General features: G+C 67.5%; 54 protein-coding genes, 1 tRNA gene and 1 riboswitch (2 of these 56 cut by a window edge). Of the genes, 29 read left to right on the forward strand and 26 right to left on the reverse strand.

All coding sequences use genetic code 11. From position 1 onward, the window contains the following. On the forward strand, window positions 1-292 hold the 3' end of the coding sequence (locus IEW24_RS23165) for a lipase family protein (protein ID WP_188583142.1). Its footprint begins 1,049 nt before the window's first position; 292 of the gene's 1,341 nt are visible here — the last part of the coding sequence; the start codon falls outside the window, past its left edge; its stop codon occupies window positions 290-292. 57 nt (window positions 293-349) lie between these two features. Here IEW24_RS23165 and IEW24_RS23170 read toward each other — a convergent pair whose 3' ends face one another. Continuing rightward, entirely contained in the window at window positions 350-934 is a 585-nt protein-coding gene (locus IEW24_RS23170) for a DUF6891 domain-containing protein (protein ID WP_188583144.1), read from the reverse strand. A 226-nt stretch (window positions 935-1,160) separates the two neighbouring features. Here IEW24_RS23170 and IEW24_RS23175 point away from each other — a divergent pair. Continuing rightward, window positions 1,161-1,237 (forward strand) — tRNA-Met (locus tag IEW24_RS23175). Window positions 1,238-1,286: 49 nt separating this feature from the next. On the opposite strand, the gene IEW24_RS23180 is transcribed toward IEW24_RS23175, so the two are convergent. The 4 genes from IEW24_RS23180 to IEW24_RS23195 form a co-directional block, all read right to left on the reverse strand. Continuing rightward, window positions 1,287-1,934 carry a glutathione S-transferase family protein gene (locus tag IEW24_RS23180; protein ID WP_188583146.1) on the reverse strand — a complete coding sequence of 216 codons (648 nt, stop codon included), beginning with the start codon at window positions 1,932-1,934 and terminating at the stop codon, window positions 1,287-1,289. A gap of 80 nt (window positions 1,935-2,014) precedes the next feature. Beyond that, on the reverse strand, window positions 2,015-2,857 hold the full coding sequence (locus IEW24_RS23185; RefSeq protein ID WP_188583147.1) for a TrmH family RNA methyltransferase: 843 nt from the start codon (window positions 2,855-2,857) through the stop codon (window positions 2,015-2,017). A 78-nt stretch (window positions 2,858-2,935) separates the two neighbouring features. After that, window positions 2,936-4,006, reverse strand: coding sequence for a LacI family DNA-binding transcriptional regulator (locus tag IEW24_RS23190; RefSeq protein WP_188583149.1), 1,071 nt, complete (start codon window positions 4,004-4,006; stop codon window positions 2,936-2,938). A 121-nt stretch (window positions 4,007-4,127) separates the two neighbouring features. Next, entirely contained in the window at window positions 4,128-5,483 is a 1,356-nt protein-coding gene (locus IEW24_RS23195) for an aminotransferase-like domain-containing protein (RefSeq protein WP_244644622.1), read from the reverse strand. 103 nt (window positions 5,484-5,586) lie between these two features. Between IEW24_RS23195 and IEW24_RS28865 the strand changes: the two genes are divergently transcribed. Beyond that, complete coding sequence (locus IEW24_RS28865) at window positions 5,587-5,874, forward strand: DUF1127 domain-containing protein (protein ID WP_188583151.1); 288 nt, start codon at window positions 5,587-5,589, stop codon at window positions 5,872-5,874. Between the two features lie 102 nt (window positions 5,875-5,976). On the opposite strand, the gene IEW24_RS23205 is transcribed toward IEW24_RS28865, so the two are convergent. After that, entirely contained in the window at window positions 5,977-6,669 is a 693-nt protein-coding gene (locus IEW24_RS23205) for a TetR/AcrR family transcriptional regulator (RefSeq protein ID WP_244644623.1), read from the reverse strand. 310 nt (window positions 6,670-6,979) lie between these two features. Between IEW24_RS23205 and IEW24_RS23210 the strand changes: the two genes are divergently transcribed. Both IEW24_RS23210 and IEW24_RS23215 read left to right on the forward strand, forming a co-directional pair. Next, on the forward strand, window positions 6,980-8,182 hold the full coding sequence (locus IEW24_RS23210) for an HlyD family secretion protein (RefSeq protein ID WP_188583155.1): 1,203 nt from the start codon (window positions 6,980-6,982) through the stop codon (window positions 8,180-8,182). Continuing rightward, window positions 8,182-9,756 carry a DHA2 family efflux MFS transporter permease subunit gene (locus IEW24_RS23215; RefSeq protein WP_188583157.1) on the forward strand — a complete coding sequence of 525 codons (1,575 nt, stop codon included), beginning with the start codon at window positions 8,182-8,184 and terminating at the stop codon, window positions 9,754-9,756. The genes IEW24_RS23210 and IEW24_RS23215 overlap by 1 nt, the downstream gene beginning before the upstream one ends. A gap of 4 nt (window positions 9,757-9,760) precedes the next feature. Here the strand turns inward: IEW24_RS23215 and IEW24_RS23220 are convergent, their stop codons facing one another. Next, entirely contained in the window at window positions 9,761-10,942 is a 1,182-nt protein-coding gene (locus IEW24_RS23220) for a GGDEF domain-containing protein (RefSeq protein ID WP_188583159.1), read from the reverse strand. Window positions 10,943-11,086: 144 nt separating this feature from the next. Continuing rightward, a complete protein-coding gene (locus IEW24_RS23225; protein WP_188583161.1) occupies window positions 11,087-11,575 on the reverse strand; it encodes an immunity protein RhsI2 family protein in 489 nt (162 codons plus the stop codon). Between the two features lie 206 nt (window positions 11,576-11,781). Here IEW24_RS23225 and IEW24_RS23230 point away from each other — a divergent pair, with 206 nt between their 5' ends. The 6 genes from IEW24_RS23230 to IEW24_RS23255 all read left to right on the forward strand — a co-directional run bounded on the left by IEW24_RS23230 (window position 11,782) and on the right by IEW24_RS23255 (window position 18,228). Beyond that, the gene (locus tag IEW24_RS23230) at window positions 11,782-12,147 is read left to right on the forward strand and encodes a hypothetical protein (RefSeq protein WP_188583163.1); all 366 of its coding nucleotides are present in this window, start codon (window positions 11,782-11,784) and stop codon (window positions 12,145-12,147) included. Between the two features lie 153 nt (window positions 12,148-12,300). Continuing rightward, window positions 12,301-14,010, forward strand: coding sequence for a methyl-accepting chemotaxis protein (locus IEW24_RS23235; RefSeq protein ID WP_188583165.1), 1,710 nt, complete (start codon window positions 12,301-12,303; stop codon window positions 14,008-14,010). A gap of 347 nt (window positions 14,011-14,357) precedes the next feature. After that, window positions 14,358-15,821, forward strand: coding sequence for a glutamine synthetase family protein (locus IEW24_RS23240; protein ID WP_188583166.1), 1,464 nt, complete (start codon window positions 14,358-14,360; stop codon window positions 15,819-15,821). A gap of 7 nt (window positions 15,822-15,828) precedes the next feature. Beyond that, the gene (locus tag IEW24_RS23245) at window positions 15,829-17,124 is read left to right on the forward strand and encodes an NAD(P)/FAD-dependent oxidoreductase (RefSeq protein WP_188583168.1); all 1,296 of its coding nucleotides are present in this window, start codon (window positions 15,829-15,831) and stop codon (window positions 17,122-17,124) included. 58 nt (window positions 17,125-17,182) lie between these two features. Next, on the forward strand, window positions 17,183-17,611 hold the full coding sequence (locus IEW24_RS23250) for a thioesterase family protein (protein ID WP_188583170.1): 429 nt from the start codon (window positions 17,183-17,185) through the stop codon (window positions 17,609-17,611). Next, window positions 17,608-18,228, forward strand: coding sequence for a GNAT family N-acetyltransferase (locus tag IEW24_RS23255; protein WP_188583172.1), 621 nt, complete (start codon window positions 17,608-17,610; stop codon window positions 18,226-18,228). Before IEW24_RS23250 ends, IEW24_RS23255 begins: the two co-directional genes overlap by 4 nt. Window positions 18,229-18,240: 12 nt before the next feature. Here the strand turns inward: IEW24_RS23255 and IEW24_RS23260 are convergent, their stop codons facing one another. Together IEW24_RS23260 and IEW24_RS23265 are read right to left on the reverse strand one after the other, a co-directional pair. Beyond that, the gene (locus tag IEW24_RS23260; RefSeq protein WP_188583174.1) at window positions 18,241-18,753 is read right to left on the reverse strand and encodes a hypothetical protein; all 513 of its coding nucleotides are present in this window, start codon (window positions 18,751-18,753) and stop codon (window positions 18,241-18,243) included. Between the two features lie 124 nt (window positions 18,754-18,877). Beyond that, complete coding sequence (locus IEW24_RS23265; protein WP_188583176.1) at window positions 18,878-19,738, reverse strand: DUF3108 domain-containing protein; 861 nt, start codon at window positions 19,736-19,738, stop codon at window positions 18,878-18,880. Between the two features lie 147 nt (window positions 19,739-19,885). On the opposite strand from IEW24_RS23265, the gene IEW24_RS23270 reads away from it, so the two are divergent. Both IEW24_RS23270 and infC read left to right on the forward strand, forming a co-directional pair. Then, window positions 19,886-20,056 carry a hypothetical protein gene (locus tag IEW24_RS23270; RefSeq protein WP_188583178.1) on the forward strand — a complete coding sequence of 57 codons (171 nt, stop codon included), beginning with the start codon at window positions 19,886-19,888 and terminating at the stop codon, window positions 20,054-20,056. Continuing rightward, window positions 20,053-20,577 carry a translation initiation factor IF-3 gene (infC, locus tag IEW24_RS23275; RefSeq protein ID WP_188583180.1) on the forward strand — a complete coding sequence of 175 codons (525 nt, stop codon included), beginning with the start codon at window positions 20,053-20,055 and terminating at the stop codon, window positions 20,575-20,577. Before IEW24_RS23270 ends, infC begins: the two co-directional genes overlap by 4 nt. Before the next feature lie 113 nt (window positions 20,578-20,690). Here infC and IEW24_RS23280 read toward each other — a convergent pair whose 3' ends face one another. Together IEW24_RS23280 and IEW24_RS23285 are read right to left on the reverse strand one after the other, a co-directional pair. Then, a complete protein-coding gene (locus IEW24_RS23280) occupies window positions 20,691-21,236 on the reverse strand; it encodes a BA14K family protein (RefSeq protein WP_373870119.1) in 546 nt (181 codons plus the stop codon). A gap of 138 nt (window positions 21,237-21,374) precedes the next feature. After that, window positions 21,375-21,929: a BA14K family protein gene (locus IEW24_RS23285; protein WP_188583182.1), complete on the reverse strand. Its 555-nt coding sequence runs from the start codon at window positions 21,927-21,929 to the stop codon at window positions 21,375-21,377. A 264-nt stretch (window positions 21,930-22,193) separates the two neighbouring features. Here IEW24_RS23285 and rpmI point away from each other — a divergent pair, with 264 nt between their 5' ends. The 4 genes from rpmI to pheT all read left to right on the forward strand — a co-directional run bounded on the left by rpmI (window position 22,194) and on the right by pheT (window position 26,632). Further along, entirely contained in the window at window positions 22,194-22,394 is a 201-nt protein-coding gene (gene rpmI / locus IEW24_RS23290) for a 50S ribosomal protein L35 (protein WP_029003627.1), read from the forward strand. A 30-nt stretch (window positions 22,395-22,424) separates the two neighbouring features. Continuing rightward, a complete protein-coding gene (rplT, locus tag IEW24_RS23295; RefSeq protein ID WP_188583184.1) occupies window positions 22,425-22,784 on the forward strand; it encodes a 50S ribosomal protein L20 in 360 nt (119 codons plus the stop codon). Window positions 22,785-23,029: 245 nt separating this feature from the next. Next, window positions 23,030-24,139, forward strand: a complete 1,110-nt coding sequence (gene pheS / locus IEW24_RS23300; RefSeq protein ID WP_188583186.1) for a phenylalanine--tRNA ligase subunit alpha — start codon at window positions 23,030-23,032, stop codon at window positions 24,137-24,139. Window positions 24,140-24,220: 81 nt separating this feature from the next. Further along, window positions 24,221-26,632: a phenylalanine--tRNA ligase subunit beta gene (gene pheT / locus IEW24_RS23305; RefSeq protein ID WP_188583188.1), complete on the forward strand. Its 2,412-nt coding sequence runs from the start codon at window positions 24,221-24,223 to the stop codon at window positions 26,630-26,632. A 223-nt stretch (window positions 26,633-26,855) separates the two neighbouring features. On the opposite strand, the gene IEW24_RS23310 is transcribed toward pheT, so the two are convergent. Together IEW24_RS23310 and IEW24_RS23315 are read right to left on the reverse strand one after the other, a co-directional pair. After that, a complete protein-coding gene (locus tag IEW24_RS23310) occupies window positions 26,856-28,202 on the reverse strand; it encodes a flavin monoamine oxidase family protein (protein ID WP_188583190.1) in 1,347 nt (448 codons plus the stop codon). Window positions 28,203-28,521: 319 nt separating this feature from the next. After that, window positions 28,522-29,457: a polyprenyl synthetase family protein gene (locus IEW24_RS23315; RefSeq protein ID WP_373870120.1), complete on the reverse strand. Its 936-nt coding sequence runs from the start codon at window positions 29,455-29,457 to the stop codon at window positions 28,522-28,524. A 161-nt stretch (window positions 29,458-29,618) separates the two neighbouring features. Between IEW24_RS23315 and mtgA the strand changes: the two genes are divergently transcribed. Together mtgA and IEW24_RS23325 are read left to right on the forward strand one after the other, a co-directional pair. Beyond that, window positions 29,619-30,299: a monofunctional biosynthetic peptidoglycan transglycosylase gene (mtgA, locus tag IEW24_RS23320; protein ID WP_188583192.1), complete on the forward strand. Its 681-nt coding sequence runs from the start codon at window positions 29,619-29,621 to the stop codon at window positions 30,297-30,299. A 130-nt stretch (window positions 30,300-30,429) separates the two neighbouring features. After that, window positions 30,430-31,068 (forward strand): septation protein A, encoded by a 639-nt coding sequence (locus tag IEW24_RS23325; protein WP_373870121.1) that lies wholly within the window; start codon window positions 30,430-30,432, stop codon window positions 31,066-31,068. A gap of 34 nt (window positions 31,069-31,102) precedes the next feature. On the opposite strand, the gene IEW24_RS23330 is transcribed toward IEW24_RS23325, so the two are convergent. Genes IEW24_RS23330 through IEW24_RS23340 form a run of 3 tightly spaced genes read right to left on the reverse strand, consistent with a single transcriptional unit; the run spans window position 31,103 to window position 32,585 of the window. Further along, window positions 31,103-31,690, reverse strand: coding sequence for a DsbE family thiol:disulfide interchange protein (locus IEW24_RS23330; protein ID WP_188583196.1), 588 nt, complete (start codon window positions 31,688-31,690; stop codon window positions 31,103-31,105). A gap of 3 nt (window positions 31,691-31,693) precedes the next feature. Beyond that, entirely contained in the window at window positions 31,694-31,849 is a 156-nt protein-coding gene (locus IEW24_RS23335; RefSeq protein ID WP_188583198.1) for a heme exporter protein CcmD, read from the reverse strand. A gap of 4 nt (window positions 31,850-31,853) precedes the next feature. Next, window positions 31,854-32,585 (reverse strand): heme ABC transporter permease, encoded by a 732-nt coding sequence (locus IEW24_RS23340; RefSeq protein WP_188583200.1) that lies wholly within the window; start codon window positions 32,583-32,585, stop codon window positions 31,854-31,856. A 198-nt stretch (window positions 32,586-32,783) separates the two neighbouring features. Between IEW24_RS23340 and IEW24_RS23345 the strand changes: the two genes are divergently transcribed. Further along, entirely contained in the window at window positions 32,784-33,263 is a 480-nt protein-coding gene (locus IEW24_RS23345; protein WP_188583202.1) for a DUF1579 domain-containing protein, read from the forward strand. Window positions 33,264-33,272: 9 nt separating this feature from the next. On the opposite strand, the gene ccmB is transcribed toward IEW24_RS23345, so the two are convergent. Then, the gene (ccmB, locus tag IEW24_RS23350; RefSeq protein ID WP_373870122.1) at window positions 33,273-33,944 is read right to left on the reverse strand and encodes a heme exporter protein CcmB; all 672 of its coding nucleotides are present in this window, start codon (window positions 33,942-33,944) and stop codon (window positions 33,273-33,275) included. Window positions 33,945-34,080: 136 nt separating this feature from the next. Beyond that, entirely contained in the window at window positions 34,081-34,797 is a 717-nt protein-coding gene (ccmA, locus tag IEW24_RS23355; RefSeq protein ID WP_188583204.1) for a heme ABC exporter ATP-binding protein CcmA, read from the reverse strand. 156 nt (window positions 34,798-34,953) lie between these two features. On the opposite strand from ccmA, the gene acnA reads away from it, so the two are divergent. The 6 genes from acnA (at window position 34,954) to IEW24_RS23385 (ending at window position 45,674) form a co-directional block, all read left to right on the forward strand. Further along, window positions 34,954-37,650, forward strand: coding sequence for an aconitate hydratase AcnA (gene acnA, locus IEW24_RS23360; protein WP_280514993.1), 2,697 nt, complete (start codon window positions 34,954-34,956; stop codon window positions 37,648-37,650). A gap of 288 nt (window positions 37,651-37,938) precedes the next feature. After that, on the forward strand, window positions 37,939-38,745 hold the full coding sequence (locus IEW24_RS23365) for a DUF1223 domain-containing protein (RefSeq protein ID WP_188583206.1): 807 nt from the start codon (window positions 37,939-37,941) through the stop codon (window positions 38,743-38,745). 686 nt (window positions 38,746-39,431) lie between these two features. Next, window positions 39,432-39,806 (forward strand): DUF2794 domain-containing protein, encoded by a 375-nt coding sequence (locus tag IEW24_RS23370; protein ID WP_188583208.1) that lies wholly within the window; start codon window positions 39,432-39,434, stop codon window positions 39,804-39,806. Window positions 39,807-39,915: 109 nt separating this feature from the next. Continuing rightward, the gene (gene polA / locus IEW24_RS23375) at window positions 39,916-42,927 is read left to right on the forward strand and encodes a DNA polymerase I (protein ID WP_188583210.1); all 3,012 of its coding nucleotides are present in this window, start codon (window positions 39,916-39,918) and stop codon (window positions 42,925-42,927) included. A gap of 392 nt (window positions 42,928-43,319) precedes the next feature. Further along, window positions 43,320-44,819 (forward strand): siroheme synthase CysG, encoded by a 1,500-nt coding sequence (cysG, locus tag IEW24_RS23380; RefSeq protein WP_244644625.1) that lies wholly within the window; start codon window positions 43,320-43,322, stop codon window positions 44,817-44,819. A 42-nt stretch (window positions 44,820-44,861) separates the two neighbouring features. Next, complete coding sequence (locus IEW24_RS23385) at window positions 44,862-45,674, forward strand: HesA/MoeB/ThiF family protein (RefSeq protein WP_188583212.1); 813 nt, start codon at window positions 44,862-44,864, stop codon at window positions 45,672-45,674. A 304-nt stretch (window positions 45,675-45,978) separates the two neighbouring features. Here IEW24_RS23385 and IEW24_RS23390 read toward each other — a convergent pair whose 3' ends face one another. Next, on the reverse strand, window positions 45,979-46,980 hold the full coding sequence (locus IEW24_RS23390) for a 2-hydroxyacid dehydrogenase (RefSeq protein WP_188583214.1): 1,002 nt from the start codon (window positions 46,978-46,980) through the stop codon (window positions 45,979-45,981). Window positions 46,981-47,366: 386 nt separating this feature from the next. Between IEW24_RS23390 and IEW24_RS23395 the strand changes: the two genes are divergently transcribed. Further along, entirely contained in the window at window positions 47,367-47,846 is a 480-nt protein-coding gene (locus IEW24_RS23395; protein ID WP_244644634.1) for an SH3 domain-containing protein, read from the forward strand. Between the two features lie 358 nt (window positions 47,847-48,204). Here the strand turns inward: IEW24_RS23395 and IEW24_RS23400 are convergent, their stop codons facing one another. From IEW24_RS23400 to IEW24_RS23410, 3 genes are all read right to left on the reverse strand, one after another. Beyond that, window positions 48,205-48,678, reverse strand: coding sequence for a Ros/MucR family transcriptional regulator (locus IEW24_RS23400; protein ID WP_188583220.1), 474 nt, complete (start codon window positions 48,676-48,678; stop codon window positions 48,205-48,207). A 144-nt stretch (window positions 48,679-48,822) separates the two neighbouring features. Then, window positions 48,823-49,584, reverse strand: coding sequence for an ABC transporter permease (locus tag IEW24_RS23405; RefSeq protein WP_188583221.1), 762 nt, complete (start codon window positions 49,582-49,584; stop codon window positions 48,823-48,825). A 339-nt stretch (window positions 49,585-49,923) separates the two neighbouring features. Beyond that, on the reverse strand, window positions 49,924-50,874 hold the full coding sequence (locus IEW24_RS23410) for an ABC transporter ATP-binding protein (protein ID WP_188583319.1): 951 nt from the start codon (window positions 50,872-50,874) through the stop codon (window positions 49,924-49,926). A 568-nt stretch (window positions 50,875-51,442) separates the two neighbouring features. Between IEW24_RS23410 and IEW24_RS23415 the strand changes: the two genes are divergently transcribed. Together IEW24_RS23415 and crcB are read left to right on the forward strand one after the other, a co-directional pair. Beyond that, complete coding sequence (locus tag IEW24_RS23415) at window positions 51,443-52,234, forward strand: transporter substrate-binding domain-containing protein (protein ID WP_188583223.1); 792 nt, start codon at window positions 51,443-51,445, stop codon at window positions 52,232-52,234. A 108-nt stretch (window positions 52,235-52,342) separates the two neighbouring features. Beyond that, window positions 52,343-52,410: riboswitch (Fluoride riboswitch) on the forward strand. A gap of 57 nt (window positions 52,411-52,467) precedes the next feature. Then, a complete protein-coding gene (gene crcB, locus IEW24_RS23420) occupies window positions 52,468-52,899 on the forward strand; it encodes a fluoride efflux transporter CrcB (protein ID WP_188583225.1) in 432 nt (143 codons plus the stop codon). Between the two features lie 54 nt (window positions 52,900-52,953). Here the strand turns inward: crcB and IEW24_RS23425 are convergent, their stop codons facing one another. The 3 genes from IEW24_RS23425 to IEW24_RS23435 all read right to left on the reverse strand — a co-directional run. After that, window positions 52,954-53,568: an alpha/beta hydrolase gene (locus IEW24_RS23425; protein WP_188583227.1), complete on the reverse strand. Its 615-nt coding sequence runs from the start codon at window positions 53,566-53,568 to the stop codon at window positions 52,954-52,956. Window positions 53,569-53,767: 199 nt separating this feature from the next. Further along, window positions 53,768-54,178 (reverse strand): hypothetical protein, encoded by a 411-nt coding sequence (locus IEW24_RS23430; protein WP_188583229.1) that lies wholly within the window; start codon window positions 54,176-54,178, stop codon window positions 53,768-53,770. A gap of 133 nt (window positions 54,179-54,311) precedes the next feature. Then, window positions 54,312-55,072, reverse strand: partial view of a ring-cleaving dioxygenase gene (locus IEW24_RS23435; RefSeq protein ID WP_188583231.1) — the 3' portion only. It continues 205 nt past the right edge of the window; only the last 761 of its 966 coding nucleotides appear in the window; the start codon falls outside the window, past its right edge — the gene reads right to left on this strand; its stop codon occupies window positions 54,312-54,314.

Consider the following 55,072-nt stretch of genomic DNA (forward strand, 5'->3'; position numbering starts at 1 on the left):
CGGCGGCTGGGGGCACTGGGCCGATGGGTCCGGCTATCCACCGGCATGGGTGTCTGAGACGCTGCCGGCGGAGATCAACAAGGACGCGCTGGTCCAATATGTGCTGGAAGCGCATCTGGCGACCTATCCCTTCGCCTTCCTCGGCGCGAAGACGCCGGTGGGGCTGAATGGCGAGGTCGGCCTGTTCGGGGCGCTGGATGTGCAGGTGGCCCTGGAATGGCCGGCGCAGCCGGAGCTTCTGGCCGATGAGCAGGCGTCCGCCGGAGCGGAGCAGCTCTCGCCCACCGAATAGCCCTCACGCCTGCGGCGGGCGCGTGCGTCCCGCCGCAGGCTGATATCGGAAGGGCGCTCACCCCCAGAGGGTGTCGCCCTCCACGAAGCGGCGGCGCCAGGAAAACTCCTTCAGCTCGATGCGGCGGCCGGGATCGCCGTCCCAGTCCGGCTTGAGCCCGGCGGCCTTCAGAGCGGCGAAGAGGCGTTCGCCGATGGCTTTCTTTTCCGGCACGTCGCCGTCCACATGATCGAAGGCGATGAAGAGCTGCCGGGCTTCCAGCGCGGTCTCGATGTCCTGCGTATGGTAGAAGCAATAGCCCTGATAGGTGCCGGCCGGCTGCTGCGCCAGCGCCTCGGCGGCGTCCGAATGGCCGTCGGACATGGTGTAGCCGGCATTGTGCAAGGCGAGGATCTTCGCCTCGGGCAGGGCCTCGAAGGCGGCATCCAGCCGATCGCAATCGGTGACGGAGGGCCATTCGCGCTCGGCCTTGGCCTTGCGGGCCATCTCCGCTTCCACCTCGGCCTGCAGCGCCTCGGGGTCGAGCTCCGGCTCGTCCAGCACGAAATCCTCGATCAGCTCTTCCATGTCGTTCGGACCGAAGAAGCCGGACCACACGGTGGTGTGGATCACGTGCCTATGCTCTTCGCCGATACCGCTCATGCCTGTGCTCCGTTGCCATTATGTCGCGCGGCCCCCCCGGCGGGGTGCGCCGCGCGCGGACCATGGCCAGACAGATGGGCGACACCGGGGCAAGGATGGGGCGGCCATTTCCACCTTTGGAAAGCGTCATCTTCTGGATAGGCGCAGCGCTTTCTTGACACCCGTGGGGGCGGGCTCGTATATGCGCACCTCTCGGGGCGCTGGCGCATTCGCGCAGGACGCACGGGGCAGCGTAGCTCAGTTGGTAAGAGCGCCGGATTCATAACCCGGAGGTCGGCGGTTCAAGTCCGCCCGCTGCTACCATTTCCGTCCCGTCGGTCCCCGGTTGTCACCATTGCCGCCCGCGCCGGCTTCAGAAGCTCTGGCGCCCGTAGAGGTCGGCGAAGTCCACCATGACGTGCCCGGCATAGGCCGGACGCGTGGTGAGCCGGGCATAATAGGCCTCCACGTTCGGCAGGGGCGGGCGCTCGATGTCGATGTTGAAATACCGATAGAGCGGCGTGCCCACGGCGATGTCCGCAGGACTCAGTGAGCTACCGATCATGAAGGGCCGATCCGCCAGCCAGCGGTCGAGCAGGGTCATGTGCGCTTCGCAGGCGGCAAGGCCACGCTTGATGCGCGGCCAGTCCCGCTGGGCCTCGGGCGTGCGGTAGAAGGTCCAGAACACCTCATTGATGAAGGCGTGGTTGAGGCTGGCCAGCGCCCAGTCCATCCAGCGGTCGGCCAGCGAGCGCTCGCCGGCATCCTGCGGCCAGAAGGCGGGGGCGCCGAAGGTGGCGGCGAGATAGCGCAGGATGGTGTGGGATTCCCAGATGGTGCACCCGTCATGGTCGATCACCGGCACCTTGCCGTGCGGATTGACGGCGCGGAATTCCGGCGTGTCGTTGAGCCCGAAGGGGCCGCCGGCGGGAATATGCTCATGGGGCAGGTCGAGTTCCCCCACCAGCCACATGACCTTCTGCACATTGGACGAGTTGCGCCGGCCATAGATCTTCAGCATGGGTGGCGTCCGCTGGAGGGGGAAGGGCGCAGCGAGCCTCCCTCCCTGCGGCGGGGCTTGTCAACGCCCCACAGACGACCTCAGCCGCCTCCTGCCAGATGGTGGAGGACGATCCCCGAGGTCGTGGCGACGTTCAGGCTGTCGAAGCCGGGGGCCATGGGGATGGACACCGTGCGGGTGGCCGCCAGCACCTCCGGCGGCAGGCCCGGGCCCTCGGTGCCGAACAGTGCCGCCATCCGCCCGCCCGGTGCAATGTCGCTCAGGCGCTCCGTCCCGGATGGGCTGAGCGAGAGCAATTCGAAGCCGGCGCCCCGGATTGCACCGAGCATGTCGCGTGCATTTCCGGCCCGGGCGGTGGGCACGATCAGGCTGGCCCCCACCGAAACCCGGATCGCCTTGCGATAGAGCGGATCGCAGCAGGCCTCGTCCAGCAGCACCGCATGGGCGCCGAAGGCGGCGGCGTTGCGGAAGATGCCGCCCATATTGTCATGGTTGGCGATGCCCATGAGCGCGACCACCAGCGCCCGCGCGGGCAGGCCGGCCAACAGGGTTTCGGGCGGCAGCTGCGGGCGGGCGCGGCCGATGGCGAGGATCCCCCGGTGGATGTGAAAGCCCACGATGCCGTCCATCACCGGCTGCGCGGCCACGTGGATGGGCACATGGCGCGGCAACTGGTCCAGCGCGTCGGAAATGCGCGGCAGGCTGGCCTGCGAGACCAGAACCGAGACGAGATCGGCCCCGCCGCGCGAGGCCAGCAGGCGCAACACCACCTCGCCCTCGGCCATGAACTGCCCGCGCCGGCCCACGAGGTCGCGTTCGCGCACGTCGCGGTAATCGGCGATGCGGGGATCGTCGGGGTCGCTGACCGGGATGAGGGGGAGCGGCGGGCGATCCGTCCGCGCGTCCGAAGCGTGCGTGTCCATCCGCCCTTATACCCGCCCGGAAACCGGCGGCGAGAGGCGCGCGCGGGTTTCAGCATTGCCCCGAGGGCGGGCCTTGTTCTAGCGCCGTCCCGTGGGCGGCGGGGCGGTGGTGTCGCGCACCACCAGCCGGGGGGTGAGCATCACCCGCTCCACCGGGCGGGTGGGATCGGCGATCCGCTTCAGCGCGAGGCCGGCGGCGATGACGCCGTATTCGGGAATGCGGGTGAAGACGGTGGTCAGCGGCGGATGCCAGAGCGCCGCCTCGCTCACGTCGTCATAGCCCACCAGCGAGAAATCGCGCCCGGCGGTGAGACCCGCGGACTGGAGGCCCATGAGGGCGCCGAAAGCGTTGAGATCATTGAAGCAGACCGCAGCGGTGGGCGGCTGCGGCAAATCCAGCAGCTGGAGCACGCCGGCCCGGCCGGTCTCGCGCAGGCCCGGCCCCTCGGCGATCAAAGCGGGATCGAAGGGCAGGCCGGCGGCGGCAAGGCCCGCCTTGTAGCCGGCAAGGCGGCTGCGGCCGGTGGAAGCGGCGGGGAAGGAGCCGATCATGCCGATGCGCCGATGCCCCAGCTCCACCAGATGGGCGACGCCAAGGGCGACGCCGGCCACGTCGTCGGAGCCGGCGAAATCGAAGCCCGATCCCTCCACCTGCCGCGTCACCTGCACCACGGCGATGCCGCTGGCTGCCAGGGCCCTGAGGTCATTGACGGTGGTGCCGGCGGCCGGGGAGACGATGAAAGCGTCAGGGCGATATTCGGCCAGCGTGCCGAGGGTGCGCGTCTGCCGCGCCACGTCCTCCTGGCTGACGCCCAGCAGAACTGTTTTGCCGGCTGCGCTCAGCGAGTCCTCAAGCGCGGCAAGGAGTTCGGTGAAGGAGGGATTGATGATGTCGTGCAGGCCGATGCCGACGATGTTGGTGCGGGCGGTGCGCAGCGAGGCGGCGCCGCGATTGGCCACGTAGCCCCGGCTGCGGGCGGCTTCCAGCACCTTGTGGCGGGTGGCGTCCGCCACCACCGGGCTGTCGCGCAAGGCCAGCGAGACGGTGGCCGTCGAGAGGCCCAGCTCCTGCGCCAGCTGTTGCAGCGTCACCCGGCCGACGCTGCTGACGCCGCCCTGCGGCTCGGATCCCTCCGTGCCTGCATCCATGCCCGCTTCCTCCCGCTTGGTATCCCCGGCCGCAGGCGATCGAACCGGGCTTTGGCGGCATCCTAAACGATTTAGAGCAGGCGGGATACCGCCGCTCCCTTCTGCGCACCGCCGGCGGGGCTCATTCGATCTCGCTTTCCATGGGGCCGGTCTCGGCCATCTGGCGCAAGGTGATGAGGGCGTCCCGCAGCACCGGCAAGGGCGGCGGGGAGAGGGCGAGGCGCACCGCATTGGGGGCATGGCCGGGCGTGACGCAGAAGGCGGACGAGGGCGTGATGGCGATGCCCCGCCGGGCGGCGGCAGCGGCAAAGGCGTCCGAGCGCCAGTGGTCGGGCAGCTCCAGCCAGGCGTGGTAGGAGCGCGGGTCGGTCTTGAGCACGGCCGCGTCGAACACGGTGCGCAGCAGGGACTGCCGCTCGGCCGCGTCCTTCTGTTTGCCGGCTACAAGTCGTGCCGCCACGCCGTCCGTCATCACTTGAAGGGCGGCGGCCAGCGGCAGGCCGGTGGCCGCCCAGGCGCCGGTGCGCACTGCGGACACCAGCCGTGCCGACCATGCGGGGGGGCCGGACAGGAAGCCGAGCGTCAGCCCCGGCGCCACCCGTTTGGAGAGGCTGTCCACCAGCAGCGTGTGCTCGGGGGCGATGGCGGCCAGCGGCGCCTCCTCGCTGAGGAAGCCATAGATCACATCCTCCACCGCCGTCAGGTTTTCCGAGGCGAGGACATCGGCGATCTCCGCCCGGCGGGCGGCGTCCATGGAGTGGCTCAGCGGGTTGTGCAGGATCGGCTGGAGATAGACGCCCCGGATCGGGGCGGCGCGATGGGCCTTGAGCAGTGCATCCGGCCGCAGGCCGCGCGCGTCCATGGGCAAGGGCACGAGGGTGATGCCGAGGCGGGCGGCGATCCATTTCACCGCCGGGTAGGTGAGCGCCTCCACCGCGATCCGCTCGCCGGGCGGGGCGAGGACCGCGAAGGCGGCGGCGATGGCCTGCCGGCCGTTGGCGGTGAAGACGATGCCTTCGGGATCCGGCCGCCAGCCGGCGCGGGCGAGGAAATCGGCGGTGATGCCGCGCGCCTCACGCGTTGCGGCGGCGGAGAGCGGGCGGAAGGCGGCGGCGAGCGTCGGCTGCTTCATCATCCGGCTCAGCACCTGCGCCAGTTCCGCATCCTGTCCGGGCAGGATGGGGAAGTTGAGCTGCAGATCGACGGGTGCCCCCACCGGCTCGCCGAGCGCGCCGGTGGCCGCCACTTCCAGCGCCCGCACATAGCTGCCCCGTCCCACCTCGCCGGTGATGAGGCCGCGCCGGGTCAGCTCGCCATAGACCCGGCTGGCGGTGGAGGGGGCGATCTTGTGCTGATAGGCGAAATCGCGCTGTGCCGGCAGGCGCGTGCCGGCGGGCAGGCGGCCGGATGCGATGTCGGCGGCGAGGGTATCGGCGAGGGCGCGATAGTCGCCGCGCATGTCGAGCGTGTCGGACATTATTGCTCCGAGTGCAATGTATTGATTGCACCGATATCACATCGGAGCAATGAATGCGACCCATGGGCTGGCCATTCAGCCCCAATGTTCAGGAGAAAATGCCATGGCCCCCCTCGTCCGCCCCACGTCCGGGAGACCGGACACCCTTGCCCGCACCACCCTGCGCAGCGGCGCACCCGCGCCGCGCGGTGCCGTCGGGGAGGCCCCGCCGGTGGCGGGTGCCGCGCTGCCGGTGGTTCGCCGGTCGCTCGCGGAAATGGTGCGGCTGTGGATGTGGCGCTACAGGTCGCGCCGGGAGCTGAAGCAGCTGGATACGGATCAGCTGCTGGATGTGGGCATCCATCCGCGCGTGGCCCGTCGCGAGGCGGCAAAGCCGTTCTGGCGGGCCTAGTGTTTGATGGGAGCTGCCTTTCGGCTTGGATTGCAGAGCAATCAAGGCCGGGCAAGCTCTGACAGGGCGACGGGCGGACGTGTTCCGCCTGTCGGGTCCGGCTCAGCCGCCGAGCGGGCAGGGTGAGGCGGGCACCTTCAGGGGCACGCGCTCGCGCCCGGCACCATAGGCGCTCATGAAAACCTGGACGGCGCGCGCGACCGCATTTTCCATCTGCTCGCGCCGGATGGTGTCTGCGGCGCCGAACAGCACCGGGGCGAGGATGGTGTCCTTGGCCAGCGACAGATACTGGCTTGCCGCCGTGTCCGTATCCTCGATCTGCAACTGGCCCTGCGCCACCTTGGCCATCAGGAAGGCGGACAGCCGCCGGGTGCCGGAGCGCGGGCCGGCCTCCAGAAAGCGCTTGCCGATCTCGGGGAATTTCTCCGCCGTGGCGATGACCATGCGCACGGTCGCCACATGGCTTGGCCGCATCATGGCCTCCAGGAAGGACATGCCGAGCTTGGTGAGGGCGGCCTCCACGTCCGGCTCGGCAGCGTCGAGCACGAACAGGCGCTCGGCCGTCTCGTCGCATTCGGCGGTCACGAGGGAGGCGAACAGGTCCACCTTGTCCTGGAAATAGACGTAGAGCGTCCCCTTCGACACCCCGGCCGCACGGGAGATATCGCCCATGCTGGCGGCGTCGAACCCCCGTTCGAGAAACACCTCTCGGGCACCCGTGAGAATCTGCCGGCGCTTCTCAGGGTCCTGCCCGGCGCCGCCGGTCGGGGTGTCCTTGGTCAGGGGAACGGTCAATCTCGAAATCTCCTTCATGATGCTTTTCCTTTCACCGGCGGCATTTCGCAAGCCTCCAGTGCCGCAACGTCGGGGCGTCCCATCTCCCGCATCGCGAAAATATTTTGACCGAACCGTTCGGTTCTCTCTTGAAGTGTGCCTTTTGGTGGCGTAAGTCAATGCCAACGTGACCGAACCGTTCGGTCAGGCATCGGATCCGCAACCTGATGCATTGACCGGCGTTGAGGGAGAAGAGCAACCGCCCCCGCTCTTCTCCCTCATTTCTTTCCCGGTCCCCGGCGCGAGCGCCCCCTTAGCAAAGAACAAGCTGATGTCCGCCACTGGCAAGACGCCGTCCGATCCGGCTTCCTCTCCGTCCTCCTCCGAGCCGACGCGCCTGCGTGTCGCCGAGGCACCCGCCCGGGACACCCGCGCCGATGCCCCCGCTCCGGCCGCCTCGGCCGAGAAGCCGCGCGGCAGGAAGCGCCTGATCCTCGGAGCCGTGGCGGTGGTGGCGATCGCCGGTGTCGCGGTGTGGGGCTATCATTACTGGACGGTGGGCCGCTTCATGGTTTCCACCGACAATGCCTATGTGGGCGCGGACATCGCGCTCGTGGCGCCGAAGATCTCCGGCTACATCGCCTCCGCGCCGCTGGTGGCCAACCGCCATGTGAATGCCGGCGACCTGCTGGTGAAGCTCGATGACAGCGACTATCGGGTGGCGGTGGATCAGGCGTCGGCCAAGGTGGCCACGCAGGATGCCACCATCGCCCGTCTCGGCAAGCAGGTGGCCGCCCAGCAGGCGACCATCGAGCAGACCAGGGCGCAGCAGAAGTCCGCCGAGGCGGACGAGGCCCGCACCGGCGCCGATTTCGCCCGCACCCAGAAGCTGGCCACCAACGCCTTCGCCAGCCAGCAGTCGCTGGATCTGGCCCGCGCCGATCGCGACAAGGCGGCTGCCGCCACCGTCGCCGCGCAGGCCGCCGTGGCTTCGGCCATCGCCAATCTCGATGTGGTGCAGGCCCAGAAGGCGGAAGCCGAGGGCAGCCGCAAGGAACTGGTTGCCGCCCTCGCCAAGGCCCAGCTCGATCTCGACGCCACCCAGATCCGCGCGCCCTTCTCCGGCATCATCGGCAACAAGGCTGTCGAGGTCGGCGACTATGTGACGGCGGGCAAGCGCCTTGCCGCCCTGGTGCCGGACAACGGCTCCTATGTGGATGCCAATTTCAAGGAAACCCAGATCCGCGACCTGCGCCCCGGCCAGAAGGTGGAACTGAGCCTCGACACCGATCCGGCCCATCCCATCACCGGCACGGTGGAGAGCATCGCGCCCGCCGCCGGCCAGGTGTTCAGCCTGCTGCCGCCGGAGAACGCCACCGGCAACTTCACCAAGATCGTGCAGCGCGTGCCCGTGCGGGTCCGCGTGCCGGCCGATGCGCTGGCCTCGGGCGTGTTCCGCCCCGGCCTGTCCGTCATCGCCACCGTGGACACCCGTAGCGACTCCCAGCCGAGCCGTACCGCCGAGGCACGCTGATGGCCGGCCCCTCCACGGCGGGGGCCCCCGCCGAACCGCAGCTGACGGGCCGCCGGGTCGTCGCCTTCCTGGCGCTGGTCTTCGGCATGTTCATGGCGATCCTGGATATCCAGATCGTTTCGTCCTCCTTGTCCGAGATCCAGGCCGGCGTCTCCGCCTCGGCGGATGAGATCTCGTGGGTGCAGACGTCCTACCTCATCGCCGAGGTGGTGATGATCCCGCTCTCGGGCTTCCTCGCCCGGGCCATGTCCACGCGCTATCTGTTCGCGCTGTCCTCGGCCGGCTTCACCCTCGCCAGCCTGTTGTGCGCCACCGCCACCTCCATCGACCAGCTGATCTTCTATCGCGCGGTGCAGGGCTTCATCGGCGGCGGCATGATCCCGACCGCGTTCGCGGCGGCCTATACGATCTTCCCCAAGCGCTACCAGCCGCCGGTGATGGCGCTGGTCGGCCTCGTGGTCACGCTCGCCCCCACCATCGGCCCGACGGTGGGCGGCTATCTCACCGATGCCCTGTCCTGGCACTGGCTGTTCCTCATCAACGTGCCGCCGGGCATCGCCGCCACGCTGCTGTGCTGGTTCCTGGTGGATTTCGACAAGCCGGAATGGCATCTGCTGCGGAAGTTCGACTTCGCCGGCCTCACCGCCATGGCGGTGTTCCTCGGCAGCCTCGAATATGTGCTGGAAGAGGGCGAGAAGGACGACTGGTTCCAGTCGGAGACCATCACCTTCTTCGCCGTTCTGGTGGTCATCGGCGCAGTGGTCTTCTTCTGGCGGGCGTTCACCGCCGAGCAGCCGGTGGTGGATCTGAAAGCCTACAAGGACCGCAACTTCGCGGTGGGGTCCGTGCTCACCTTCATGCTGGGCACGGTGCTCTACGGCCTCACCTATCTCTATCCGCTGTTTCTTGCGCGGGTGCGCGGCTTCAATGCGTTGCAGATCGGCGAGACGGTGTTCGTCACCGGCGCGGCCATGTTCGTCTTCGCGCCCATCGTCGGCATCCTCGGCCGCAAGCTCGATCCGCGCCTCGTCATCGGCGTGGGCTTCGTGACCTTCATCATCTCCACCGTGGAACTGCTGCCCATCACCAAGGACTGGGGCTTCTACGAGCTGATGTGGCCGCAGCTGCTGCGCGGCGCGGCGCTGATGATGTGCATGGTGCCCATCAATACGGTGGCGCTCGGTACGCTTCCGCCCTCGCAGCTGAAGAATGCCTCGGGCCTGTTCAACCTGATGCGCAACCTCGGCGGCGCGGTGGGGCTGGCGGTCATCAACACCGTGCTGAACAGCCGCTGGGACCTGCACATGGCCCGGCTGCGGGACAGCGTAACCTGGTCCCGCCCGGCGGCGCTGGAGACGCTGAACAACATGACGGCGGGCTTTCAGGCCCGGCTCGGCTCCGACGCGGAGCTGGCCGCCACCAAGCAGCTCGCCGCCATGGTGCGGCAGCAGGGGCTGGTGATGGCCTTCTCCGACATCTTCCTCGGCATCGCGGTGTTCATCTCCTGCGCCGCCTTCCTGGTGCTGCTGGTGCACAAGCCGAAGGCCGGCGCGGGCGCGGCGCCCGCCCACTGATCCCTCAGGCCGCCGCCGTCGCGGGCCAGTCCTGCGGCACGGCGATGTGCAGCAGGTCGTCGCCCTCGCGCTTGGCCGCATAGAGGGCGTGGTCGGCGGCGCCGAGAAGGGCGTCGAGCGAACTGCGGCCATCCGCCGTCACCGCGAGGCCGCCGGATGTGGTGCAGGCAAGGCCCAGCCCCTTCACCTGCTTTGCATGATAGGTGAAGCGCGTCATCAGGCGGCGGGCGGTGTCCGTCGCCTCCAGCCCGCCGCAGGCCGGCAGGGCGAGGGCGAATTCCTCGCCGCCGATCCGCCCCACGATGCCGCCCATGGCGATGCAGGGCGCCGCCGCCGTGGCGAAGGCGATCAGCACCGCATCACCGGCCGCATGGCCGTGGGTGTCGTTCACCGCCTTGAAGCCGTCGAGGTCGAAGATCACCACCGCCATGGGTTTTCCCAGGCGCTCGCACGCCGCGAGGCGCGCGCTGCCCTGATCGAAGAAAGCGCGCCGGTTGAAGAGGCCGGTGAGGGGATCGGTCTCCGCCGTCCGTCGCAGCTGCGCCTCCAGCCGCTCCTTGGTGAGGGCGATCAGCAGGATGGCGAACAGATGCACCATCACCATGGGTTCCAGCAGCATCATGCCGATCCATGGCCCCTGTAGCGGCAGGGCCCCGGGCGGGATGATCTCCAGCAGGACGGGGATGCGCAGCAGCAGCACCACCGCGTGCACGGCGATGAGCAGCGCCAGCGGCTTGCGCCCCGCGAGCGGCGCGCCATGGCGGAATTCGTTCGCCGCCGCGAGCAGCAGGACAGCGAAGACGGAGAAGGCGAACAGGCCCCTGAGCGGCGGCCAGAGGCCGAACGCCGGGCTCAGCCAGAACAGCACCCAGACGGCGGGCGCCAGCGTCATGGCGAGCCAGGGCGTGGACCGTTCATTGAAGGCACGGGCGCTGGCCAGCATGCCGGCGGTGGCCCAGATCAGCATGGCCGGCCCCACCGCCTGATGCAGGCTGTCGGGCAAGGGGATCTTGCGCGAATAGAGTGCGACCCCGAGGCAGGCGGCGATCAGCGCCGTGCCCGCCCAGGCCAGGCTGAATTCCGCCCGGCTGCGCCACCAGCTCCACAGCAAAGCCAGACCGCTCACCACCATGGTGGCCATCAGAGCGGTGAACATGGTGGACGGATCGAGCCACATAGCTTGCATATATTCTGCCGAGAATGACCGTCTGCTTAAGGCCAAGATACAATGCGGTATAAAAATGCCGATATCTGAGCGCGTATCAAGCCGCGCTGCAACCTCTCGTGCGCGGAGGAGGCGCCGGACCTTCCGGAACGCCGGCCTCCGGTGTCAGCCGGCGGCTGCCGGCTCGGGCGTGACCGCCATGGTCAGGGCGATCCTGCAATGGGTCTCCTTGCAGGCGACGGCGGCCAGCGGCTTCAGTTCGTCGAGCGCATAGACGATCCGCACCGCGCGGCCCGGCAGGAAGCGGCGCCGGTCCCTGCGGTGGTTCACATGAATGCCCACCGTCTCGCGGGCGCCGCTTGCGGTCTCGACCTCGACGGTGTTCGGCGGGCCTGAATTGTCCTGTCCCGCGCGATAGGCCCGCACGATGATGCCGGAGATCGTCTCAAGCGGCATGCGGCCGCTGCGCACGCTGTCCCACCACGTGTCGGAGGCATAGAGCCCGTGCCGCCCCGCCAGCCCCATGTGCGGCCGGTCGGGATTTTGCGTGAGGGCTTGCGTCAGCTCCACCTGCCTGGGATCGGCGGCCAGCTCCACCTCCAGCCGGTACACGGTTTCCATCGGGCCATAGGGTGTATCGGGATCAGGCTGCATCCGGTGCTCGTTCTGTTGTGCGGCTGCTCTGTCGAAGTTGGACGCCGCCTCTCTTGGCGTCGCCTCTTGGTGCCGCCCCGCGAGGGACTGACGTGGCGGGCTGACATGGCGGACAGATGTGGTCTACTCGGGGCAACATCCGAATCCCGGCGCGCGGGCCTATCGTATCGTGGGGGCTGCGGGGTTTCGGCAAACGGAGCCAGGAAATGAAGAAGGTCATGTCCAAGGTGATGTCTCCCGCCGGCCTGTGCGCGGCCGTGGCGCTGGCGGCCGGCATGGGGGCGGCCGTGAGCCCCGCCGCCGCGCAGTCCTGTCTGGAGCAGATCGTTGTCCTGCAGAAGCAGCTGCCGGCGTCCGCCACCGCCAGTTCCAGCCCCAGCGACCGCCAGAGCGTCGCCGCCCAGACCGACCAGCAGCCGACCCCCGGCTCGGTCGCCGCCGCCGGCGTGAAGCAGCCGGACAGCGGTGCTGCGGAGGCGCTCAACAAGGCCCAGAACCTGCAGGCGGCCGGCGATGAAAAGGGGTGCCTGCAAGCGGTGGGTGAGGCGCGCAAACTCATCGACGGGAAGTAGTAACTTTTTGGCCGGATCGCCGACAATTCAAAAATATCCTCCGACAGTTTGCTGTTGGAGGTATGTATAGGTGGTTTGCCGGATTGGCGTCATCTGACTGTCAAGCAGTGCGGGGCAGGTACATTTAACTTTGTGCTGCCCCGGATTGCCCCCATGCGCCTGTTTTCACGCCCCCGTTTTGCCATCCGCTCAACCATTGGGCGCAAGCTGGGATTGGTGCTTGGACTGTTGAGCCTGCTGACACTGGCGGTGTCCGGCTTCGGCTACTGGCAGATCGCGCTGGAGCAGAACCGGGCGGAAGAGATCGAGAAGATCTGGAACGGCGCCCTTCAGGCACAGACGCTGGCGCGCTCCATCGAGCACGCGGTGGTGGCGGCCAACGCGGTCTATACGGCCAAGGACAAGGACGCCGCCCGCGCCAAGCTGGAAGGCTTGCAGAACGCCCTGAAGACCGTGGCGGCACAGCGCGAGCCCTTCTTCGAGGCGCTCGGCGCCCAGCTCGACGACATGCGCCGCGCCCGGCTGTCGGCGCAGATCAACGAATTCATCGCCTATCAGGAAGACACCGCCCAGCTCGGCCTGATGATCTCGCCCGCCGCCGCGCTGCTCCAGGCCAACGAGGAGCCCACCATCCGCAGCCGCGAGCAGATGGTCTCCACCATCACCGCGCTGGGCAACGAGGTGCTGGCGGGGCTGGAGCGCACCCGGACCATCGTCGCCGACTCCCGCGCCGATGCGCAGGTGGCCCTCATCGCCGTGCCGGCGGTGGGCCTCCTCATGGTGCTGATCGTCGCCGGCTGGCTGACCTCGCGCCAGATCCAGCGTCCGCTGGCGGGCCTCAAAACCACCACCGCAGCACTCGCCGCCAACAATCTTGAGGTGGAGGTGCCCTTCACCGGCCGCAAGGACGAGATCGGCGAGATGGCGCAGGCCATCGCGGTGTTCCGTCAGGCGCTGCTGGAGAAGCGCGAGCAGGATGCCGCCCTTCTCGCCCGCTCCGCCGCCGACCATGCCCGCGCCGAGCATCTGGAAGAAGCGGCCCGCGCCTTCGAGGAAGAAGCCAACGCCATGATGAGCGCGGTGGCCGAGGCTTCCGAGAAGATGAATTCCGCCGCCGGCTCCATGGCGGATGCCACCAGCGCCACGCAGGAACGGGCCAAGGCGGCGTCCGACGCCGCTGCCGCCGCCGCCCGCGCGGTGGACTCCATCTCCGGCAGCGCCCGCCATCTGTCGGACTCGGCGGACGAGATCGGCAACCGCATCCGCACCACCAGCGAGATCGCGCAGGCGGCCCTCACCGAGACCGAGCAGACCGGGCAGGCGGCCAACCAGCTGGTGGCCGCCGTGGGCAAGATCAGCGACGTGGTCAGCGTCATCGCCTCCATCGCCGAGCAGACCAATCTGCTGGCGCTCAATGCCACCATCGAGGCGGCCCGTGCCGGCGACAAGGGGCGCGGCTTCTCCGTGGTCGCCAGCGAAGTGAAGGCGCTGGCCGAGCAGACCGCCCGCGCCACCCAGCAGGTGACGGAAGAGATCGCCAACATCCAGGACGCCAGCCGCGGCACCTCCAAGGCGGTGGGCCTCATCGGCGAGACCATCCGCAACATGAACCTGCTGGCCCGCGAGGTGGCGGATGCCGCCGTGGGGCAGGGCCATGCCAGCCGCGACATCGCGGTGAGCGTGGACGAGGCGGCGGGCGGCTCGCGCACCGTGTTCGCCAGCATCGACGGCGTGCAGGCCTCGGTTGCCACCAACGGCGGGCATGTGGCGCAGGTGCAGACGCTGGCGGTGAACCTCTCCGAACGCGCCCAGCTTCTCGGCCGCTCGGTGGAGACCTTCCTCAGCTGCGTGCGCGCGGCCTGAGGATCGCTCCACCTTCATTGGGACGGGAAAGGGCCGTGCGCCCTTTCCGCTGGTCCCGGTGACGCAATCGGAACAAAGCAAGAATATCTGAATCTCTCGATTCGACCTTGCTTCGTTCTGTTCCTGTTCTGGACTCTGTTCGGACTCAGCCGGGCAGGCGCCTGTGCGGGACACGGTCTCGCGCGTTGACACCGCCCGTGGGGCAGGTGTTCCCTGCGTGAGCACGGCGGCCGTGCCCAGGAACCGCCCGCGCCATCGGCGATCCGCGCCGGGGTCAGCGGTCCTGCGAAACAGATGAGACGGTGCCGCCGTCCGGACCCCGGACGGTCCCGTCTCCCGGGGGCTTCATGGCCAAGCGCAGCAAGGCAAGTACGGCGAAGGCGAATACGGGCAAGACGAGCGGCAGCAAGGCAGCCGCCAAGGCGCCAAAGGCGGACAGCGCCATCTCCTCGCCCCGCGGCGTCAAGACCCTCGCGGAGGCCAAGGCCTGGATGGCGGCGCGCGGCATCACCGAGATCGAATGCACGGTGCCGGATCTGGCGGGCGTTGCGCGCGGCAAAATCATGCCGGCCTCGAAATTCTTCTCCTCGCCGGTGATGAATCTGCCGCTGTCGGTCTTCTTCCAGACCATCTCGGGCGAATATCCCGACTATGACGGTCTCGTGGATTCGGTGGTGGCCGACAGCGATCTCGTGCTGGAGCCGGATTTCTCCACGCTCTGCACCGTGCCCTGGGCGCAGGATCCCACCGCGCAGGTGGTGCATGACGCCTATCACCGCGACGGCCGCCCGGTGGAGGAAGCCCCCCGGCAGGTGCTGAAGAACGTGCTCTCGCTCTATGCCAAGCACGGCTGGACCCCGGTGGTGGCGCCCGAGATCGAATTCTATCTGGTGGAGCCCAACACCGATCCCGACTATCCGCTGAAGCCGCCCGTGGGCCGCTCCGGCCGGCCGGAGATCGGCCGCCAGTCCTATTCCATCCAGGCGGTGAACGAGTTCGATGCCCTGTTCGAGGACATCTATGATTACTCGGAAGCGCAGGGGCTGGAGATCGACACGCTGATCCATGAGGACGGCGCGGCGCAGATGGAGATCAACCTGCGTCACGGCGACCCGTTGATGCTTGCGGATCAGGTGTTCGCCTTCAAGCGTACCATCCGCGAGGCGGCGCTCGCCCACAAGATCTACGCCACCTTCATGGCCAAGCCCATCGCCAACGAGCCGGGCAGCGCCATGCACATCCACCAGTCGGTGATCGATACCAAGACGGGCAAGAACATCTTCTCGGATGCGGACGGAGATCCGACGCCGGAGTTCTTCTCCTTCATCGCCGGGCAACAGAAATATCTGCCGGCGGTGCTGTGCATCCTGGCGCCTTATGTGAATTCCTACCGGCGTCTCACCCCCGATTCCATGGCCCCCATCAATGTCCAGTGGGGCTATGACAACCGCACCGCCGGCCTGCGCGTGCCGCCCTCGCTGCCCGACGCCCGGCGGGTGGAGAACCGCGTGCCCTCGTCCGACGCCAATCCCTATCTGGTCATCGCCGCATCACTGGCCTGCGGCTATCTCGGCATCTCGCAGGGGCTGCGCCCCACCGAGCCGCTGGAAGGCGATGCCAAGGACAAGCCGTTCGATCTGCCGCGCGGCCTGCTGGAAGCGGTGGCGGAATTCGCCGAGTGCGAGGAACTGGGCGAGGTTCTGGGCCGGCGCTTCGTCACCACCTATGCGGCGGTGAAGCGGGCGGAGTTCGAGACCTTCATGCGGGTGATCTCGCCATGGGAACGGGAATATCTGCTGCTCAACGTGTGAGCCTGCCGTGACCTCTCCCGATCCCCATCCGTCCCACCCCGCCTCCTGGTATGCGGCGACGGCCGGCATCCCGCCGGCCTTTTCGCCGCTGAAAGCCGATATCCGCGCGGACGTCGCCATCGTCGGCGGCGGCTATACGGGGCTGTCCGCCGCGCTGCATCTGGCGCGGGCGGGGGTGGACGTGGTGCTACTGGAGGCCGGCCGCGTGGGGGCCGGCGCCTCGGGCCGCAACGGCGGGCAGATCCACACCGGCCAGCGGCGCGACCAGTCCTATCTGGAGGGTGCCGTGGGCCGCGAGGATGCCCGCAAGATGTGGGAACTGGCGCAGGAGGCCAAAAGCCTGCTGCGTGCCCTCGTCATCGACCACAGCATAGAGTGCGACTGGACCGACGGCCTCATCCATGCCGCCCACAAGCCGGCGCTGGTGGAAGAGGACCATGCCTATGCCCGCCACCTGCGGGACGCCTATGGCTATCAGGACATCACCCCGCTCTCCCGCGAGGAGGTGCGGGCGCTGGTGGCCTCGGACGCCTATCACGGCGGCACGCTGGATAAAGGCGGCGGGCATCTCCACCCGCTGAAGCTCGCCTTCGGCCTTGCCGGCGCGGCGGCGGGCGCGGGAGCGCGGCTTTTCGAGGGCACGCGGGCGCTGTCCTTTGCCGAGGATGCGAGCGGCGTGCGCATCCGCACTTCGGGCGGCCATACGCTGACCGCCGACCGCCTGCTGGAATGCGGTGACGGCCTCATGGATGGGCTCGACCGGCGGGTGGACGCTCATGTGATGTCCATCGCCAATTACATCGCCGCCACCGAGCCATTGGGGGAGCGGGGCGCGGCGCTGATCACCAACAATGCGGCGGTGGCCGACAGCCGCTTCGTGGTGAACTATTTTCGCCTCTCCCCGGACAAACGCCTGCTGTTCGGCGGCGGCGAGAGCTACCGGCCGGGGCTGCGCTCCAACATCCCGGAGTTCGTGCGGCCCTACATGCTGCGCATCTTCCCGCAGCTCGCCGATGTACGCATCGATTTCGGCTGGGGCGGCCTGCTGGGCCTGACCATGAGCCGCAATCCCTTCGTCCGCCGGCTCTCGGAGCGGGTGCTGGTGGCGGCGGGCTACAGCGGACAGGGCGTGCTGCTGGCGCCGCTGTTCGGCAAGATCCTCGCAGAGGCGGTGGCGGGCGACATGGCGCGCCTGGACGTGCTCTCGCGCTTCCCCGTCCCCGCCTTTCCCGGCGGGCCGCTGATGCGCTACCCGCTGCTGGTGGCGGGCCTCAGCTATTACGCCTTGCGCGACCGGCTGTAGGACGCCCCATAACCATAAGGCCCATGAACCATAAGGCCAATGCGCCACAGGAGGACACATGCCGCTCGACACCCTGCAACCCGGCCTGACCCATACCCAGTCCCTGCGGGTGGATGAGCGGCTCACGGTGCCAGCGGTCTCGCAGGCCTTCACCAGCTTCTCCGACATGCCGCCGGTGTTCGCCACCGCCTTCCTCGTGGGCTTCGTCGAATGGGCCTGCATCGAGGCGCTCAAACCCCATCTCGCGCCCGGCGAGAAGACCGTCGGCGTGCATGTGGACCTCAGCCACGATGCGGCGACGCCGGTGGGCATGACCGTGACCGCGCAGGTGGAACTGATCGCCGTGGAAGGCCGCAAGCTGCGCTTCAAGGTGAGCTGCCGGGATGAGGCCGATGCCATCTGCGCGGGCTATCACGAGCGTTATGTGATCGACGCCGACCGCTTCCTCGCGCGGCTGGCGCAGAAGCAGGCCGGCGCGCGGGCATGAGCATCACCTCCTCGCGGAACCCGTCCGTGCCGGAGGGCTATTCGCCCGTCACCGCCGGCCAGCTCGCCACCGTAGTGACCTGTCTCGACATGACGGAGAGGCCGGTGCCGGGGGCCGTCGCGCTTCCGCCCGGCGTGACGCTGGAGCACGAGGCGGCGCCCGCGCCTGCGGCCTATCGGCAGCTTTATCGGCTGGTGGGCGAGGACTGGCTCTGGTCCTCGCGGCTGGTCATGGGCGACGACGAACTCATCGCCATCCTCCACGACCCGCGCGTGGAGGTGCATGTGCTCAGGTCCGGCGGCGCGCCCGCCGGCATTCTCGAACTGGATTTCCGCGAGCCGGACGCGTGCGAGATCGCCTTCTTCGGCATTGCGCCGGCCTTCACCGGCAGCGGCCTCGGCCGCCACATGATGCACCGGGCGCTGGAACTGGCCTGGTCCCGTCCCATCGCGCGGCTGTGGCTGCACACCTGCCACCTCGACCACCCCGCCGCGCTGGCCTTCTACCAGCGCACCGGCTTCAGGCCCTATGCCCGCATGGTGGAAGTGCTCGATGATCCCCGCCTGAGCGGCATCCTCCCGCTCACCGCGGCGCCCCACATCCCGCTTCTGCGCTGACGGGGGAGCCCCTCAGTGGAAGCCGGCCGGCCGCAGGTCCGGCAGGGTCTCCGGCGGATGGAAAGCGCGGGCGGCCTTGATGCCGAGGACGATGAACAGGACCAGCACCACCAGTTGCGCGATGGCGAAGGGGGCTTCGGACTGGGTCGGCGCCAGCGCGTGTAGCGCCGGGATCTTGCCGAAGGCCTGCGCCACGCCCACGAACACCAGAAGATAGAGGCTGGCCACCACACCCGCCGCATAGATCCAGCGCCACGCCCCCTCCAGATGGCAGGAGTAACGGGCAGGCCCGGTGAGCGCGAGCACAAGAAGCGCCACCATTCCGGTGATGTGCGAGGGTAGCAGGCCGTTGAAGGGAAAGAGAAATCCGGTTGCGCTGGTGCCGAAGGCGGTGGCCAGGAACAGGTCCGACCAGCCTGTCATGGTGCGGGACCGGAGCAGGCCCACCACCACCACCACGCCGGAGGCGATGGCGATCAGGCTGAGCCAGGTGTGAAAGCCGACCAGAGTTGTGACGTCGAACATGGATGCACCCCATCTTCAAGCCGCAGCTTATGATGGGACCAAAGTGCAAAAACGCGCAGAACTATTTGTGCTGCATGCGCGAAGGGAAGGCGTTCCTCCGCGGCTGTCCTGACGGCGGGGCGGATCAGGGCTTGGGGGCGGCGTTCACGGGCACGGTCTTGCCCTTGGCCTCGGTCTCGAAGCTGCTGGCCTCCAGCACGGCGGTGCCGATCATGGTGGCGATGGAGACCTTGAACGGGGCCATCATGCGGGTGCCGGCGATGGGCACCAGCCAGACGAACATCTCCTTGTTCTCCGTCATGTATTTGACGGTGGAGCGGGTCGGGCGGTGGCCGGCCACGGGGAAGTAGCTGGCCCGGCACACCACGGCGGGGCCGGCATAGGTCTTGCCGGCCTTCACCTGCTCGGTGCGCAGATAGGAGAGCGTGACATCGTAGCGCTGGCGGCCGTCGAACACCGGAATGGTGCGGTCGCAGGCGGCGGCCGAGGCCATGTCCACCGTGCCCGGCACATAGACGAAGGCCCCCGACATGGGATCCACCACATTGGCGAGGTGGGCGTCCGTCACCTCGATGCGGTCGGGCATGGGCTTGGGCTTGGGTTCGACCTCCACCTCCTTGGCCACGTTGCCGACGATGCCGAGGCGGATGGATTCCGGCTTGCCGTCCGCTTCCGCCGACATGGCGAACACGGAGGGGTTCACCTTGGAGACGCTGAAGGCGCCCTTGGCGGCGGCGCTGCCCTTGCCGCTGGAGAGGGCACGCGCGATGCCCGACACCCGGCCCGTACCGGCGATCTGGTAGGTGGTGTCGGTGGCCTCGACCGCGATGTTGGCGCGCCCCACCTCCACGCCGGCGACGCTCAGCGTGTATCGGGCCGTGAGCTTGCCGTCGGCGCGGGCAGCGGCGAGCGGCAGCGCCGCGAGCACCGCCGTGAGGGCAGCGCGGACCGCGAATGAGGCCGGGGAAGCTGGGCGCGGGCGCATGCGGATGTCCGTGTCCGTTCAAACGAATAGGCGTGATCCATAAGCCGGATCGCGTGATTCGTGCATGTTCGCCCCTCATTGTGCCATGAGTGGGGAAGGCGGCCGAACTTTGGCCGGTTGCACCGCACATCAAAAAGCACGTCGCAGATGCGCGCGAAAAGCCCGAAGGTCATTGACTTAGGCGACGTTTATCACGATCTTCTGCGCTCGCCCTTCGGTGTCGAGACCTGCCCGCGGCTTTCAGCAGCCGCCGAGGCCCGGCTCTTTGGGCAGAAGATCAATGGCAAGAGGAGTTTGCCGCCATTCGCCGCCCTATGAGACCCGTCGCGCCGGAGAAAGATGGCCCGCGCGTCAACGAAGATATCCGCATCCGCGAAGTCCAGCTCATCGACCAGGATGGGCAGAATCGTGGCGTTCTGGCCACCCGCGACGCTTTGTTGCTGGCGCAGGAGGCCGGGCTCGATCTGGTGGAGATCGCCCCCAACTCGCAGCCGCCCGTCTGCAAGATCCTCGATTTTGGCCGGTTCAAATACCAGAACCAGAAGAAGGCCAGCGAGGCGCGCAAGAAGCAGAAGGTGGTCGAGGTCAAGGAAATCAAGCTTCGACCGGGCATCGACACCCACGACTATGACGTGAAGATGCGCGCCATGCTGCGTTTCTTCGAGGAAGGCGACAAGGTGAAGGTCACTCTGCGCTTCCGTGGTCGTGAGATGGCGCATCAGGACATCGGCTACAAGCTTCTCCAGAAGCTGAAGGAAGAAGTCTCGACCATCGCCAAGGTGGAAGCCGAGCCCATGCTCGAAGGCCGCCAGATGATCATGATCCTCGCCCCGCGCTGATGCTCGGGTGTGCCGTGGCGGCCGCAGTGCCGCCGTGAACAGGGTCCGCACATGAAAACGGCCCGTCTCGGAAGAGGCGGGCCGTTTCCTTTTGTCTGGCCTATCCGGTGCGGTCAGCAGGGATGGCGCAGGCCGTCATAACCGAGATACGTGCCGCTGCGCGGGTCGTAGGACCGATAGCGCTGCGCGCAATAGGCCGCCCGGTTGTTGGCGTTCTGCTGCGCGGCACCGGCCGCGATCGCGCCGACGGCGAGCCCGCCGATGATGCCGGCCGCCACCGCACCGCTATTGTCGCGATAGCCGTAATTATAATAGCGCGGGCCGTAATAGCCGGGACCCCGCCAGCCGGGGCCACCCCAGCCGCGCTGGTAATAGCCGGGTCCGCGCCAGCCCGCGCCGCGCCAGCCGCGGGCAGGGCCGCCGCCACGCCAGTTCGGCGTAGGTGCCCCCCGGAAGCCGCGCGGGGCCTTGGGAGCCGGCGGCAGATACTGGACCTGCTCCACGGCTGCGGATGCGCCCGTGTTGACGGCGGACAGGGTGCTGGCACCCGCGCGCAGAGCCTGCGCACTGGCCGCCGTCGGCAGGCCCACCGAGCCCGCCACCGCGAAGGCCGCAACAATGGCGGTGGTACGCCGCCATGCGCTTGTTTGTGCAGTCATTATTGTCTCCTTCCGAAGAAGGAACGCTAGCTGACCGGAAAGGTTGCCGCTGTCACGTAAGCTTGATCTTGACCGCAGGACCGGCCGAAGGCAGCCCGCGCGGGGCGCGTGCCGCCTTCATGTCATGTCCGGTCTGCGTCAGGTGCAGGGGTGCCTGCGGCCGTCATAGCCGAGGAAGGTGCCGGAGCGCGGATCGAACGAACGGTACTTCCGGGCGCAATAGGCGTACCAGTTGCCGTTCTGCGGGGTGACGTAGACCGTCTGCGGCGCGGCAGCCATGGCGCTGCCGATGATCACGCCGGTGGCGAGCGCGGGGCCGGCGCCGTACCCCAGGCCGTAGCCATAGCCGCCGTAATAGGGGCCCCAGCCCGGATAATAGGCCGGTGCATAGCCGTAGCGCGGACCCCAGCCGCCGCCATAATAGCGCGGGCCCCAGCCGGGTGCGCCCCAGCCCGGTCCCCGCCATCCGGGGCCGCCCCGCCAGCCGGGGCCTCCGCCCCAGCCGGGTCCACCCCAGCCGCCGCGTCGCCACTGCACCTTTTCCACCACGCCGCCGGATACGGCGGCCACGGCTGGCTGGGGCAGGGCGCCCATGGCGAAGCCCTGCGCGGATGCCGCACCGGGTGCGAGGGCGAGCCCTCCAGCAACCAGAGCGGCAGCGGACGTAAGAGAGAAAGCGTGAGCGAGGCGCATGATCAATCCTCCGAACTCTTATGTATAAACGCACTTGGGCGGCGGCGCGGTTCCGCTCCGGTGGCGCTTTCACATCTGCTTGAGGATGCGCTGCGGAACTGGTGCGGGGCCATGGCTTGCCTTTTGGAGCCGGCTCCTGTAACGAGTGCGGCCTTCCGAACCGGCCGGCGACAAGGGCTGCCGTGCTGGTTTTTATTGCTCACTAACAAGAGGCCGAAAGCCCCACGCGGCAACGGGTGGTGGATCGCGGCTACGGAGAGCCAAATGCCCAAGATGAAGACCAAGTCGGGAGCGAAGAAACGCTTCCGTCTGACGGGTACGGGTAAAGTGATCGCGGCCCAGGCTGGCAAGCGCCATGGGATGATCAAGCGGACCAACAAGACGATCCGCAACCAGCGCGGCACCACGATCCTGAGCGAGAGCGATGGGCGCGTGATCCGCAAGTCGTTCCTGCCGAACGGCTGACGCCACAACCGCGATCAAAGGATTTAACCCATGGCCCGCGTCAAACGTGGCGTAACGTCACACGCCAAGCACAAGAAGGTCTTCAAAGCCGCCAAGGGCTTTTACGGCCGTCGCAAGAATACCATCCGCGCTGCGAAGTCGGCCGTCGAACGGTCGATGCAGTACAATTACCGCGATCGCAAGATCAAGAAGCGCACGTTCCGCGCGCTCTGGATCCAGCGTATCAACGCGGGTGTGCGCGAACTCGGCATGACCTATGGCCGATTTATCGATGGTCTCGGCAAGGCCGGGATCGAGGTGGATCGCAAGGTGCTCTCGGACATCGCCGTCCACGAGCCCGAGACCCTGAAGGCCCTGGTGGAGAAGGCGCAGGCTGCCCTCGCAGCCTGAGCCCGGATCGGCCGCCTTCGCGGCCTGATCGCTCTACCGAGCCGGATCGGACCAGATGGTTGCCATCTGGTCCGTGAATCCGCCTCGCACGCGTTTCCAGCGCATCCCGCGCCTGACCGAGACCTGAAAGCCCCGCACGCTTGTCGTTCGGGGCTTTTGGCGTTTCCGCTGCCCGGCTATAACCCGCGCGGCTGACGCTGCTTGATTGCTCCGCCGCCCTCCGAAGGTTCGCCAGAAGGTCTGACATGTCCGCATTCGTCCTCACCGACCATCCCGCCCTCGACGCCCTCGAGCGGGAGATCGCGTCGGCCATCCTCGCCGCCTCCGGCGAGGCGGAACTGGAGCAGGTGCGCGTCTCCGCCCTCGGCAAGAAGGGCAGCGTCTCCGAGCTTCTGAAGTCCCTCGGCACCATGTCGCCGGACGAGCGCAAGGTGATGGGCCCGGCGCTCAACGGCATGCGCGACCGCGTGCAGGCTTTGCTCGCCACCCGCAAGGACACGCTGAAGGGCGCGGCTCTCGAAGCGCGCCTCGCCACCGAGCGCCTCGATGTCACCCTGCCGCTGCGCGAGACCCCCGCCGAGATCGGCCGCGTGCACCCCATCGCGCAGGTGACGGAAGAACTGACCGCCATCTTCGCCGACATGGGCTTCTCGGTGGCGGAAGGGCCGGACATCGAGACCGACTTCCATAACTTCACCGCGCTGAACTTCCCCGCCGGCCATCCGGCGCGCGAGATGCACGACACCTTCTTCCTGCCGGAGAATGCGGAGGGCGAGCGCATGGTGCTGCGCACGCACACCTCGCCGGTGCAGGTGCGCACCATGCTTGGCCAGAAGCCGCCCATCCGCGTCATCTGCCCCGGCCGCACCTATCGCTGCGACTCGGATCAGACCCACACCCCCATGTTCCATCAGGTGGAGGGGCTGGTGATCGACAAGGGCTCGCACATGGGCCACCTGAAGTGGATCCTGCAGGAATTCTGCAAGGCCTTCTTCGAGGTGGAGAATGTGACCATGCGTTTCCGCCCGTCCTTCTTCCCCTTCACCGAGCCGTCCATGGAAGTGGACATCCAGTGCGACCGCTCGCGCCCCGGCGAGATCCGCTTCGGCGAGGGCAACGACTGGCTGGAGATTCTCGGCTGCGGCATGGTGCATCCGAACGTGCTGCGCAACTGCGGCATCGACCCGGACGTCTACCAGGGCTTCGCCTGGGGCATGGGCATCGATCGCATCGCCATGCTGAAGTACGGCATGAACGACCTGCGCGCCTTCTTCGAGGCCGACGTGCGCTGGCTGTCGCACTACGGCTTCCGCCCGCTCGACTTCCCGACGCTGGCCGGCGGCCTCTCCGCCTGAGCCTCGTCTTATCGCCCGTTTGATCCTCGCGGCCGCGCGCTTGTGACAGCGCAGGCCGGCCGCCCATGAAGGCCTAGCCCCATGAAGTTCACCTGGTCCTGGCTCCAAGAGCATCTGGAAACCACGCAGCCGATGGACGCCATCGTCGAGAAGCTGTCCCTCATCGGCCTTGAAGTGGAAGGCGTCGAGGACAAGGCGAAGGCGCTGAAATCCTTCGTCGTCGGCGAGGTGCTCACCGCCGAGAAGCATCCCAATGCCGACAAGCTGCGTCTGTGCTCGGTCGATGTCGGCGCGGGCGCCCCGGTGCAGGTGGTGTGCGGCGCGCCGAACGCGCGCGCCGGCATCAAGGTGGTGTTCGCCGCCCCCGGCACCGTCATCCCGGACACAGGAACCGAGCTCAAAATTGGCACCATCCGCGGCGTCGAGAGCCGCGGCATGATGTGCTCCGCCCGCGAGCTGGGCCTCTCCGACGAGCATGAGGGCATCATCGAGCTGCCCGAGGACGCCCCCGTGGGCGCGCCCTTCGCGGACGTGATCGGCCTTAATGATCCGGTGATCGAGATCGCCGTGACCCCCAACCGCGCCGACTGTCTCGGCGTGTCCGGCGTGGCGCGCGATCTGGCCGCCGCCGGCCTCGGCGAGCTGATGGCCCCGCGCATCGCCCCGGTGGAGGGCAAGTTCCCCTCGCCGGTGAAGGTGGCGCTCGACTTCGGCGATACGCCGGCGCTCAGCCCGGCCTTTGCGCTGCGCGTGGTGAAGGGCGTGAAGAACGGCCCCTCGCCGGAGTGGATGCAGGAGAAGCTGCGCGCCATCGGCCTGCGGCCCATCAACGCGCTGGTGGACATCACCAATTTCCTCACCTTCGACCGCAACCGGCCGCTGCACGTGTTCGACCTCGCCAAGGTGAAGGGCGATCTCGTGGTGCGCCGCGCGAAGGAGGGCGAGACCCTGCTGGCGCTCGACGGCAAGACCTACACGCTGGACGACAGCATGTGCGTCATCGCCGACGAAAAGGGCGTGGAGAGCCTTGCCGGGGTCATGGGCGGCGAGGAGAGCGGCTGCGACGAGGCCACCGTGGACGTGGTCATCGAGAGCGCGCTGTGGGACCCCATCAACATCGCCCAGACCGGCCGCAAGCTCGGCCTGAACTCGGATGCGCGCTTCCGCTTCGAGCGCGGCATCGACCCGGCCTACACGCTGCCCGGCCTTGAGCTGGCGACGCACCTCGTGCTGGACATCTGCGGCGGCGAGCCCTCTGAAGTGGTGCTGGCCGGGGCCATCCCCGACACCACCCGCACCATTTCCTTCCCGCTGTCCGAGGTGAAGCGCCTGTCCGGCCTCGACGCCTCCCGCGCCGAGATGATCGGCGTGCTGGAAGCGCTCGGCTTCGCCGTCTCGGGTGACGGCGAGGTGGTGGACGTGGTGCCGCCCTCCTGGCGCGGCGACGTGGAAGGCAAGGCCGACCTCGTGGAAGAGGTGGTGCGCATCCTCGGCCTCGAGCGCGTGGAACCGATCGAGTTCCCCGCTGGCAACACCCGCAAGCCGGTGCTCACCGCGCTTCAGCTGCGCACCCGCAAGGCGCGCCGTTCGCTCGCCACCCGCGGGCTGGTGGAGGCCGTCACCTGGTCGTTCGTCTCCAAGGCCGAGGCCGAGCTGTTCGGCGGCGGAAAGGCTGAACTGGCGCTCATCAATCCCATCGCCTCCGACTTGTCGGACATGCGTCCGAGCCTGCTGCCGGGCCTCATCCGCTCGGCTCAGGCCAATGCGGATCGCGGCTTCGGCGATGTGGCGCTGTTCGAGGTGGGACAGGTGTTCGCGGGCGACCGTCCGCAGGACCAGACCCAGCAGGCCGCCGGCATCCGCCGCGCGACCGCGCGTCCCACCGGCGCCGGCCGTCACTGGTCGGGCAAGGCGGTGAATGTGGATGCGTTCGACGCCAAGGCCGATGCGCTGGCAGCGCTTGCCGCCTGCAATGCGCCGGTGGCGAACCTCCAGATCACCCGCGATGCGCCCGCCTGGTATCACCCCGGCCGCTCCGGCGTGTTCCGCCTCGGCCCGAACGTGATCGCCGCCTTCGGCGAGCTGCACCCCTCGGTGCTGGAAGCCCTCGACGTGGACGGCCCGGTGGTGGCGTTCGAGATCACGCTCGACCGCGTGCCCGAGCCCAAGGCCAAGCCCACCAAGGTGAAGCCGCTGCTGGAGATTTCCGCCTTCCAGCCGGTGAAGCGCGACTTCGCCTTTGTCGTGGACCGCACGGTGAATGCCGGCGACATCGTCAAGGCCGCGCAGGGCGTGGACAAGAAGCTCATCACCGAGGTGAGCGTGTTCGACCTCTATGAGGGCGGCAACATGGGCGAGGACAAGAAGTCGGTCGCCATCGAAGTCACGCTCCAGCCCCGTGAGCGCACGCTCACCGACGCCGAGATCGAGGCGGTGGCGGGCAAGATCGTCGCCGACGTGACCAAGAAGACCGGCGCGTCGTTGCGCGGGTGATCAGGGGGAGAGCGCGCCCGGTCTCGGCCACGCTACTCCCCTGCCTCTTATGCGGACCGTCATGCCCGGGCTTGTCCCGGGCATCCACGCCCCGCGGCCAGGAACAGCCTTCGAAGGTTTGCACCGTCGGCCCGACGTGGATGCCCGGGACAAGCCCGGGCATGACGTTGCTCTGTGGTGAAGTTGGGCGCGCTCAAGCGCAGCACCTCAAGCAAGCAGCCGCTCAGCGTTCCAGAGCCGCGCCCTGTACGCCAAGAAACCTCAACGCCTGCCCGGCCGCCCGTTCGCCCGAGAGCCACGCGCCCGCAACCGTGCCCCACAGCGTCTCATGGGCATGCTCGCCGGCGAAGATCAGCCGGTTGGCCACCACTTCGGTGAAGGCGCGGCGCATGTTGCCGCTGCCCGGCAAAGCACAGGAGATCCCGCCCAGCGTCAGCGGATCCTTGCTCCAGCGCGTCTGGATGCTCTTGCCCATGCGCTTGCCCACGTCCGCCCCGAACTCCGCCTGCAAGGCCGCGCGCACATAGTCCGCGCCCGCATTGTCCTTGCCGTCGGTGAGCGCCTGCGCGGCCTTGCCGCCCAGCTCCATCACATGCAGGTCGCTGCCGCCGATGCGGGCGTTCAGCACCAGCGTGCGCGCACCTGCGCCCTGCACCAGCAGGGTCTCGTCCGGCTGCGCGCCGAGCGGATTGCCCGGCAGCAGGAAGGCCACATGCTCGCGATGGCCCAAGGGAATGCGCTCGATGGCGCTGCGCTGGCGGGTGGGCAGGCCGGGCGAGATGCGGATCTTGCCGGCAGAGAAGAGGCTCGGCGGCACGGCAAGGATGACGGCGCGCCCGGTGAGCGTGCCGCGCGCCGTGCGCACCTCCACATTGCGCGGGCCGTAGTCCACCGCCGTGGCGGCCGTCTCCAGCCGCACGTTCAGTCCCTCGGCGAGCTTGGCCACCAGCGTGCCGAGTCCGGCGCGGCTGAGCAGCGCCTCATCGCGGTCATCGGCGCGGGAGAAATCCACGGTGGAGACCTGATCCAGCTCGCGCGCGCAGCGCAGCGGGCCGAGCAGGAAGGTGGCGAGCGGACCATACGGCCCGAGGTCCGGCGGCAGCACGCGGGCGGCGGGCAAATCGCGGCCCGCGTCTCCGGCCGCCCCGATGGCGCGCTCGGCGCGGCGGGTGGCGGCGACGAAATCCTCATAAGCCGTGTCGCCGGCTTCCTTCAGGCCCTGATAGAGCCGGGCGCCGCGCGGCGCGGCGTAAAGCTCAAGCCCGGCCTGCCGGCCCAGCTCCGCCAGCGGCAGGCCGGCGGGGGCATGCAGGCGGCGGGCGCCGAGATCGAAGGGCACACCGAAGGCGGCAGTGTCGGTGGAGGTGCGCCCGCCCACGCGCTTGCCGGCCTCGATGAGGGCATAGGAGCGTCCGGCGGCGGCCACGCGGCGGGCGGCGGCGATGCCGGCGGCGCCCGCGCCCACGATCACCACATCCACCTGTCCGGAGGTCTGCCCGAGGGCATGCGCGAAGGCGGGAAGCGAGAAGGCGCCCGCCAGCAAGGCGCGCCGGGAGAAAGCGGCGCTCATCGGATCATCTCCCGTGGGAGGACGGCGAAACGGCAAACCATGGCGCAGGTTTAGCACGCCGGAGGGGGCGTTTGAAAATTGCCTGTTGGTGCAGGAAAGGGTGCGCGCGCGTCAGGCTTGGCGGGCCTACCCCCTCCCCCCCTTGCGGGGGAGGGTTGGGGAGGGGGGTAATGCCCTCTCCGCAAAAGCAAAACCTGCGGGCGCGACAGATGCAGCCGCGATACCCCCCTCTCCAACTCTCCCCCGCAAGGGGGGAGAGGGCGCGTTCCACGAGGGGAGAGCGTGATCTCATCCAGCAGCGAGGCGGCGGGCGGAGACGTCAGTTCTGCCGCTCGGCCACGAAGCGGGCGGCGGCGGCCAGTGTCTCGCCCTTGGCGCCGAAGGGGGTGAGCGCATGGGTGGCTTCGGTGACGAGCGAGGCCAGAACCTCGCGCGCGGCGGGCACGCCGAGGGCCGAGACGAGGGTCGCCTTGCCGGCTTCGCTGTCCTTGCCCACCTGCTTGCCCATGGCCTCCGACGTGCCTTCCACATCAAGCAGGTCGTCGGCGATCTGGAAGGCGGCGCCCAACGCCGTGCCATAGGCGGCAAGCGCCGCGCAGGCCTCGGGGCCAGCCCCGCCGATGATGGCGCCCGCCTCCACGCTGGCGGCCAGCAGCGCGCCGGTCTTCATGGCCTGAAGGTCGCGGATCTCGGGAATGTCGAGGTCGAGCGGCACGCCATCGGCAAAGCGCCCTTCCGCCGCCAGATCCAGCATCTGCCCGCCCACCATGCCGCCGAGGCCCGAAGCGCGGGCCAGCAGGCGCACCAGCGCGATGCGCACGGCCGGGCTCTTGTGGGCGTCCTCGCCGGTCAGCAGGTCGAAGGCGAGCGTCAGCAGGGCATCGCCGGCGAGAATGGCGGTGGCCTCTCCATAGGCCACATGCACCGTGGGCCGGCCCCGGCGCAGCAGATCATTGTCCATGGCCGGCAGGTCGTCATGAATCAGCGAGTAGCAATGCACGCACTCGATGGCCGCGGCCGTGGTGATAGCACCTTCCAGCGGCACGTCGAACAGCGCCGCCGTCTCGGCCACCAGCAGCGGGCGCAGGCGCTTGCCGCCGTCCAGCGCGCCATGGCGCATGGCGGCCATCAGCCGGTCCGGCCGCCGCCGTTCGCCGGCAAGGGCGGTATCGGCGAGCGCGTCCACGAGCCGCTGCTCGGTGGCGGCGGCAATGGCTGTGAAACGCTGGGGCAGGGAAGTGGGGGCAGGGGTCACGGCTTTGCGTTTCGGTTGGCATTGACGTTGGGCCTCGGGGTGCCCCAACCAGAGGGGGCGGTCAAGCCGCCGCTGCGACAATGTCCCGGCGAACCGTGCTGTTGGGGAACCCGACCGCAAGCTGGACCGTTCGTGGAGGGATGATGGCACGGCGGGGTAAGATGCGGGTCCTGCGCATAGTGGTCCGGGTGGCGATCGTCCTGGTGCTGGCGCCGCTGGTGCTGTCGGTCCTCTATAATTTCATCAATCCGGTCTCGACGCTGATGCTCGGCCGCTGGCTCACTGGCGAGCGGGTGGAGCGCATCTGGACCCCCATCGATCGCATCTCCCCCACTCTGGTGCGGACCGTGATCGCCTCCGAGGATGCCCGCTTCTGCCGGCACTGGGGGGTGGATCTGGAAGAGATCCGCGCCGCCATCGAGAAGGCGGACGACGAGATCGGCGAGGCGCGGGGCGCCTCCACCATCACCATGCAGGTAGCGAAAAATCTGTTTCTCTGGAACTCGCGCTCCTTCATCCGCAAGGGGCTGGAGATGCCGCTGGCGCTGTGGATCGACCTCGTGATCCCCAAAAGGCGGCTGATGGAGATCTATCTCAACATTGCCGAATGGGGGCCGGACGGGGAATTCGGCATCGAGGCCGGCGCCCGCCGCGCCTTCCGCAAGAGCGCGGCGCAGCTCACCGCGTCGGAATCCGCGCTCATGGCGGTGATGCTGCCCAATCCCATCCGCCGCGATGCGGGCCGCCCCGGACCGGGCGTGCGACGGCTCGCCGGCAATCTGGGCGTGCGGGTGGACCGCGAGGGGCCGGAGATCGTCTCCTGCCTCGGGCTCGGGCGATAAAGCCATTCCAGCGGACGCACGCAGCGGTTCTGCGTCCGGAATCGCGCCGGTATGAACGAGGCGTGTGGGGGCGGGTCTTGATCCCGCCGTGCTCCATGCCCACAAAGGGAGCATGAGCGAGAGAAGCCCGATGACCCAGCCCGTTTCCAGCCAGAGCCCCGTCACGCCTGCGACGGAGGTGCCACCCGTGGCCGCCCCCGCCAAGCCGAAGATGGGCCTTGGCCTCAAGCTGGGGCTGGAGATGGGGCCGCTGGCGCTGTTCTTCGCCGGCAATTCCTATGGCGGCATCTATGTCGCCACCGGCGTGTTCATGGTGGCGACCCTCGCTGCGCTCATCGCCATGTGGGTGCTGGCGCGCAAGATCGCGGTCATGCCGCTGGTCTCGGCGGTGGTGGTGATGGTGTTCGGCACGCTGACGCTGGTGCTTCAGGACGACCATTTCATCAAGATCAAGCCGACGCTGGTGAACGCCCTGTTCGGCGTGCTGCTGCTGGGCGGCCTCATGTTCCGCAAGCCGCTGCTGCCTTACGTGCTCGACGGCATGGTCAAGCTCACCGCCGAAGGCTGGCGCATCCTGACCATCCGCTGGGGCGTATTCTTCCTCGTCATGGCGGTGCTGAACGAGGTGGTGTGGCGCTCGGTGTCCACGGATACGTGGGTGAATTTCAAGACCTTCGGCTATCTGCCGCTGACCTTCATCTTCGCAATGGCGCAGGCCCCGCTCATGGCCCGCTACGAGGACAAGAGCGCCAAGACCGAAGAGGCGTGAGCGTTAAGGCGGTCGGCCCTCGGGCCGCCCGCTCTCAGGACGTCGGCTTGCCCGACAGGCGCGTGATCAGAGGCAGCAGCTTGTCGCGGATGGTGGCCTCGCTCAGGGGGCCGACGAATTTCTCCGCAATCGTGCCGTCCTGCGCCAGAACGAATGTCTCCGGCACGCCATAGACGCCCCAGTCGATGGCGGAGCGGCCGGCGGGGTCCACGCCCACCGCCGCATAGGGCAGGCCGAAGGTGCCGAGGAAGCGCCGGGCGTTCTCCGGCTGGTCCTTGTAGTTCAGCCCCACCAGCAGGATGCGCGGATCGCGGGAGAGCTGCATCAGCAGCGGATGCTCCTCGCGGCAGGGCGCGCACCACGACGCCCACACGTTCAGCACCGCCACCTTGCCCTTGAGGGCGTCCGTGGTGATGCCCGGTACCGGGCCGTTGGCGCCGGTCAGGCCCGGCAGCGGCTCAAGGCTGATGGCGGGGGCCGGCCGTCCGGTGAGGGCGGAGGGGATGCGCGAGGGATCGCCCGAATAGAGGCCCACGGCGAACAACCCCGCCAGCGCGAGGAAGGCCACCACCGGCAGCGCCACGAACAGCGGACGGCGGCGGCGGGGCGCTTCGGTGGCCATGGGTCAGCCCTGACGGGCGCGGCGGCGGATGCCGCGCGCTTCCAGATCGGCCAGCGCCCGGCGCTGCACCCGGTTGTCCCAGATCAGCGCCAGCGTCAGCACGCCAAGTCCGATGAAAGCGGTCCCGTAGGCCGCGGCGATGAAGGCGGTATGACTCATCTCTTCACAATCCTGCCTGCGCCGCGGCACGGGCTTCCAGCGCCTGCACACGGCGCCGCAGAATTTCCGTCCGCATGGCCAGCATATGCAGGGCAAGGAACAGAAGGGTGAATCCCGCTGCGCAGGCCAGCAACGGCCACAGCAGGCTGCCCTCGATGGCGGATCCGCCCATCCGGAACACCGAGGCGGGCTGGTGAAGGGTGTTCCACCAGTCCACGGAAAACTTGACAATAGGTACGTTGATAAAGCCGACCAATGTCAAAACCGAGGCGGCTCTGCCGGCCCGGTTGGGATCGTCGATGGCCGCGCGCAGGGCCATGATGCCGAGATAGAGCAGGAACAGCACCAGCACCGAGGTGAGGCGGGCGTCCCATACCCAGTAGGTGCCCCACATGGGCCGGCCCCAGAGCGCGCCGGTGATGAGGCACAGGCAGGTGAAGACGGCGCCGATGGGGGCGAGCGCCTTGTGCGCCACGTCCGCCAGCGGGTGGCGCCACACCAGCACGCCCAGCGAGGAGCCGGCCATCAGGCTGTAGCCCATCATGGCGAGCCAGGCGAACGGCACGTGGATGTACATGATCCGCACCGTCTCGCCCTGCTGGTAGTCGGCCGGGGCCAGGAAGGCGAGCGCGAGGCCCGCGCCCAGCACGAGCACGGCCGCGCCCCAGAGCCACGGCATCAGCCGGTCGGACAGCCACATGAAACGGGTGGGATTGGCAAGATTGAGCAGGCCCATGGGCGCCTTCTAGAGCGGCTGGAGCGGCGAGGGAAGCGGTCTTGCCCTGCCTCACCGTGGCGCGGGGCGGCCGCGCGCGCGAATGTGACCGGGCTTGCGGCTCCAATGGCCGCTGCCGGAGTTCAGAAATAGAATGGCTTTAACCCAGCGTCATTGATGCAGCGCAGGCTATGCGCGCCAACACAGGGAGAGAGACCGATGCAGCCCGCCACCCCGAGGGACGAGCATAGCTGGCTCATGCGCATGGTCGGCGACTGGGCCTACGACTTCTCCACCTCCATGGACGAAGGTGACAAGGCGCACATGACCGGCACCGAGCGGGTGCGGGCCATCGGCAGATTATGGGTGGTGGCGGAATCGGACGGGGAGACCGAGGACGGCCAGCGCGCCACCAACATCCTGACGCTGGGCTTCGACCCGGATCTCGGCCGCTTTGTCGGCAGCTTCATCTCCTCCTCCATGACGAAGCTCTGGACCTATGAGGGCGACCTCGCCCCGCAGGGCGATGTGCTGAACCTCTTCGCCGAGGGGCCGAGCTTCACCGGGGAGGGCAACACCAGCTATCGCGACATCGTGGAATGGGTGGATGCGGACACCCGCCTGTTCCATTCCGAGGGGCGGATGCCGGACGGCAGCTGGAACCGCTTCATGACCGGCCGCTACCGCCGCATCGGCTGAACGTCCTCCTCAGGCCCGTGCGGTCCGCAGCGCCGCTGCCGCTGCCACCGGGCCGAGCACCAGCGCGAACAGCGTCAGGCCCATCAGGATGCGGAACGGCGTGCCGAAGGGTACCGGCCCGGTGATGGCGGCGCTGGTGGCGGAGACGGCGAAGATCAGCACCGGGATCGCCAGCGGCAGCACCAGCACCGCGATCAGCAGCCCGCCGCGCCGGAAGGCGCCGGAGAAGGCCGCGCCGATGAGGCCCAGCGCCGTCACCGCCGGCGTGCCCACCAGCAGGGTCAGCACCACCGCGCCGATGCCGTTGAAATCGATGTTGAGCATCAACGCCAGCACGGGTGCCGCCAGCACCAGCGGAAGGCCGGTGGCGAGCCAGTGGGCGAGGCCCTTGGCGGCCGCCACCAGTTCCAGCGGCAGAGGGGACAGGGAGAGCGCGTCCAGCGCGCCGTCTTCCACGTCGCTGGCGAACAGCCGCTCAAGGCCGATCAGGCTGGCGAGCAGAGCCCCGATCCAGAGGATCGCGGGGCCGATGCGGGCGAGCAGAGCGAGATCCGGCCCCACAGCGAACGGCATGATGGTGACGACGGAGAGGAAGAAGACGACGCCGAGCCCGGCGCCGCCGCCGGAGCGCAGGGCAAGGCGCAGGTCGCGGCCGACGATGGCGAGAAATGCGGAGATCATGGGAACAGTCTAGAGCCGGATCAGTTCAGATGGAAACCATCTGAACTGTGAATCCGCCTCTAACACTTTGATAGAGAACATCTTACGGCTTCGATTGCGGAGCAATCAAAGCCGGATGTGCTCTGAGCCGGATCACTTAGGAAGAGAGAGGACCATTCAGCGCCCCATCGGCAACCTCGCCCGCGACCGCGGCGACAGGTCGCGCCCAGGCGCCGATGGTGAGTTCATCCACGCTCGGCCCGAAATCGAGCGGCGTGTGGGTGGCGGCGAGGATGATACCCCCGGAGGCCAGATGGGCACGGGAGAGTTCGGCGAATCGCGCCTGCGCGGTCACGTCGAGCGCGGTGGTGGGCTCGTCGAGCACCCACACCGTGCGGCGCGTCACCAGCAGGCGGGCGATGGCGAGGCGGCGCTTCTGGCCGGCAGACAGCACGGAGGCGGGCAGCCGTCCGAGGCCGCCGAGGCCCACCTCGTCCAGCGCCTCTTCAACGCCAAGCCCGGTGCGTCCGAGCACGTCGCGCCAGAAGGCCAGGTTCTCGGAAACGGTGAGCGCGCCTTTGAGCGCATCGTCATGGCCGAGGTAGTGGAGCTGTTCCCTCAGGGGCAGGTCCGGGGCGCCGTTGCGCAAAGACACGGTCCCTTCGGTGGGACCGAGAAGGCCGGCGATGATGCGCAAAAGCGAAGACTTTCCGGCCCCATTCGGCCCGACTATCACAAGTGCATGGCCGGCCTGCGTTTGGAACGATAGTCGTGAGAAAAGTTTCCGTTGTCCGCGCTGGCACGAAAGGCCTTCTGCGCAAAGGGTTGGCACTGTATTCGCGCCCTCGCCGGTGGGCTGTTCAACTTGGTTCATGTTGCCCGTCTTATCGCATGACTGCCGTTTAAAATCGCTCTATAAAGCGGCTGAACCGCACCGCCCATGGTGCAGGGGGGTGTCTGGCCCCGGGCCATCACCCCGTTCACCATGGCGTATCGCGTCGGTCGTTCATCGAACCGGAGAAAACGCGCCGTGACATCTCTCGACAGCTTCAAGTGCCGCACCACCCTGAACGTGGATGATCAGGAGTACGTCTACTACAACCTTGAAGCGGCTGAGCGAAACGGTCTTGCGGGTGTATCCCGCCTTCCCTTCTCCATGAAGGTGCTGCTGGAGAACCTGCTGCGCTTCGAGGACGGACGTTCCGTCACCAAGGAAGACGTCGCCTCCATCGCCGAATGGCTCACCACGCGCGGCAAGGCGGAGAAGGAAATCGCCTATCGCCCGGCCCGCGTGCTGATGCAGGACTTCACAGGCGTGCCGGCGGTGGTGGATCTGGCCGCCATGCGCGATGCCATGGTGAACCTCGGTGGTGATCCGGAGAAGATCAACCCGCTGGTCCCCGTTGATCTGGTGATCGACCACTCGGTGATCGTGAACTATTTCGGCGACCCCTCCGCCTTCGGCAAGAATGTGGAGGAGGAGTACAAGCAGAACCAGGAGCGCTACCGCTTCCTGAAGTGGGGCCAGAGCGCGTTCGACAACTTCCGCGTCGTGCCCCCCGGCACCGGCATCTGCCATCAGGTCAATCTCGAATACCTCGCCCAGACGGTGTGGACCCGCAAGGAAGAGCTGAACGGCAAGACCGTGACGGTCGCCTATCCGGACACGCTGGTCGGTACCGACAGCCACACCACCATGGTGAACGGCCTCGGCGTGCTGGGCTGGGGTGTGGGCGGCATCGAGGCGGAGGCGGCCATGCTCGGCCAGCCCATCTCCATGCTCGTGCCCGAGGTGATCGGCTTCAAGCTGTTCGGCAAGCTGAAGGAAGGCATCACCGCTACCGATCTGGTGCTCACCGTCACCCAGATGCTGCGCAAGAAGGGCGTGGTGGGCAAGTTCGTGGAGTTCTACGGCCCCGGCCTCGAACACCTCTCGCTCGCCGACCGCGCCACCATCGGCAACATGGCCCCGGAATACGGCGCCACCTGCGGCTTCTTCCCCGTGGACAGCGAGACCATCGCCTATCTGGACGAGACCGGCCGCGCTGATGATCGCGTGAAGCTGGTGGAAGCCTATTCCAAGGCGCAGGGCATGTGGCGCACGGCGGAGACGCTGGACCCGGTGTTCACCGACACGCTGGAGCTGGATCTCGGCACCGTGCTGCCGTCCATGGCGGGCCCGAAGCGCCCGCAGGACCGCGTGCTGCTCACCGACAGCAAGACCGGCTTCCTCTCGGCGCTCGAAGGCGAGTTCAAGAAGGCCGGCGAGGCGGAGAAGCGCGTGCCCGTGACGGGCGAGGACTACACGCTCGGCCATGGCGATGTGGTGATCGCCGCCATCACCTCCTGCACCAACACCTCCAACCCCTCGGTGCTGATCGCCGCCGGCCTTCTGGCCCGCAATGCGGTGAAGAAGGGGCTCACCCGCAAGCCGTGGGTGAAGTCCTCGCTGGCGCCCGGATCGCAGGTGGTGGAAGGCTATCTGACAGCCTCCGGCCTGCAGGCGGATCTCGATGCGCTCGGCTTCAATCTGGTGGGCTTCGGCTGCACCACCTGCATCGGTAATTCCGGCCCGCTGCCGGAGCCGATCTCGGAAGCCATCAATAAGAACGACCTCGTGGCCGGCGCCGTCATCTCCGGCAACCGCAACTTCGAGGGCCGCGTCAATCCGGACGTGAAGGCCAATTATCTCGCCTCCCCGCCGCTGGTGGTGGCCTATGCCATCGCCGGTTCGCTGCAGGTGGATCTCACCACCGAGCCGCTCGGCATCGGCTCGGACGGCCAGCCGGTCTATCTCAAGGACATCTGGCCCTCCAACAAGGAGGTCGCCGAATACATTCGCGAGAACGTCACCAAGGCGATGTTCAAGGAGAAGTATTCGGACGTGTTCAAGGGTGACGAACACTGGCAGAAGATCCAGGCGCCCACCGGCCAGACCTATGCCTGGCAGGATGCCTCCACCTATGTGCAGAACCCGCCTTACTTCGTCGGCATGACGAAGGAGCCGGAGCCGGTGAAGGACATCATCAGTGCCCGCATCATGGGCCTGTTCCTCGACAGCATCACCACCGACCACATCTCGCCCGCCGGTTCCATCAAGCAGGCGAGCCCGGCCGGCAAGTATCTGATCGAGCATCAGGTGCGCCCGGTGGACTTCAACCAGTACGGCACCCGTCGCGGCAATCACGAAGTGATGATGCGCGGCACCTTCGCCAACATCCGCATCAAGAACCAGATGGTTCCGGGCGTGGAAGGCGGCGTCACCGTCCATTATCCGGACGGCGTCGAGATGCCGATCTATGACGCGGCCATGCTCTACAAGAGCGAAGGCGTGCCGCTGGTGGTGTTCGCCGGCAAGGAATACGGCACCGGCTCCTCGCGTGACTGGGCGGCGAAGGGCACCAAGCTGCTCGGCGTGCGCGCCGTGGTGGCGCAGTCCTTCGAGCGCATCCATCGCTCGAACCTGGTGGGCATGGGCATCGTGCCGCTGGTCTTCAAGGACGGCGAGAGCTGGCAGACGCTGGGCCTGAAGGGCGATGAGATCGTCACCCTGAAGGGCATCGAGGGCGACCTCAAGCCGCGCCAGATGATGACCGCCGAGGTGAAGTTCGCTGACGGCACCGTGAAGAACGTGGAACTGCTCTGCCGCATCGATACGCTGGACGAGCTGGACTACTTCCGCAACGGCGGCATCCTGCCCTACGTGCTGCGTTCACTCGCGGCCTGAGGTTTCAAGAGGGCGGATGGTGGAGGCACCATCCGCCCTTTTTGCATCTTGCCTCCGGCGAGGGGGTTCGGGATTTCCCGGAAATGATTTCCTCATCCATTTTGTCGCAAATTGTCTCACCTTGAAGTGACTGGCTCTGTGGCCGTGCCGGGCCTATCCGTTGGCCTGACCACAGCCGTCACGGGTTCAGTCGCCCAAGGTCCGCTTCGGTTTTCCGTTCCGGTTTCTCGTCCGACTTTGCCCAAGGCTTTGTCTTACGTTGTTCTTTCAGGGTTTTGATTACCGCCCATGATCGCCGCGCCGCTGTTCCGTCTCTCCCTGCGCACCGTGCTGGCTCTCGCCATCGCCGGCCTCGCGGGCGTGCCGGCGATGGCGCAGGAGGCGGTGGTCAAGGTCGCCACGCAGTCCGCCGCGGAAGCGCCCAAGGACGTCATGCCCAAGGCGGTGGTGGAACTGTTCACCAGCCAGGGCTGCGCCTCCTGTCCGCCGGCCGATGCACTGCTGGGCGAGCTGGCCCGCGATCCCTCCGTGATCCCGCTCACCCTTGCGGTGGACTATTGGGATTACATCGGCTGGAAGGACACTCTGGCCCAGCACGGCCATTCCCAGCGCCAGCGCGCCTATGCGGACGTGCGCGGCGACCGCAAGATCTACACCCCCCAGATGGTGGTGGACGGCACGCAGGCCGCCATCGGTAGCGATCGGGCTGCGGTGGAGAAGGCCATGGTGAGCGCCAAGGCCGCCGGCGGCGCGCTCATGGTGCCGGTGCGCCTTGCCCGCGAGGGCGATGATCTGGTGGTGGATGTCAAAAGCCTCCAGCACGCGCCGGGTGCGGAAGTGTGGATCTGCCCGGTGATCCGCTCGCATACGGTGGCCATCGGCCGGGGCGAGAATGGCGGGCGCAACATCACCTATACCAATGTGGTGCGCGGCTGGGTCCGCGCCGGCACGTGGGATGGCGCTGCCGAGCGCTTCAAGGTGCCGGTGAACCAGCTGCGCCTCGATGGCGTGAATGCGGTGGTGGTGCTGCTCCAGTCCGGCACGTTTGCCGCCCCCGGCCCCATCCTCGGCGCCGCGACCCTGCCGCTGAACTGAGCGGGTTTTTCGGAGCCGGGCGACAGTCGGGCGCTTAGGCCTGCGCAACTGCCTTCCGTGTCAGCCGGTCCGCTCCACCTTCGCTGGGCCCTCACCAATCGTCATGGCCGGACTTGATCCGGCCATCCACGTCCCTCCGCCGGGAAGGCGGAAAGCCTCTGCGCGAACGGCGGCCGCATTCCCGGGCTCCGCACGATCCACTGTCGGCCTGACGTGGATGGCCGGATCAAGTCCGGCCATGACGATGTTCTGCAGTTACAGCATCGCCCCATCCGCCGGCCCAAAACGAAAAGAGCCTGTCCGCTGCGACCGCGAACAGGCTCGAATTCTCAAGATTTTTGGAGTGTAGCAGTGGCCGGTTCGCACCACCCCGGGGGGCTGGGGGGCTGGGATAGACCGGAGGGGCGGCGAACCGGCCCTGCTACGGGTCTGAAGATGATCCCGGCCCTTGTCGATGCCTTGACCGAATTCCGGCAAGACTGTGTTCGCGAGTGACGAGCGCGTGATTGGGGCCCCTGCCTGTCTGCCGGCCTTACGTTTCGGGTCCTGCATGCCGGTGCCCGCCTTTCGCACCGCCTTGTCCGGCAAGGCTCAAGCCTGCCCGCCGAGCCGGCTATGGAAAGTCCTTGAAAGCGGCCGGTCCTGCGGCGATCATTCCGTTTGAAACGTCTGCCACGGGAGGCCCGATGGGCGACATCGAACCTATACGGCGCGGCCCGGCGCCCCTTTCGCCTCACCCCACCCCTGCCGCAACCCCGGCACCCGCTCTGGTCCGTTTCGACCGGCGGGAACTCGACCGCATCCTCGATCTCTACGGCCGCATGGTCGCCGCCGGCGAATGGCGCGACTACGCCATCGACTTCCTGAAGGACAAGGCGGTGTTCTCCATCTTCCGCCGCTCCTTCGACGTGGCGCTCTACCGCATCGAGAAGGACCCCAAGCTCGCCCGCAGGCAGGGCGCCTATAGCGTGGTGTCGCAGACCGGGCTGATTCTGAAGCGCGGCCATGACCTGCCCCGTGTCATCGCCGTGCTGGAGAAGCCGCTGAAAGCCATCGGGTAGCCAAGCGCCCGCAAGGGTTGGGGCAAAGGGAGAACGCGGTTGTCCCCCGGCGGTGTTGTTTCCGGCCGGGCTGTCGGGCATCGTGCGCGCCATATCAACGGATGGCCCAATGTCTTCTGCACCCCGCCCGATCCAGCCCGGCGACCACGTGTTTCTGGTGGACGGCTCGTCCTTCGTGTTCCGCGCCTACTTCCAGTCCATCAATCAGGACCGGAAGTACAATTACCGCTCGGACCGCCTGCCCACCGGCGCGGTGCGGCTGTTCTGCACGAAGCTGTTCCAGTTCGTCCGCGACGGGGCGCTCGGCATCAAGCCGACCCATCTGGCCATCATCTTCGACAAGTCCGAGGACAGTTTCCGCAAGGAGCTGTACCCGCTCTACAAGGCCAACCGCTCCGATCCGCCGGACGATCTGATCCCCCAGTTCCCGCTCATGCGCGAGGCGGTCAAGGCGTTCGGCGTGATCCCCGTGGAGCAGGCCCGCTACGAGGCGGACGATCTCATCGCCACTTATGCCAAACAGGCGCAGGCGGCGGGCGCGGACGTGCTCATCGTCTCCGCCGACAAGGATCTGATGCAGCTCATCGGCGACCGGGTGGCCATGTATGACCCGGCCTCCGGCGAGCAGGGCGGGCGCGGCTCGCGGCCCGAGCGGCGCATCGGCGTGCCCGAGGTGGAGGAATATTTCGGCGTCGGCCCCGACAAGGTGGTGGACGTGCAGGCGCTGGCCGGCGACTCGACCGACAACGTGCCCGGCGTGCCCGGCATCGGCATCAAGACCGCCGCCATGCTCATCAACGAATATGGCGACCTCGACACGCTTCTCGCCCGCGCCGGCGAGATCAAGCAGGTGAAGCGGCGGGAATCCCTGCTCGACCCGGAGAATGTCGAGAAGGCGAAGATCTCGCGCGAGCTGGTGAAGCTGGTCACGGATGTCGCCGTGGAAGTTCCGCTGCACGATCTCGTGCTGGAAGACCCGGACGGCAAGCGCCTGATCGCCTTCCTCAAGGCCATGGAATTCACCACCATCGTGCGCCGCGCGGCGGAAGCCTTTTCCGTCGAGGCTGCCGCCATCGAGCCCGATCCGCGCCTTGCCGTCTCCGGTACGGGCGAGCTGTTCGCCGGCCAGAGCACGCCGGTGGCCGGGGGAGCCGCCGCGCCTGAAGCCGATGGCGAAGCATCGGCGGCTGCCGCTCCCGCGCCGAGCGGCCGGCCCAGCGTGATGAACCCGGCGGACCTTGCCGCCGCCCGCGCGCAGGAGGCCCGCGCCACCAAGGTGGACCGGGCCGCCTATGCCATGCTCACCACCAGGGCCGAGCTGGAAAAATGGTGCGCCAAGGCGCGCGAGCAGGGCGTCGTCGCCTTCGACACCGAGACCACCGGGCTCGATCCCCTGCAGGCGGAGCTGGTGGGCGTCTCGCTGGCGCTGGCGCCGAACGAGGCCTGCTACATCCCGCTGCGCCATATCGGCGCCGCCGATCTGTTCAGCGAGGGGCTGCTGCCGGACCAGATCCCCTTCAACGACGCGCTCGCGGTCCTGAAAGAGCTGCTGGAAGACGCGGGCACGCTGAAGATCGGCCACAACGTCAAATATGACGCTGCCATCCTCGCCCGCCACGGCATCATTGTCGGCCCGTTCGACTGCACCATGTGCATGTCCTATGCGCTGGATGCCGGGCGCGGCGGCCATGGCATGGACGAGCTGTCGGTCAAATATCTCGGCCACACGCCGATCCCGTTCACGGACGTGGCCGGCAAGGGCAAGAGCCAGATCACCTTCGACCGGGTGCCGCTGGAGGCCGCCACCTCCTATGCGGCCGAGGATGCGGACGTGACCTTCCGCCTGTGGCGTGTGCTGAAGCCCCGCCTGCCGGCGGATGGCATGACCACCGTCTATGAGACGCTGGAGCGCCCGCTCATCTCCGTGCTCACCCGCATGGAAGGGCGCGGCATCTCCATCGACCGCGCCACGCTGGCGCGCCTGTCCTCGGAGTTCGCGCAGGGCGCGGCCCGGCTGGAAGACGAGATTTCGGAGCTGGCCGGCGAGAAGATCAACGTCGGCTCGCCCAAGCAGATCGGTGATCTGCTGTTCGGCAAGATGGGCCTGAAGGGCGGCACCAAGACCCCCACGGGGGCCTGGTCCACCAAGGCGAACGTGCTGGACGAGCTGGCGGAAGAAGGCTTCGAGCTGCCGCAGAAGATCCTGAACTGGCGCCAGCTCTCCAAGCTCCGTTCCACCTATACGGACGCGCTGCCCGCTTATGTGAATCCCACCAGTCAGCGGGTTCACACCTCCTATGCGCTGGCGGCCACCACCACCGGGCGGCTGTCCTCCTCCGAGCCTAACCTCCAGAACATCCCGATCCGCACCGAGGAAGGCCGTCGCATCCGCCGCGCCTTCGTCGCCGTGCCCGGCACCAAGCTGGTGTCGGCGGACTATTCGCAGATCGAGCTGCGGCTGCTGGCCGAGATCGCCGAAATCCCCTCGCTGCGGCAGGCGTTCCAGGATGGCATCGACATCCACGCCATGACCGCCTCCGAGATGTTCGGCGTGCCGGTGGAAGGCATGCCCTCCGAGGTGCGCCGCCGGGCGAAGGCCATCAATTTCGGCATCATCTACGGCATCTCGGCCTTCGGCCTCGCCAACCAGCTCAGCATTCCGCGCGACGAGGCGGGTGCCTACATCAAGCGTTACTTCGAGCGCTTCCCCGGCATCCGGGCCTATATGGACGAGACCAAGGCCTATTGCCGCGAGCATGGCTATGTGGAGACGCTGTTCGGCCGGCGCTGCCACTATCCGGACATCGCCGCCTCCAACCCCTCCATCCGCGCCTTCAACGAGCGCGCGGCCATCAATGCGCGGCTTCAGGGCACGGCGGCGGACATCATCCGCCGCGCCATGATCCGCATGGAGGATGCGCTCGCCGAGGCGAAGCTGAACGCCCGCATGCTGCTTCAGGTGCACGATGAACTGGTGTTCGAGGTGCCCGACGCCGAGGTGGAGGCGACGCTGCCCGTGGTGCGCCACGTGATGGAGACTGCGGCGCTGCCGGCGGTGAAGCTCGCCGTGCCGCTTCAGGTGGAAGCCGCCGCCGCCGACAATTGGGAAGAGGCGCACTAAGGGGCAGCCTTCAAGATGGCTCCTCTCCACTCGTCATGGCCGGGCTTGACCCGGCCATCCACGTCCCGCGGCTGGGAGGACGTGTGGATGAAAGGCGCGAGCGGTCGGGGCATGCGGCTGAGTTGGCGGTCCACTGTCGGCCTGACGTGGATGCCCGGGTCAAGCCCGGGCATGACGAGGTTTTGCTGCATCGGGGCCGCTTTAAGTGTACGCGCTTTTGGCAAATATGTTCCGTGAAATAACGGAACATCATCCCATTCCTGTTGAATAGCCGGAAAACTTCCGCCATATGACGGAGACGCCCCTGCGCGCGCCTTGACCCATTCCCCTTGGCAAGCGATGCGTGCGGGAGGACAATTCACTTTGTACCGCGTCCAAGGAAAGACCGTGCCATGAGTGCCGCTTCCACCCCCCAGCCCGAGGATCGCGCCCCGCGCGTGCGGGAGGGCGGGCGCATGGAGAAACTGGCGCGGCTGCCGGTCTTCTTCGGCCTGCATGGTCGCCGCGTGCTGGTGGCCGGCGGCAGCGAGGCGGCGGTGTGGAAGGCGGAACTGCTCTCCGCCGCAGGCGCGCGGGTGGAAGTCATCGCCCCCGAGATCTGCGAGGGCATGTGGCATCTGGCCGGCTCCGCGCCGGACGGGCACATCGCCATCCACAAGCGCCCGTGGAGCGCCGAGGATCTGGAAGGCGCGGCGCTGGCCATCGGCGATGCCGAGACCGACGAGCAGGCCGCATGGTTCGCCGCCGCTGCCCGCGCGGCGGGCGTGCCGGTGAACGTCATCGACAAGCCGGCCCATTGCGATTTCGCCTTCGGCGCCATCGTCAACCGTTCGCCCCTCGTGGTGGGCATCTCCACCGACGGGGCCGCTCCCGTGTTCGGGCAGGCCATCCGCGCCAAGATCGAGGCGCTGCTGCCGCAGGGTTTCCGGGCGTGGGCGCAGGCGGCACAGGTGTGGCGCGGCACGGTGTCGGCGCTCGGCCTCTCGTTCCAGAACCGCCGCCGCTTCTGGGAGGGCTTTGCCGCCAGAGCCATGGCCGAGCCCAACCGCCAGCCCGATGAGGCCGACCGCGCCGCGCTGCTGGCCGAGGTGGAAGCCGCTTCTGGCGCGCCCGACGTGGGTTCCGTGGTGCTGGTGGGAGCGGGGCCGGGCGATCCGGAACTCCTCACGCTGAAGGCCGTGCGCGCGCTCCAGAGCGCCGACGTGGTGCTCTATGACGATCTGGTCTCCGAGGCGGTGCTGGATTTCGCCCGCCGCGAGGCGAAGAAGATGCTGGTGGGCAAGACCGGCTACGGCCCCTCCTGCAAGCAGGACGACATCAACGCCCTCATGGTGCAGCTCGCCCGCGAGGGCCGCCGGGTGGTGCGCCTGAAGGGCGGCGAGGCCATGATCTTCGGCCGCGCCGGCGAGGAGATCGCCGCCTGCCATGCGGCCGGCGTGCGGGTGGAGGTGGTGCCCGGCATTTCGGCCCCGCAGGGCGCGGCGAGCCGGCTGGTGGCGTCCCTCACCCATCGCGACCATGCCCGCCGGCTGCAATTCGTCACCGCCCATGCCCGCGATGGCAAGCTGCCGCGCGACCTCGATTTCAAGGCGCTGGCCGACAGGACCGCCACCACCGTGGTCTACATGCCCCGCCGCACTTTGCCGGACCTTCTGGCCGAGCTGACCGCCGCCGGCATCGACGCCGCAACCCCTGCGGTGGCGGTGTTCTCGGTGACGCGGGCGGACGAGCAGGTGGTGTGGGCGACGGTGGCCGGCCTGCCCGAGGCGGTGGCCGCCGCCGTGGACGAGGGGGCGACGGGGCCGTGCCTCGTCATCTATGGCCATGCCTTGTCTGCTGCCGAGGGGGCGAAGGCTCTTCTTGCACCCGAGGCTCGCACGGCCCAGATGTGAGGGGCGCGCCCGGTCGCGGGCGCCTCAGGATTTAAGAGTGATATGGCCTTCTCGCCCGAAGAGATCGAACGCTACGCCCGCCACATCGTGCTGCATGACGTGGGTGGCCCCGGCCAGCAGAAGCTGAAGAAGGCCTCCGTGCTGGTGGTGGGTGCCGGCGGTCTCGGCGCGCCGGCGCTGCTCTATCTGGCGGCGGCGGGCGTGGGCCGGCTGATCGTGGTGGATGACGACGAGGTCTCGCTCTCCAACCTCCAGCGGCAGGTGATCCACCGCACGCCGGACATCGGCCGCCCGAAGACCGACAGCGCCCGTGACGCCGTGGAAGCGCTCAACCCGCATGTGGAGGTGGAGACGCACGCCGTGCGCCTCACCCCCGACAATGCGCTCGATCTCATCTCCCGCGCCGACGTGGTGCTGGATGGCTCGGACAATTTCTCCACCCGCTATCTGGTGTCGGACGCCTGCGTGCTGGCGAAGAAGACGCTTGTCACTGCCGCGCTCGGCACCTTCGACGCCACGCTGACCACCATCCGCGCTCATGAGACGGGACCGGACGGCGAGCCGAACCCCACCTATCGCTGCCTGTTCCCGGAAGCCCCGCCGCCCGGCATGGTGCCGGCCTGCGCGGAGGCGGGGGTGCTTGGGGCTCTGGCGGGCATCGCCGGTTCCATGGCGGCGCTGGAGGCCATCCGCGCCATCGTCGGCTTCGGCGAGGGGCTGGTGGGCAAGCTGCTGATGATGGACGCCCGCTCCATGCGTTTCGAGACGCTGAGCTACGGCTGGGACGCGGACAATCCGCTCACCGGCACGGCGGCGCGCATCACCGATCTGTCGGAGCATGTGAAGGCGGCGTAAGCGCTGCCGGTCTTCGGGAACGCCCTCTCCGCCCTGAACGACATGTCCCCTCTCCCGCCTGCGGGGGAGGGCTAGGGAGGGGGCAGGGCGGGCGGAAAGGGAAGGTCACGCCCTATGGCTCGTCATGGCCGGGCTTGACGAATGGATGGGGTGTGCGGGTGTTTGAAACTTCGCCGCCAAGAGGCTGCATATCCGACTGACCGCTGCTCAACGGAACCCGTCCCCGCGCTGCGCGCGGCCCCCTCCCCAACCCTCCCCCGCAAGCGGGAGAGGGGGCAGGGTGCGCTTGCGGAGCAGTCCGTCCTCACAGCATGGACGGCAGAACGCGATCCGGCGGACGGTGGCCGTCCATGAAGGTCTTGATGTTCACGATCACCTTCTCGCCCATGTCCACGCGGCCTTCCAGCGTGGCCGAGCCCATGTGCGGCAGCAGAACCACCTTGCCCTGACGGGCGAGGCGCAGCAGCTTCGGGTTCACCGCCGGCTCCTGCTCGAACACGTCGAGGCCCGCGCCGGCCAGCTCGCCGGCTTCCAGCATGCGGGTCAGCGCATTCTCGTCGATCACCTCGCCGCGCGCCGTGTTCACCACATAGGCCTCGCGCTTCATCAGCTTGAGGCGGCGGGCGGACAGCAGGTGGAAGGTGGCCGGCGTGTGCGGGCAGTTCACCGACACGATGTCCATGCGGGCCAGCATCTGGTCGAGGCTGTCCCAATAGGTGGCTTCCAGCGCCTCTTCCACCGCGCCCGGCAGCGGGCGGCGGTTGTGATAGTGGATCTGCAGGCCGAAGGCGCGGGCGCGGCGCGCCACCGCCTGACCGATGCGGCCCATGCCGATGATGCCGAGGCGCTTGCCCCAGATCCGCCGGCCCAGCATCCAGGTGGGCGACCAGCCGGACCAGTCGTCCTGCTCGCCGAGCAGCACCTGCGAGCCTTCCGCCAGACGGCGCGGCACGGAGAGGATCAGCGCCATGGTCATGTCGGCGGTGTCCTCGGTGAGGACGCCGGGGGTGTTGGTAACGGTAATGCCGCGCGCCAGGGCGCTGGCCACATCGATGTGATCGACGCCGTTCGAGAAGCTGGCGATGAGGCGCAGATTCTCGCCGGCCTGCGAGAGCACCGCATTGTCGATGCGGTCGGTGAGGGTGGGCACCAGCACGTCGGCCCGTTTCACCGCCTCCACGAGGGCGGCCTGGTCCATGGGGATGTCGTCATGATTGAGCTGTGCATCGAACAGCTCCCGCATGCGGGTTTCCACCGTGTCCGGCAGCTTGCGCGTGACGACGACGAGTGGCTTGCGACGCGCCATGTGTTTCCCCGTTGCCCGTTATTAACCTTATGGTTCCGTCCTAGCAGAGGAAGGGGCAAAGACAAAGAGCGGCTAGAAACCGCGCCTCGCGGACGGCCTGCGATCGGCATGGGATGCTCCTGCGTCACTCTTGACGGGCCGCCCGGCGGGGGGCACTTCAGGGGCCTGCGAGGGGGAGAGGCCATCACCTGCCCGCGGTAAAATAATCTCCATTAAATCTTTGGATGCGGTTTGCGGTCCATAAGGGCCCAAAGCTGCATCGGCGGGACAAGGCTGTCCCGCAGGGATTGTGACGCGCGGGCGCGAAAGGACGATCAGACATGAGCATGACGTGGCGGCATCTCTTCCGGGCGCGGGTGGCGACCATGGCGCTGCTCGTGGCGGCGATGCTCCCGCTGGCCCCGGCCGCGCGCGCCGCGGACGAGGACAAGGCCACCGGAACCGGCCTGCCGGTGCCGCGCTTCGTGTCGCTGAAGGCGGATCGCGTGAATGTGCGCAACGGTCCCAACCGCGATCAGGACGTGGCCTGGATCTTCACCCGCGCCGGACTGCCGGTGGAGATCACCGCCGAGTTCGAGACCTGGCGGCGCATCCGCGACGCGGACGGTTCGGAGGGCTGGGTCTATCACTCCATGCTGTCGGGCCGGCGCACCGCGCTGGTGACGCCCTGGACCAAGGGCGCCCCGGTGACGCTGCGGGAGAAGCCCGAGGCGGAATCCCGCGCCGTGGCGCGGCTGGAGCCGAGCGTGCTGGGCGTGGTGAAGTCCTGCGACGGCAAGTGGTGCCGCATCACGGGCGAGGGCTATGACGGCTACGTGGAGCAGGGCAAGCTCTGGGGCGTCTATCCCAACGAGAAGGTGGACTGAGCGCCGCTTTCCCTTCCGTCGGTCCGCACCGTCGTTTTCCCTTCCGTCGTTTTCCCTTCCATCGCTTTCCCTGCCGCTTCCGCGCGGCCATTGCCTGACGGCGATGGCCGGCCTTTGCGCACATCAGTCCCCGGAATGATCGCGGCCCGCCTGCGCGGGCCGCGTCGGTGCGCCGCGCGGCAGGGCCGCGCAGGGCGGGGCGGACGCGTGCCCTGTTTCCATCATGCGGAAGATGCGCGTCGTGATCGGCGCATAAAAAAACGGATGCGCTGGGGGGCGCATCCGTTGTCGTCATGATCGGCTGATCAGGTTTGCAGCCGGGCCCGGGGACCGGATCCGGCCTGCGTTACGCCCTGGATCACGCCTTCTTGGCGCGGGGAGCGCGGGCCTTGCGGGCCGGCTCCTTGGCCGCAGGCGCTTCCGCCGGCTTGGCGCGGCCGAGACCGATTTCCTTCGCCATGGCGGAACGGGTCTGGGCGTAGTTCGGAGCAACCATCGGATAGTCGTAAGGCAGGTCCCACTTCTTCCGGTACTCGTCCGGCGTGAGGCCATGCTTGGACATCAGGTGGCGCTTGAGCGACTTGAACTTCTGTCCGTTCTCCAGACAGATGAGGTAGTCGGGTGTGATCGAGCGTTTCACGCTCACCGCCGGGACGAGCTGCTTGGGAGCCGCTTCGACGACCGGCTGCGTGCCGAGACTGGCAAGCGCCGCATGGACAGCCTTGATCAGGTTCGGCAGCTCGGCGGAGCTGATGCTGTTGTGGGCAACGAACGCGCTGACGATCTGCGCCGCGTTCTCTGCCAGGAAGTCGTTCGAATCTTGATCGTCCAAGGTCAGTCCTCCGATAATACAGGTTTATTGCAGCAGACCGACGATTTGATCAAGCGGTCACAGCAACGAAAATTCTTCCAAATCGGATTTTCGCACCGCGATGCAATAGAACGCGCTACCATACAAGGCAGAGATGGGGCGACTTTATGTCTTCATTCGGTATCCGGTTTTGAAAATCCAGACGACGGCCCCCAGGCACAGCGCCAGGAACATGAGTGTCATCGCCAGGCTCAGTCCCACACTGACATCGGAAGCCCCAAAAAAGCTCCATCGGAAGCAACTAATAAGGTAGACAACTGGATTGAACAAACTCACCGTGCGCCAGAACGGCGGAAGCATGTCGATCGAGTAGAAGCTGCCACCCAGAAACGTGAGCGGAGTCACGATCAGCAGGGGAATCAGCTGTAATTTCTCGAAGCTGTCCGCCCAAATACCGATGACAAATCCGAACAGGCTGAATGTCGCCGAGGTGAGAATCAGGAAGCCGAGCATCCAGACCGGGTGTTCCACGTGCAGTTCGACGAAAAATGACGCCGTGGCGAGGGTGATGACGCCCAGAATCACCGATTTGGTGGCCGCCGCCCCTACGTAACCCATGACGATCTCCATCGCCGAAAGGGGCGCGGAAAGTATTTCGTATATGGTGCCGATGAAGCGGGGGAAGTAGATGGCGAACGACGCATTGGCGATGCTCTGCGTCAAGAGGCTCAGCATGATGAGCCCTGGAACGATAAAGGTGCCGTAGCTCACCTCGTTGATCTCGCCCATATGGCCACCGATGGCCGAGCCGAACACAACGAAGTAGAGCGATGTGGACAAAACGGGCGAGACCACGCTCTGCAGCAGCGTGCGCCGCATGCGGGCCATTTCGAACAGATAGATCGCGCGGATGGCGTGCAGGTTCATGAGGGTCTCCTCGGGGGCCTCCTTGGGCGCCTTCGGGCGGCAACAGCGGGGCGGTTGGCCGCAGGCGGAGCAGGAGGCTGTGACAGGACGTCTGTGGACGGAGCGTCGGGCGTGGATCGGCGTCGGTGTCAGGCGTCGGAACGCAGAGAGCGTTCTCGAGGCGGATTCGCAGTCCGGATGAATTCAATCTGAACTGACCCGTCTCCGGAGACGGGTTGTTCTAGAGCGCTCCCGTGTTTGATGGAAACACTGGAACACTCCAGCGCATTGATGGAGACTGTCTTGCCGCCTGGATTGCAAAGCAGTCAAAGCCGGACATGCTCCAAGGCCGGACATGCTCTAGGCGTCGGCATGGACCAGGCCGACGAAGATTTCCTCCAGCGAGCTCTGGCGTGTGTCGAGATCGGTGAAGTCGATCCCCGCCGCGGCCAGCTCCCGCAGCACCGGCGCGATGGAGGCGGGGGCCGCCGCGTCGCTCCCGCCATCGGGCGTGGCGGACGTATAGGTGTAGACCAGCCGCAGCCCGTCCTCCGACAGGGTGAGCGGATGGGCGGCAAGGGCCGGCGGGATCGCCGCCAGCGGCCGGGCGAGATGCAGGGTCAGTTCCTTGCGGCCCAGCGTGCGCATCAGATCCTGCTTGCGCTCGACCAGGATCAGCTCGCCCTTGCGGATCACGCCGATCCGATCCGCCATTTCCTCGGCTTCCTCGAGATAATGGGTGGTCAGGATGATGGTGACGCCGGTATCGCGCAGTTCGCGAATCACGCGCCACATGTCGCGGCGCAGCTCCACGTCCACGCCGGCGGTGGGTTCGTCCAGGAACAGGATCTGCGGTTCGTGGGAAAGCGCCTTGGCGATCATCACCCGGCGCTTCATGCCGCCGGAGAGCGTCATGATCTTGCTGTCGCGCTTCTCCCACAGGGAGAGATCGCGCAGCACCTTTTCCACCAGCGCCGGATTGGCGGGCTTGCCGAACAGGCCCCGGCTGAGGCGCACGGTGGCGAGCACCGTCTCGAAGGCGTCGGTGGTCAGCTCCTGCGGCACCAGGCCGATGAGGCTGCGGGCGGGCCGCCAGTCACGCACAATGTCGTGACCTCCCGCCGAAATGGTGCCCGCGCTCGGTCGCACGAGGCCGCAGATGATGGAGATCAGGGTCGTCTTGCCGGCGCCGTTGGGGCCGAGCAGCGCGAAGATCTCGCCACGCTGGATGTCGAGTGAGACGTCCTTGAGCGCGGAATGACCCGTGGCGTAGGTCTTGGATACGCCGCGAAGGGACAGGATCGATTGCATGGGGAGGGTATACCCCTTCTTGCCCGGCATGGGCATTTTCCGAGCAGTAAAATTGCTGGCTATGGAATTGACGGCACCTGAAAGCAGTCAAATTTTTTGACCTGCCTCAAACATGGACACCACGCTCGCGCAAGGTGAGCGTTTTATGACCCCTATCCGGCTCCTCGAGCCGCGGCGCCACGACCCCCCGGGCGTCGGGGTCGGCCCTGGCATGCGGGTGCCGGGGCCGACCCACAATTCTCGGCAGGCCAAGGGCCGCCGTGCCCTTTGTGGGTCGCCCCCGGTACGTGTTCCGAATTGCATTGAAATACAACGCTTTTCGCCGCTTGCGGCAGGCGCTTTGTGGCGTCTTGTCGTGCCGCTGTGCCGTACGTTGGTGCCGTCAATTGCTTGCGTTTGATTGCAAATACCTCTCAGGCCATCTGGTCTGCCGGCGTGGCGGGTGCGAGAGTCCGCATGTGCAAGTCCTGCGTGCGGCGCGGCATGATTCCTGCATACGGTGCGACCCGCTGTCCCATCGGCAGCGCGCCGGCTTGCAAGACGGCATGTTCATTTCAGGAGAAGTCCCATGGATCGCCGGTCCGTTCTGTCCCTGCTCTCTGTTGCGGTGGTCTTCGGCCTCGCCGCGCCGGCCGCGCAGGCGGCGGATGCGCTTGAAACCATCATGTCGCGCAAGACGATCCGCATCGCCATTCCCACCGATTATCCGCCCTATGGCTTCGTGGGTCCGGACCTGAAGCCGCAGGGTCTCGACATCTCCATGGCCGAGCTGATCGGCCAGAAGATGGGCGTGAAGGTGGAGCTGGTGCCCGTCACCAGCGCCAATCGCATTCCCTATCTGCAGACCAACAAGGCGGATCTGGTCATCTCCACGCTGGGCAAGAATGCCGAGCGCGAGAAGGTGCTCGATTTCTCCTATGCCTATGCGCCCTTCTTCCAGGCGGTGTTCGGCGGCAAGGCGGTGGCGGTCAAATCGGCTGCCGACATGGCCGGCAAGTCTGTCGCGGTGACGCGCGGCGCCATGGAGGACCAGGAGCTGGAGAAGATCACGCCGCCCGGCGTCATCGTGAAGCGCTATGAGGACAATGCCGCCACCGCTGCCGCTTATGTGGCCGGCCAGACGGACCTCGTGGCCATTTCCTCGGCGGCCGGCGGCACCATCATGATGAAGCAGCCGCAGACCAACACCGAGTTCAAGTTCCTGATCAAGGATTCGCCCTGCTTCATCGGCATCGCCAAGGGCGAGGACAAGCTGCGCGAGAAGGTCAACGAGATCATCGTCGCCGCCAAGAAGGACGGCACGCTGGATGCCATGTCCAAGAAGTGGCTGGGCCGCGAGGCAGGCGACCTGCCGCAGTGAACGGCATCTGACTTTATCTGAAGCACAAGGCCGCCCGGCGCGAAGCTCCGGGCGGCCTTTCTTCTGATGTGGGCCGAATTGTCCTTGCCGCCGGCCTGCGCTAGACATCGGCCCGATGGGGATGGGAGTTCCCCCGAAACCGCCCGCTCATCCGGGCTGATGACTCCTACCGCGACAAACCGCGGTGGGAGTGCGTCCAGCGTCCCGCCGCTCTTGGATGGAGACGGGACGGGATGACTTTCACAAGTTGCATCGTGGTGGTGATCGGCGGCGCGCTCGGCACGCTGCTGCGCTATGGCATTTCCGTATGGGCGCTGCCCATCAGCCGGCATCTGCCGTGGGGCACCATCCTCATCAATGTCACCGGCTCGTTCGTGATCGGCCTGTTCGGCACGCTGACCCTCGCCCACGGCCGCTTTCCCGCGCCGGAGAACGTGCGGCTGTTCGTGATGATCGGCCTGTGCGGCGGCTACACCACCTTCTCCTCCTTCAGCCTTCAGACGCTCGATCTGCTGCGCGGCGGCGCCATGGGTCGCGCCGCGCTGAACATCGGCGCCTCCGTCCTGCTGTGCATCGCTGCCGTGGCGGTGGGCCACGTGCTTGCCGCCCGCATCAATGGCGGGGCGGTTCAGGTGGCGCAGATCGCCATCGAGGAGGAAGGGTAGGGGCGACAGGCCGGAGAGGGCGAGCCTTTCGGCCCGCCCTCTCCGTGTCCGTTGTCACCGCTGCGCCAGCCATGCCTGTGCCAGCGTCAGGTCGCCCTGCGAGAGGCCGTGGCCCACGGGCAGCACCTTGTGGGTGAGCGCCGCGCCCATGAGGGTGAGGTCGGCGGCAAGGCGCGCGGCATTGGCTTCCGGCACGATGGGGTCCATGGCACCGGAGAGCAGCAGCACGGGCTTGCCGGCGAGGTTGGCCTTCGGCATGTCCTTCAGCGGCACCATGGCGCGGATCAGCACCGCGCCGGCCAGCGCGTCGGGGATCAGTTCCAGCAGCGCGGCGGCGATGTTCGCGCCGTTGGAGAAGCCGAGCGCGACAGGGGCGGGCAGGTCATAGCGGGCCCGCGCCGCCGCGATGAAGGCGGCCAGTTCCTCCGCCCGACGGCGCACGTCGGCCTCGTCGAACACGCCTTCCGCGAGGCGGCGGAAGAAGCGCGGCATGCCGCCTTCCAGCACGTTTCCGCGCGGAGACAGGAGCGCAGCTCCCGGCGCGACGGCCTGTCCGAGGGGAATGAGGTCGTTCTCGTCGCCGCCGGTGCCGTGCAGCAGCAGCAGCGGGGGCTTGCCGGGGACGTCGGCCGGAATGAAGCGATGGATGTAGGTGAGTTCGTCGAGCATGACACCCTCCGTTCAGGGGCAAGGGGAAGCCGTTCCCGTCGGCGGTGTGCCGGCGGGTTGAGGAAGCGGATAGAGGCGCGTGAGTGCGGGCGGTGTGCTAGAGCGTTTCCTTGTTTCTCGGAAACAGTGAAACGTTCCAACTCATTGGTATATAACGTCTTTCGGCTTGGATTGCGGAGCAGTCAAAGCCGGGCATGCGCTAGAGTTCCAGCCAGTCGATGGCCGTGGATCGGACGGTCGGCTCGTCGAAGAAGTCCAGCAGCACCCGGATGGCCCGCCCGGCATCCACCACCACCGAATTCTCCATCGGCTGCCCGATGCCGAATTCGGTGAGGAAGAAGGTGGTCGTGTCATCCAGCGGCAGCGCCGAGCCATCGCCCATGGAGACGGCGATTTCGGTGTCCGAGCCCGACAGGTTGCACGCGTTGACCACGGCCAGGTTGCCGTTGAACGCCACATTGAGATTGGGGAGATCGGACCCCCGGAGGCTGATCCAGATCGAATTATGTCCCTCATGACGCCGGGCCGAAATCTCTTCCAGCGCTTCGCGCCGGTCGATGATCCAGGCCTGCCGCAGGTCGGTGACGTCGAATTCGCGTGTTCCGGTCATCGTGTCAGCGCCCATTCGGAAAGCAGGACAACAGGATAGCCATCTCCCGTTGCTGCGTCTGGAGGAGGTCCGGCTTTGATTGCTTTGCAATCGAAGCCGGATGACATTCCCGATCCGCGTGTTTGAGCCGGCCTCAGACGAGGACGGGCAGGACTTCCTCGATGGCCGCACGGCGCGGTTCGAGGAAGGCCGGCAGTTTCAGCGCGCTGCCGAGCGAGGCGACCGGCTCGTCGGCGGCGAAGCCGGGGATGTCGGTGGCGATCTCGAACAGCACGTGGCCGGGCTCGCGGAAGTAGACCGAGCGGAAATAGTTGCGGTCCTTCTGCTCGGTAACGCGCATGCCGTGGTTCTCCTGCAGCTTCTTCACCATCGCCATTTCCTCCGCGTCATCGGCGGCGCGGAAGGCAATGTGATGCACCGAGCCGGCGCCCATGCGGGCCGGCAGGAAGCCGCCGGCGCCGCGCAGGTCCACGATGCCGCCGATGCGGGTGTCGCCGGCCCTGTAGCGCACCACATTCCCCTCACGCGCCACCTCGGTGAAGCCGAGCACGTCGGTGAGGATGGCGCCGGTGCGCTGGGTGTCCTCCAGCAGCAGGCTGGCGGAATGGAAGCCACGGATGGCGGCATCCGCCGGCACCTCGCCGCCGGTCCAGGCGGGCTCATTTTCGATGCCGGGCAGGCCGACGATGGCAAGGCCCATGCCGTCCGGATCCTTGAAGGAGATCACCCGCTCACCAAAGCGGTCGATGGGCGCCTGATGGGCGACGCCATGTTCCACGAGGCGATGCAGCCAGTAGCCCATGGAGGCGGCAGGCACGCGGAAGACCGTCTCTTCCGTTTCGCCGACCCCGAGCCGGCCGGCGGCCGCATGGGCCCGGGGGAAGAAGGTGAGGA

It is taken from the genome of Azorhizobium oxalatiphilum (assembly GCF_014635325.1).
Taxonomy (GTDB): domain Bacteria; phylum Pseudomonadota; class Alphaproteobacteria; order Rhizobiales; family Xanthobacteraceae; genus Azorhizobium; species Azorhizobium oxalatiphilum.

Coding starts and splice junctions, on each gene's coding strand:
- ccmA (WP_188583204.1), bottom strand. CDS start 34,797: ATGAACCAAGTTGAACAGCCCACCGGCGAGGGCGCGAATACAGTGCCA.
- IEW24_RS23365 (WP_188583206.1), top strand. CDS start 37,939: ATGATCGCCGCGCCGCTGTTCCGTCTCTCCCTGCGCACCGTGCTGGCT.
- IEW24_RS23230 (WP_188583163.1), top strand. CDS start 11,782: ATGAAGAAGGTCATGTCCAAGGTGATGTCTCCCGCCGGCCTGTGCGCG.
- IEW24_RS23415 (WP_188583223.1), top strand. CDS start 51,443: ATGGATCGCCGGTCCGTTCTGTCCCTGCTCTCTGTTGCGGTGGTCTTC.
- IEW24_RS23220 (WP_188583159.1), bottom strand. CDS start 10,942: ATGCAAGCTATGTGGCTCGATCCGTCCACCATGTTCACCGCTCTGATG.
- IEW24_RS23325 (WP_373870121.1), top strand. CDS start 30,430: ATGACCCAGCCCGTTTCCAGCCAGAGCCCCGTCACGCCTGCGACGGAG.
- IEW24_RS23345 (WP_188583202.1), top strand. CDS start 32,784: ATGCAGCCCGCCACCCCGAGGGACGAGCATAGCTGGCTCATGCGCATG.
- IEW24_RS23430 (WP_188583229.1), bottom strand. CDS start 54,178: ATGACCGGAACACGCGAATTCGACGTCACCGACCTGCGGCAGGCCTGG.
- IEW24_RS23250 (WP_188583170.1), top strand. CDS start 17,183: ATGCCGCTCGACACCCTGCAACCCGGCCTGACCCATACCCAGTCCCTG.
- IEW24_RS23280 (WP_373870119.1), bottom strand. CDS start 21,236: ATGACTGCACAAACAAGCGCATGGCGGCGTACCACCGCCATTGTTGCG.
- IEW24_RS23310 (WP_188583190.1), bottom strand. CDS start 28,202: ATGAGCGCCGCTTTCTCCCGGCGCGCCTTGCTGGCGGGCGCCTTCTCG.
- mtgA (WP_188583192.1), top strand. CDS start 29,619: ATGCGGGTCCTGCGCATAGTGGTCCGGGTGGCGATCGTCCTGGTGCTG.
- IEW24_RS23260 (WP_188583174.1), bottom strand. CDS start 18,753: ATGTTCGACGTCACAACTCTGGTCGGCTTTCACACCTGGCTCAGCCTG.
- IEW24_RS23390 (WP_188583214.1), bottom strand. CDS start 46,980: ATGGCGCGTCGCAAGCCACTCGTCGTCGTCACGCGCAAGCTGCCGGAC.
- polA (WP_188583210.1), top strand. CDS start 39,916: ATGTCTTCTGCACCCCGCCCGATCCAGCCCGGCGACCACGTGTTTCTG.
- IEW24_RS23335 (WP_188583198.1), bottom strand. CDS start 31,849: ATGAGTCATACCGCCTTCATCGCCGCGGCCTACGGGACCGCTTTCATC.
- IEW24_RS23340 (WP_188583200.1), bottom strand. CDS start 32,585: ATGGGCCTGCTCAATCTTGCCAATCCCACCCGTTTCATGTGGCTGTCC.
- rplT (WP_188583184.1), top strand. CDS start 22,425: ATGGCCCGCGTCAAACGTGGCGTAACGTCACACGCCAAGCACAAGAAG.
- IEW24_RS23190 (WP_188583149.1), bottom strand. CDS start 4,006: ATGGATGCAGGCACGGAGGGATCCGAGCCGCAGGGCGGCGTCAGCAGC.
- IEW24_RS23285 (WP_188583182.1), bottom strand. CDS start 21,929: ATGCGCCTCGCTCACGCTTTCTCTCTTACGTCCGCTGCCGCTCTGGTT.
- IEW24_RS23235 (WP_188583165.1), top strand. CDS start 12,301: ATGCGCCTGTTTTCACGCCCCCGTTTTGCCATCCGCTCAACCATTGGG.
- IEW24_RS23180 (WP_188583146.1), bottom strand. CDS start 1,934: ATGCTGAAGATCTATGGCCGGCGCAACTCGTCCAATGTGCAGAAGGTC.
- IEW24_RS28865 (WP_188583151.1), top strand. CDS start 5,587: ATGGCCCCCCTCGTCCGCCCCACGTCCGGGAGACCGGACACCCTTGCC.
- crcB (WP_188583225.1), top strand. CDS start 52,468: ATGACTTTCACAAGTTGCATCGTGGTGGTGATCGGCGGCGCGCTCGGC.
- ccmB (WP_373870122.1), bottom strand. CDS start 33,944: ATGATCTCCGCATTTCTCGCCATCGTCGGCCGCGACCTGCGCCTTGCC.
- cysG (WP_244644625.1), top strand. CDS start 43,320: ATGAGTGCCGCTTCCACCCCCCAGCCCGAGGATCGCGCCCCGCGCGTG.
- IEW24_RS23185 (WP_188583147.1), bottom strand. CDS start 2,857: ATGGACACGCACGCTTCGGACGCGCGGACGGATCGCCCGCCGCTCCCC.
- IEW24_RS23385 (WP_188583212.1), top strand. CDS start 44,862: ATGGCCTTCTCGCCCGAAGAGATCGAACGCTACGCCCGCCACATCGTG.
- IEW24_RS23410 (WP_188583319.1), bottom strand. CDS start 50,874: ATGCAATCGATCCTGTCCCTTCGCGGCGTATCCAAGACCTACGCCACG.
- pheS (WP_188583186.1), top strand. CDS start 23,030: ATGTCCGCATTCGTCCTCACCGACCATCCCGCCCTCGACGCCCTCGAG.
- IEW24_RS23210 (WP_188583155.1), top strand. CDS start 6,980: ATGTCCGCCACTGGCAAGACGCCGTCCGATCCGGCTTCCTCTCCGTCC.
- infC (WP_188583180.1), top strand. CDS start 20,053: ATGAGACCCGTCGCGCCGGAGAAAGATGGCCCGCGCGTCAACGAAGAT.
- IEW24_RS23425 (WP_188583227.1), bottom strand. CDS start 53,568: ATGCTCGACGAACTCACCTACATCCATCGCTTCATTCCGGCCGACGTC.
- IEW24_RS23240 (WP_188583166.1), top strand. CDS start 14,358: ATGGCCAAGCGCAGCAAGGCAAGTACGGCGAAGGCGAATACGGGCAAG.
- IEW24_RS23330 (WP_188583196.1), bottom strand. CDS start 31,690: ATGGCCACCGAAGCGCCCCGCCGCCGCCGTCCGCTGTTCGTGGCGCTG.
- IEW24_RS23255 (WP_188583172.1), top strand. CDS start 17,608: ATGAGCATCACCTCCTCGCGGAACCCGTCCGTGCCGGAGGGCTATTCG.
- IEW24_RS23405 (WP_188583221.1), bottom strand. CDS start 49,584: ATGAACCTGCACGCCATCCGCGCGATCTATCTGTTCGAAATGGCCCGC.
- IEW24_RS23215 (WP_188583157.1), top strand. CDS start 8,182: ATGGCCGGCCCCTCCACGGCGGGGGCCCCCGCCGAACCGCAGCTGACG.
- rpmI (WP_029003627.1), top strand. CDS start 22,194: ATGCCCAAGATGAAGACCAAGTCGGGAGCGAAGAAACGCTTCCGTCTG.
- IEW24_RS23265 (WP_188583176.1), bottom strand. CDS start 19,738: ATGCGCCCGCGCCCAGCTTCCCCGGCCTCATTCGCGGTCCGCGCTGCC.
- IEW24_RS23370 (WP_188583208.1), top strand. CDS start 39,432: ATGGGCGACATCGAACCTATACGGCGCGGCCCGGCGCCCCTTTCGCCT.
- IEW24_RS23170 (WP_188583144.1), bottom strand. CDS start 934: ATGAGCGGTATCGGCGAAGAGCATAGGCACGTGATCCACACCACCGTG.
- IEW24_RS23225 (WP_188583161.1), bottom strand. CDS start 11,575: ATGCAGCCTGATCCCGATACACCCTATGGCCCGATGGAAACCGTGTAC.
- pheT (WP_188583188.1), top strand. CDS start 24,221: ATGAAGTTCACCTGGTCCTGGCTCCAAGAGCATCTGGAAACCACGCAG.
- IEW24_RS23395 (WP_244644634.1), top strand. CDS start 47,367: ATGCTCCCGCTGGCCCCGGCCGCGCGCGCCGCGGACGAGGACAAGGCC.
- IEW24_RS23270 (WP_188583178.1), top strand. CDS start 19,886: ATGCGCGCGAAAAGCCCGAAGGTCATTGACTTAGGCGACGTTTATCAC.
- IEW24_RS23195 (WP_244644622.1), bottom strand. CDS start 5,483: ATGTCCGACACGCTCGACATGCGCGGCGACTATCGCGCCCTCGCCGAT.